This is a genomic window from uncultured Winogradskyella sp., assembly GCF_947498005.1.
In the GTDB taxonomy this organism is placed as follows: domain Bacteria; phylum Bacteroidota; class Bacteroidia; order Flavobacteriales; family Flavobacteriaceae; genus Winogradskyella.
This window is the reverse complement of record NZ_CANMIW010000011.1, coordinates 1-57,671: the sequence shown is the minus strand read 5'-3', so window position 1 is coordinate 57,671 and position 57,671 is coordinate 1. Positions and strand designations below refer to the sequence as shown.

Below are 57,671 nucleotides of genomic sequence, written 5' to 3'. Positions count from 1 at the left end.
TACAATTAGAACCGAATTTAAAGGCAAAAACAAAGAGACTGGTGTTATTGAAGATAAGTTTTTTGGTCCACACATTACTATTGTTCCAGACCAACAAGCTGCATATGTTGATGGTAAAGAAGCATTAATCACGTATCTAAAAGAAAACAGTTTAGAAGCGTTGAATGTTATAACTGATGACAGACTCAATGCCATAAAATACTCTTTTATCATTTCTAAAGAAGGTAAAGTTAAAGACGTTAAGCATGATGCCATGAAAACGGGATATCCTTCTATTGATAATAAATTTAAAGACCTTCTACAAAAGATACCTGGAGAATGGTTACCTGCAAGAAAAAGCAATGGCGAAAAAATGGAGCAAGAATTTGTCTTTACATTTGGCTCTAATGATGGCTGTTAATGAGATATATAAATTTACTAAGGAAAAAGACTTCTCATTTAATGTGTAGTCTTTTTTTTTTTAGCAAAAACTAAAATTCAGTTAACGTTCTTTATATTGCATAAAGGAGTTTACAATTTTACTGACTAGTTATGATGAAACAAACTTTAATCATTTTCTTTTTAATTCTAATCAGCTGTAAGAATGAAGAAAAAACACAAAATGACGAGCAAACAGAGGCTAATAAGACTTCTGAAATAGTAATAGACCAATCGGTAACAACAATGTGGAACAGCTACATTGCTCAAAATCCAGAATTTAAGAATACAGAATTACCTGAATTTGATTTTTTCCACAACAACAAAGAAGATGCAAAACGATTAGCAGAATTAACTGCAAATAAAAAAAAGCAAGCCTCTTCTGGCCTACTTAGTCTCTATAAACAATATAACTTGGATCTACCCAAAGTTGGATCTAAACAAATTATAACTGATTTTGATGGTAAAGCATATGCAATCATAGAGAACAAAAGTATAGACACCATTCCGTTCAATCAAATATCTAAGGAATATGCGCAATTAGACATGGGAACAGACTCTGAGCCCTTAAAAAAATGGAAAAAAGCACATTGGGATTTCTTTAAAAATTTCTTAGCAGAAATTGAAAAAGAACCAACTGAAGATATGAAAATAGTTTGTGTAAGATTTGAAACTGTTTGGCCTAAATAAATCTAGGCTCATAATGCAATAAGATTATTTTACCACCTCACCATACAGATCAAAATCTTCTGCTTCAATTACCTTTACAGTGGTATACTCTCCCGTTTTTAGATACGTTTTAGATGCATCAATAAGCACTTCGTTATCAACATCAGGAGAATCATACTCTGTTCTACCAACAAAATAATTTCCTTCTTTTCTATCAATAACAACTTTGAATTCTTGTCCTATTTTAGCTTGATTCAGTTCCCATGAAATTTGAGATTGAATTTCCATAATTTCATTTACACGTTGCATTTTTACGTCCTCTGGCACATCGTCTTCTAAATTATAAGCGTGTGTATTTTCTTCATGAGAATATGTAAAACAGCCTAAACGCTCAAAACGCATTTCTGAAACCCATTGTTTAAGTTCTTCAAAATGTGCTTCAGTTTCTCCAGGATAACCAACAATTAATGTGGTTCTAATCGTCATTTCTGGCACAATAGTTCTAAACTCCTTTATTAACTTAGTCGTCTTTTCTTTGGTAGTACCACGACGCATTGATTTTAATAAATCATCAGAAATATGTTGTAATGGTATATCTAAATAATTACAAATCTTTGGTTCACGATTCATAATATCTAAAACATCCATAGGGAAACCTGTTGGAAAAGCATAATGCAAACGAATCCATTCAATCCCTTCTACCTTAACTAAGTTTTCTAATAATTCTGCTAGATTTCGTTTTTTATAGATATCTAATCCGTAATAGGTTAAATCTTGAGCTATCAATATCAATTCTTTAACTCCTGTAGCTGCTAATTTTTCAGCTTCTGTAACTAAATTTTCAATAGGTGTACTTCTATGCTTTCCTCTCATAATAGGAATAGCACAGAAACTACAAGGTCTATCACAACCTTCTGCTATTTTAAGATACGCATAGTTCTTTGGTGTTGTTGTTAATCGTTCACCAATTAATTCGTGTTTATAATCTGCACCTAAGGCTTTTAATAAGCCTGGCAATTCAGTTGTACCAAAATACTGATCTACATTCGGGATTTCTTTCTGTAAGTCTGGCTTATAACGCTCACTTAAACAACCTGTAACAAAAACCTTATCTACATCGCCTTCCTCCTTTTTCTTCATGTACTCCAAAATGGTATTTACACTTTCTTCTTTGGCGTTATTTATAAAACCACAGGTGTTTATAACTACAACATTTCCTTCCTCTTCATGTACAACGTCTTTACCACTTGCTTTTAGCTGTCCCATTAAAACTTCACTATCGTAAACATTTTTACTACAGCCTAATGTAATAACGTTGATTCTATTCTTTTTTGTAGTCTTGGTTCTCATGCTTTTTATAAATCAGTTGGCAAAGATAAGGAATGATTTACGATTTACGATTGTAGTTTTACATTTGAAACGTGCTGGTTATTAAACCTTTTGCATATTTTAGAGTCTTAAATAAAAACTTAACCATGAAATCTCATCTATTTACCACAATTTTGCTCCTATTTTTAGTGTTTTTGTCCTGTTCAAATGATGATAACAGTTCTGATGACGTAGATCCACAACAAGAAGAAATTTATTTTCCACCAATTAATTCAGATACTTGGGAAACTAAATCTATATCAGAGTTAAACTGGAATGAAGATCAACTTCAACCACTTTTAGATTATTTAGAAGAAAAAGACACCAAAAGTTTTATAATCCTCCATAACGGAAAAATTGTAGTGGAAGAATACATGAATGGTCATGATAGCAACTCAACTTGGTATTGGGCAAGTGCCGGAAAAACGCTTACAACCACAGTATCAGGTATTGCCGAGCAAGAAGGCTATATAGATATCAATAACAAAGTTTCTGATTATTTAGGAACAGGATGGACAAGTACCTCTGCTACCAAAGAAGATTTAATTACCTGTAAACATCTCTTAACAATGACCTCAGGACTTGATGATACTAGTGGCGATGATGTTTCATCAACTAATTTGCAATATGTTGCTGATGCTGGTACGCGTTGGGCATATCATAACGTTTATGTAAAAATGCAAGATGTTGTAGCCGAAGCAACTAATCAAACTTGGAGTAATTACTTTACAGATAAATTAAAAGACCCTATTGGCATGAATGGTAGTTGGATAGATCTTGGCGATTTAAGTGTTTATTGGAGTAATACCAGAAGTATGGCTAGATTTGGTTTGTTATCTTATGCTAATGGTAAATGGGAAGACACACAAATAATAAATGAAAACTACTTAAGCGAAGCTACAAATACATCTCAAACTGTAAATTTAGCTTATGGCTATATGTGGTGGTTAAACGGAAAATCTACTTATCATTTACCACAAAGTCAATTTGAATTTCAAGGCGAGCTAATACCAGACGCTCCTAGTGATATGTATTCTGCATTAGGGAAAAACGATCAAAAAATATATGTTGTTCCCAGTAAAGAAATTGTGGTTATTAGAATGGGACAATCTGCGGAAGATGAAAATTTTGCCTTATCTAGTTTTGATAATGATTTATGGTTAAAAATTAATGCTTTGATTGATTAGCCAAAAATGACCCTTCCTAAAAAATAATTACATTTTTCAGATCTTAAAAAAATTTAAGCACAAGTTATATTTAAAAACAGCATCTAAAGACTTATAGCTAAACCTAAATGAAATAGCTTTATATAGTCATTTTTAAATATTTCTAATTTGAATATAAAAAATCAGTTTCTAATTGTTTTTCTTTTTTTAACGTCACTAAAATTGAATGCTCAATTATGCGAAGGTAATTTAGGTGATCCCTTAGTAGAAATAGATTTTGGGTTTGGCTCAGAACGCGGAGATGCTTTAGGTAATAATATCACGGCATTTACTTATAGTAGTGCTGGTGAATTAGATGAGGGTGAATATACTATAGCCAATACCACAAGTGGATTAAAAGGAAATGCTTGGCACGTTACTAGCGATCACACAGGCGACACCAATGGTTACATGATGGTAATAAACAGTGCTGTTTTAGCAAATGAAGGCGTTTTTTACACCAAAACGGTTACAGGATTATGCTCAAACACAACCTACGAGTTTTCTGCTTGGCTTATTAACATTATGAACCCTTCTGTTGGTACGGACGAATATCATCCCGATGTTACCTTTAGGGTTAGTGATACGTCTGGAAACATATTAGGTTCATATAACACTGGTGACATTGCACAGACCTCTTCTGGAAATTGGTTACAATACGGTTTTTTCTTTACCCTCGAAAACGATACAGAAGTTGTCATTACAATATTAAACTCTGCACCAAGTGCACATCCTGGCAATGACCTTGCTCTTGATGATATTGCCTTTAGACCATGTGGTCCTACAATTACAAACTCAATAAATAATGAATTAGGAAATGCTATTACTTTATGTGAAGGCAGTTCAGCTCAATATACATTTCAAGCTGATGTTTTATCTGGTTATACAAACCCTCAATACCAATGGCAATTTTCAGATGATTTAGGTATAACATGGGCAGATATTGACAATGAAACAACAACTAATTTTGAATTTTCAGAAACTGATACTCCTGGAAGTTTTCAATATAGAATTACCGTAGCCAACGGAATTAATATTGAATCTTCGGCATGTAGAATTGCTTCGGAAATATTTGATATAACCATTTTAGAAAAACCGCAAGCTTTAACTGGAGAATATGAACAAGTATTTTGTATAACTCAACAAGCAACTATAGCAGATCTTGAAGTAAATTCAAATGCGGTTTGGTATGATGCTGAAATTAATGGTAATGTCATTTCTAACGAGACTCATCTTATTGATGGTAATCTTTATTATGGCGCTCAAATTACAAACGATGGTTGTGAAAGTGATGAGAGAATTGCTGTAGAAGTAAGTATTATAATGCCAATATTAGTTGTAAATGATCTATCGATTATTTTATGTGACACAAATAATGATGACCTAGAAAATACCGATTTAACCTTTTATGAATCTGAAATTGCTACATGTACAGAATGTACTTTTCATTATTTCGAAAATTTATCTGACGCTGAAAATTATAATGAAGACGGTTTATTTGATCCTTCAAATTATGTGACATATGCAGAATCGAACATTGTATTTGCAAGAATAGATTCTTCAGATAATTGTTATCAAATTGCTGAAATTACAATTGATCTAGAACCGACACCAATTATACCAATTTCAGATTTTGTTGGTATTTGTGAGGATGAAAACCATATAACTATTGATGCTGGATCTGGTTTTTACAGTTATTTATGGTCTACAGGAGCAACTACAAGCTCTATAGAAATTACTAACCAAATGATTGGAAATTATTCAGTTACGGTTACCGAAAATCATTTGTCTTACCTATGCGAATCTACAAAGACCTTTGAAGTTGTCCAGTCAAATACTGCTATAATTTCGGATATAGATGTTGAGGATTGGACAGATGATAACAATTCCATTACCGTTTTCCTATCTGAATTAAGCTTAGGCGATTACGAATATTCTCTTGATGGCTTTTATTACCAAGATAGTAATAGCTTTAACAATTTAGCTTCTGGTGAATACACAGTTTATGTAAGAGATAAAAATGAATGTGGTATTACAGAACAAGTTGTTTACCTATTAAATTTCCCAAAGTTTTTTACACCAAATGGTGATGGCATTAATGACACTTGGTATATTAAAAATGCTACTACTGAACCGTCAATTCTAGTTAAGATATTTAATAGATACGGGAAACTAATAAAAGTTTTAGATGCTAATTCGGTTTGGGATGGTACATATGATGGTCACAAATTACCAACGTCAGACTACTGGTTTGTTGTCACAAGAGCAAATAGGTTAACCTATAGAGGTCATTTTACTTTAAAAAGATAGAATAGATTTAGTTATCATAAGGACTTAAGACAACAATGAAGTTATAAATATGTCCTTGGAAAACACATCCAAGATCTATAAATCTTTGAAATATAAATTTGCGGAAGTATTTTCAAAAAAACAATAGTTTATCAACCTGAATTAGTTTCAGATTCTATTTTGAAAGGATAATCATCAGATCATTAAGATTCTGAAATAAATTCAGAATGACAGATTTTGTGGCTTTTAAATCTACCTTATTTGTTACTTGAAGAAAGAATCTACAAATTCATATTTATTAAAGACTTGTAGATCTTCAATGCCTTCACCAACGCCAATATATTTAACCGGAATTTGAAACTGATCACTTATACCTATAACAACACCACCTTTGGCAGTACCATCTAATTTAGTTACAGCTAAAGAGGTTACTTCTGTAGCTGCTGTAAATTGTTTGGCTTGCTCAAACGCGTTTTGTCCGGTAGAACCATCTAAAACTAAAAGTACATCATGAGGTGCATCACCAACAACTTTTTGCATAACGCGCTTAACTTTTGTTAGCTCGTTCATTAAGTTTATTTTATTATGCAGTCTTCCTGCTGTATCGATAATAATAACGTCTGCATCTTGGTTAACACCAGATTGCAAGGCATCAAAAGCTACAGATGCTGGGTCAGAACCCATTTCTTGTCTTATCATTGGTACATCTACTCTATCTGCCCAAACTTGTAATTGATCTATTGCTGCAGCTCTAAACGTATCTGCAGCACCAAGAACAACTTTTAATCCTTTCTTTTTAAACTGATAGGCTAGTTTACCAATTGTTGTAGTCTTACCAACACCATTTACACCAACTACCATTAATACGTATGGCGTTTTAGAGCCATCAGCTTGTTTTGGTAAATCTGGAATAGTGTATTCTGTTTCTTCACCAGATTTGGTTTCAGAAAGTAATGCTGCTATTTCTTCTCTTAGAATTTTATTTAATTCTGAAGTTCCTAAATATTTATCTTTTGCAACACGTTCTTCGATTCTTGTAATTACTTTTAATGTGGTATTGACACCAACATCACTAGTAACAAGGATTTCTTCAAGATTATCTAAAACATCATCATCTACTTTAGATTTTCCGGCTACGGCTTTATTTAATTTATTAAAAAAAGAAGATTTAGATTTCTCTAACCCTTTGTCCAAGGTTTCTTTCTTTTCTGAAGAGAATATTTTTTTAAAAAAACTCATTTATTTAGTTTAAAAGTTAAAAGTTTAAATGTTTTTAAACTTCTATATGACTTAGTTAGTTAATCATATTGTTAAAACCAAAAGCAACAACCTTGCCCTTAATGAATTACTGCTAAGATGTCATATTTTTCAAATATAGCCATAAAAAAACTGCTTTCAAATGAAAGCAGTTTAGTTAATCTATATAAAAATAAAGATTATTTTTTATTTAAAAAGTCATTGACAAACTCTGGTGCCATTACTGATTCTACAAACATGTAAGCTCCAGTTTTTGGTGATTTTACCATTTTAATCGCTTTTGTCAAACGCTTTGATCCTGTCTGTAAAGACGCTACTGATTTCTTTGCCATGTCTTAAATTATTTAATTTCTTTATGAACTGTCATACGCTTAAGGATAGGATTAAATTTCTTAATCTCCATACGATCTGGCGTATTCTTCTTATTCTTTGTTGTAATATATCTAGATGTTCCTGGTTTTCCAGACGTCTTGTGCTCTGTGCACTCTAAGATAACTTGTATTCTATTTCCTCTTTTTGCCATTGTAAATTGACTTAAGCGTAAACGCTATTATTTGTAAAATCCTTTTGCTCTAGCTTCTTTTAACATTGCTTCGATACCAATTTTATTGATAGTCTTTAATGCTGATGTAGAAACTTTTAATGTTACCCACTTATCTTCTGAAGGAATGTAAAAACGCTTTTTCATTAAATTTGCATCAAATCTACGTCTCGTTTTATTCATAGCGTGAGAAACATTGTTTCCAACCATCGCTTTTTTCCCAGTAAGTTCACAAACTCTTGACATTGTTTTCTTTCTTTAGGTATTAATGTAATTCTGTTAACTCTTAATTATCTTGCTGTTTTCTACAGTATTGCCTGTAAACACTACTATTAAGAATCTAAAATCCGAACATGGATATTTTAAACAGGGTGCAAATTTAATAAAACTTTACGTTTCAACAAACATAAAACTCTACTTTTTCAAAAAAAGTTTCTGAAGCATTTCAAAAGCTTTATTTGTAGCTCTCCCAATTACTTTCTCTCTCAAGTTTCCGAAGTTATAAACTTCTGAATATACACCATCTTTTGTTGCAATGGCAATCCACACTGTACCAACTTCGGCCTCTGAATCTCCTTTAGATGGACCTGCGTTACCAGTAGTACTTATACCATAATCACTATTAAACAAAATTCTAACATTTTCTGCCATAGCTTCCGCTACTTCCTTACTTACTACGGAGTGTTTCTCTATAATAGCTTCAGAAACATTTAGAATTTTTACTTTAGAAGCTGTAGCATAAGTTACCACACTACCATTAAAATATGCTGATGCACCTGCATTTGCTGTAAACGACTGAGCAATTCTTCCACCTGTACAACTTTCTGCTACTGCCAGTGTTTTATTTGCTTTAGTGAATTGTTCTCCTATTAAAGCTTCAATAGATTGGTCTTCTTCAAATCCTACAAAAATATCTTCAATTTGAGGTAGTAATAAATTGACTTGATTCTGTATTTCTTTTTCAAGTGCTTTTTTGTCATCATATTTTCCCGACAATCTTAACCTTACACGACCTAAACTAGGCAAGTATGCTAACTTAATATAGCTTGGCAAATTATCTTCCCAATCTGAAATCTCTTCCGCTAAAGCACTTTCTCCTTTACCATAGGTTAATATTGTTTTGTGCAATATATATGGAAACTTAAATTGTGCTCTTAGTTTAGGAAGCACTTGTTCTGTTATAAGCGCTTTCATTTCATAAGGCACACCTGGAAGTGAAACAAATACTTTTCCATTTTTCTCTAACCACATTCCTGGTGCAGTACCATTATGATTCATCAACACTGTAGATCTCGATGGCACTAAAGCCTGCTGCTTATTTACTTCTAAAAGTGGTGCTGAACTATATTTTAGAAATATTTGTTTTACATGCTCTAATACATCTTCGTTTTCTACTAATGTATCATTAAAGTATTCGCAAATTGTATGCTTAGTAATATCATCTTTAGTTGGTCCTAAGCCACCTGTAATGATTATGATATCTGCATTTTCTTCAGCTTCTTTAAGTGCCTTAAGAATATGAGATTTTTCATCTTGAATAGATGTAATTTGATAAATAGAAATACCGACTCTATTTAATTCCGCACCTAAGAATGCGGAATTTGTGTCTACAACTTGGCCAATAAGAATTTCGTCGCCAATGGTTATAATCTCTGCTTGCATTTACAATCCGAAATCGGCTTTAATTTCAGTAACTGCATTATCTACAGCTGTTAATACTGTAATAAGTTGCTCATCTACGTTCTTATCTGTTTGTTCAAACTTTCCCCAATCTTGCACTTCAATTAAAGTGTCTAAAACACCCAATTCAAATAAATCTATGGTTGGTTTCATTTTATGAGCGGCTTGGTAAACTTCTTTATAATCTTTAGCAGGCACTGCTGTTCTTAAACGTTCAGCGTCTTCTGGTACTTCTTCTAAAAATGCGGCTGCTATAGCTGCAACGAAATCTTCATCGTTATCAGCCATTTCTCTTACTCTATCTAATTTATAATGTTGTGCCATTTATTTAATTTTTATTGAAAACATTTCCTCGTCCTCAAGGTATCCTATTAGTCGATCTTCTGCAAAAACCTTTCCAACTCCTGCAGGTGTTCCGGTAAATATAATATCTCCAATTTTTAAAGTAAAATATTTTGATACATATTCTATAATTTCGTCTATTTTCCAAAGCATTAATTCTGTGTTTCCGCTTTGAACTACCTCATCATTCTTTTTTAAACTAAAATTAACGTTATCGATATGTTGAAATTTCGATTTTGATAACCATTTACCCACTACTGCTGCTCCATCAAAAGCTTTGGCCTTTTCCCATGGCAATCCTTTAGCTTTTAGTTTTGCTTGAAGATCTCTAGCTGTAAAGTCTATACCAAGCCCAATTTGATCATAATATTTATGTGCAAATTTCTTATCTATATACTTACCTACTTTATTGATTTTCACTAAAACTTCCACTTCATGATGAACCTCATCTGAAAAATCTGGAATAAAAAACGGTTGTTTCTTCAATAAAATAGAAGTGTCTGGCTTTAAAAAGATCACAGGATCTGTTGGCTTTTCGTTTTCTAGTTCTTTTATGTGGTCTGTGTAATTACGACCTATACAGATTAGTTTCATATCTATTTCCTGCGAAGGCAGGAACCTTATTTAATTGAACTTTATACTTTCCGTGGATTCCGAATCAAGTGCGGAATGATAAACAGCTTTTTAATTAGACAAAGTTAATGATATTGCTGGAATAATTTTTTTATCACTTTTATATTTATTCGCTGCATAAAAGCGCCATTTACCAGCGTTATAAATAGATAACTTAAATTCACCTTCTTCTGCACAAATACCAGAAACAGTCGGTGCATACTTTATACCTTTTCGTTTATTTTTATTTTTTGGACCATCGACATAAGTTACTTTTACCTCATTGTAAGGTATATATAACCATTCAAAAGCAACATAAAAACCATTTTTAGGAAATATGACATTATAATCTGAAATATTAATATCTACAGTTTTTTGTTTCTTTTTTAAACTTACAACAACACTCTCCTTTAGTAAATCTTTATCTGGAAGGCTATCCTTACCCATAGAAAATACACGCAATCTAAATTTCGCTTTTTTATTTCTAAAATTTCCGAAATGAAATCTAATAGACTTTAAATAATCTGTTGTATCATATGCTTCATCATATGGAAAATACAATGCTAATATCCAAGGATTTTCAGCATGCGAACTATAACCTTGACACAGGTCTTCTTCTCTGATTTCATTAATTATCTTAGTCTTTTCCTCAAACTTTTTAGAGATTACAACCTCATCTAATTTTTCCACTAAGGAATTCAAAAAAACTTCTCCAGTCTTTAAAAATAGAGAAATAGGCATTACACTACTTTCGTAGCCTAATGAAGACAATTTTACAGTTTTCTCTAAATCTTTATCTCTTATTGTTAGCGAATAGCTACCATCCTCATTACTAGATGTGCCTATTTGAGAATCTAGAATAGAAATATTTACATAAGGAATAGGTTCGTTAGAAACTTTATCTAAAACGAAACCTTTAGCTATTTGCTCTTGAGAAAAAGTTATAATGGGAATTAATAAAAACAAAAGCTTCATACTATAAATAATAAGATTGCTACTATCGCAGACATTTTAGCCCAATTTATTATTAAACTGGCGTAATTTAATAGCCGTTAGAACCTTTTTAGTATATAATGGAAAGTCCGCATTTAGTAACCAGCCAAAATAACCTGGTTCTTTTTCCATAACATCAACCACGCGCTTTCCTTTGTGTTTACCAAACGAGAAACATTCTTCGCCTTCTTTATTAAAAATTAAAAAACCAGCAAAATCAGCGAATTTTTTACGCGAGCTAAATTCTGCCAAAAATTTAGTGTCGTTCTTTAGATCCTCATAGCGATCTAATTGGGCTTTCAGAACTTCATAAGTCGCTTTAGTATCTGCTTCTGCACTATGCGCATCATCTAAGTCTTTATTGCAATAGAATTTATAAGCTGCGACCAATGTGCGCTGTTCCATTTTATGAAATATGGTTTGCACATCTACGGAATGTGTATTTTTCATATCAAAATCTACTTCTGCACGCAACATTTCTTCCGCTAAAAGAGGAATATCGAAACGGTTAGAATTAAATCCTCCTAAATCCGAATCTTTTATTAAATTATAAATTTCTTTTGATAGTGCTTTAAATGTAGGCTTATCTGCCACATCTGCATCAGAAATCCCATGAATAGCCGTTACCTCTGCAGGTATTGGCATTTCAGGATTTACAACCCAAGTTTTAGCTTCTTCTTTTCCGTTAGGATGTACTTTTAATATTGAAATTTCTACAATTCGATCTTTAGATATATTGATTCCTGTAGTTTCTAAATCGAAAAAACAGATTGGTTTTGTTAAATTGAGTTGCATTGTTTTTGTTTTGATAATCAAAGATAATTAGAATATGTAGAATAGCCTTAGTAAGAAAGAAAAAGCTGACTTGGCTTCGTAAAATTAAAAAGCTAACTTCGTTTAACGCTTGATAAAAAACATTGAAACGTTTTTTTTATCAGTGAATTGTAGGTAATTTGAGAACCGAATGCTCTATACAATAACTTAACTAAGAAGAATATGTTTAAAAAAATAATTTTATTTATAATCGCGATTGGTTTTTTCAATTCTTGTAATAATGATGACGACAATGATTCGGAACAAAATCAATTATGTGACTCGTCAAACACTACTTTTAATCAACTCTATACTGATTTATTAATGGATGTAAATAATCAAGAAGAAATAACACTTGATGTAATTAATCATGCTTATACATTTGAAGTCTTATCAAATGAATCTATTTGCAAAATCGGATATAGTAGCCAACCTTCTTTTGAAACTTATCCATATTTGATAGAAATCTATGACAACACGAACGACATGCTATTATATTCTGAAAATCATACTTTTTCATCCTCTATAACAGAGTATGTAGCTATTAATCCTGTAAATTTAGTTTCAGGAAACTCATATACAATCAAAAGAGTTCAAAATAATTCGACTAATGATATTACAATTTTTATTGGACGAATAGTAAAAAACGTTAATAATGATGACTTGAATTTTCCAATTAGCAATAATAATTTAATAATTACCAGCGCAACTTTCGGAAGTCAATCATCTCAGCAATTATTCTATTTTGGAATACCTTATATTGATTTAGTATTTGAAGAGTAAACTACCTACAACACCGTGTATATCATTGCTAGTTATAGCCTACTTACGAAAGTCCTCGCAGGCTTTCTATCTGTGATTTATTTGCTAACCTTAGTGCTTAAAACACGCAACTAAATCATACACAAACACGTTGTGCATAATTTAAGAAAACATCGATAAGTCGATAATCTATGGGAATGAGAACCACATTATATGGTTATATTGAAGAAATGGATTTTTGGAAAAGTCCAATAAAAAACAAAGTTAAAAGCCATAATCATAAAGTAATTGGAAATCTAAAAAACAATGATGAATGGCCACCACTTTCAAAAGAAATGTTTGCTATTACCAGCAATCATAATAATGAAATTTATCGACCGAATTTAGAATATTCTGGCCGAATCATTCACTTTGGTTCAAATCTAAAATCAGTAGAATATGAATTAAAAGAATGGCTTATTAAATACGAAAAATTATTATCTGAATTAATATGGCTTGAATCAAAAGTCCATTTTCAAACTGAATATTCAGAATTACAAACTTTGACTTGGAGAGTTGACCTCAATACTTATGATATAATTCATGACCAAAGTTTTCCAATTCCTATTAACAAAAGTCATTGGAATTTTGAATCAACTTGGGATTTCAAAATATGAATAACTAAAAAATGGAGTTATATAAAAGTATAATTGAAATGGTTGATGCGAACCTGATTTATTGTCTGATTCCAATAATTATGACTTTAACACTTGTCGAACTCTTTTTCAAAAACCGATTTGAAACAAAAAAAACGCTTAATTTAATTCGTTGGACAATAATTATTTATACAATAGTCACCTTTACGTTCTATCTAATAGGAATGGCTATGAATCCTGATGAATACGCTTTTATTAATCGAGCAACTGGACCTTATGCTTTGGCATATTGGATAATGTTTTTATCCGCTTTAATTTTGCCTCTGACTTTACTTATTAAAAAATTAGCATCAAAATTTTGGTATGTACTTTTAGTCGCATTTGGAATGAAAAGTGGAATGTATTTAGAGCGTTTTGTGATAATTGTGACAAGTTTTCATAGAGATTATTTGCCAGAAAATGAAAATTTTGAATTAATAGATTTATTCTCATTTAGAATTGGAATGATAATTCTACAAGGAGTAATAATGACTATTCTGACTTTGGTAATATTGGAAATAAAAAAAATTGTGCACAACACCTAATACGGTATACAAATTATCAGCGTAAAATCAATTTTAACCTTTAGCCATAATTCAGGACAAGACACATCAATAGAATCACAAAAAAAGCACAGTTTTATTTACTGTGCTTTTATATTTATAATGTTAGAATTTTTAAAATTAAGATTTATCTTCTATTTCAATTTCTAAATTATATAAAGGTTTCGTATTAAAGAATTTTGATTTTCTTGACTTATAATATTTTTTATTTCTAAGCTGTCTTCTCATAAACATTGGTTTATTATAAACTTCATAAACAATTAACTTATTGTATTTTCCATCTTCCGTTTTCAATTCTAATTTAACTTTAGAAATCATTTCTTGTATCTCATCCACGTATTTTAAGCCCATTGTTTTTTGCGATGAAAATTGTGAATTACTTTCATACACCACCCAATACATTTTGTCTTCTTCAAATACTTCTTTTTCTGAACTCTTTTCTTTCAACTCAGCTTTTATATTTAAACTTGTGTAAATACCTGTTGTTTTCTCTATGTACATAACAATCCAATTTCTACCAATTCTTGCTTGTATTACATAGTTACCTATTGCTAATTTCTTAAGATTAATTCTTCCTTTGGTGCTATCAATAATAATACTCTCCAAATAGTCTTCATTTAATATATCTACTTGCTTTATCTTTTTTCTTTCACTTTCTAAAATTAAACTATCACCACTTACATTTAATTTTTGTATTAGTTTATGCTTACGAGCAATATAGCTTTCATTTTTCTGAAAATTAATCTCTTGCCCATACGTAAATATCGTAACCAACATAAATATTAATAAATAGTAACCTTTTTTCATAAATCAATTTTAAATTCAATCAAATTTAGACGAATAAAATATTAGATGTCGACTCTATACATACAATGTTTAGCTGTAATACAAATTTTGTATTTTTTATCAGTGAACTCCTAAATAAAATAATATAAGAATCATAAAAAAAAGCACAGTTTTAAAACTGTGCTTTTTTCTTTTATATTATAAAATTAGTCTGTTCTCTAAAATTTAGATTTCACGATTAACATCCCAACCTTCCAAATAATCTTTCACAGCTTTTACAAATTGCCCTCCAAGTGCACCATTAACAACTCTATGGTCGTAAGAATGCGATAAGTACATTTTATAACGAATACCAATATAATCGCCTTGTGGTCCTTCAATAACGGCTGGTGTTTTTCTAATGGCACCTAAAGCTAAAATACCAACTTGTGGTTGATTAATAATTGGTGTTCCCATTATACTACCAAATGTACCAACGTTGGTTACAGTATATGTTCCGCCTTGTATATCATCTGGATCTAATTTACCTAAACGGGCTCTGTTAGCTAAATCATTAACGCGTTTTGCCATTCCGAATAGATTTAACTGATCCGCATTTTTAATAACAGGTACAATTAAATTACCATCTGGTAAAGCAGCTGCCATACCAACATTAATGGCTTTCTTTTTAATGATTTTATCACCTTGTACAGAAATATTCATCATCGGAAATTCTTTTAAAGCTTTGGTTACAGCTTCCATAAAGATTGGCGTAAAGGTTAAGTTTTCACCTTCGCGCTTCATAAAGTCGTCCTTAATTTTCTTTCTCCAGTTCCAAATATCAGTAACATCGGCTTCAATAAACGATTGCACGTGCGCAGAAGTTTGCACAGAATCTACCATATATTTAGAAATGAGTTTCCCCATTCTGGTCATTTCAATTATCTCATCACCATTTGATACTTCAATTGGTTTCTCTACTGGTTTGCTGGCAGGCTTTTCTGTTTTAGCTTTGTCTTCAGCTTGTTTAGAGCTGCTTTTTGGCGTATCTACTTGATTATTTACAGCCTGTTCCTTCTTTGTTTCATTAGACTCAACCTTTGGTAGAGCAACTGCCTCTGGAGTCTGTGGCTTACTTGATGCTGAATTTCGAGATTCTAAATACGCTTTGATATCATTTTTTGTAACACGATTATCTTTTCCTGATCCTGCTATAGAATCTAATTCGGCCTGAGAAATGCCTTCTTGTTTTGCTATATTTTTTACTAATGGAGAATAAAAACGATCTTCTGTAGAAACTACTGGGTCTACAGATGCTTTTGCAGCTACAACAGTTTGCGATACGTCTGCAACTGCCTTAGGAGCTTCTGGTTCTACAACAGGCTCTGGTTCTGCAGCTGGTGCTTTCACTTCTATAGATTCACCACCTTCTGTTTCAATTATCGCAATAGTTTGACCCACTTGCACTACATCATCAACATTGAATAGTTTTTCTACTAAAACACCATCCACTTCACTAGGAACTTCACTGTCTACTTTATCCGTAGCTATTTCTAAAACAGCTTCATCTGCTTCAATTGCATCTCCAACATCTTTAAGCCATGAGGTTATAGTTGCTTCTGCAACACTCTCTCCCATTTTAGGTAACTTAAGTTCAAACTTTGACATATATTTAATTTGAAGGTCTTTATTTTATAATCGATTGCAAAATTAATAAAAAAACATATCAATAACTGATTTTTATTCAATAATTACAACCTAGAAATGTAACACTTCACCTCTATTTGTAGCGCTATCACTTCCGAGGATAAATTTACTGCTTTTTGGCATAAATCTAAAAACAATCTTTTCTTGTTTAGATTTCTCTTTCATATCATTAAAAACCTCAGTCGTTTTAAACAAATTTAAATCGTATATTAAGGTGCTTTTGCCTTTTACATTTCCAGCAATTGAGTCCATTACTTCAATTGGCTTAGGCAATTGATTCTCTAAGGTTTGACTAATTGATTTGGCATACAGATAAGTTCTGTCTGAGCTATAATTTAATGACTTTTGTGGTTTTCTTGTAACTCGCGCCATCTTAATACCTAACCAAACTATAAAATTAAAAAGCATGTTCTGCTTAAAATGCTTTTTATAAAAAATCTGCATTGCACCATAGAATCGCTTAGCGTATTTTGCATCTTTAAAAGTGCTTTCACCTTTAAAATGAATGACTGTAGTCTCTCCAAAGTAATAATTATCGTAGCCTGCTTTTTTGATTTTGTATGATAAATCGATGTCTTCTCCATACATAAAATAAGATTCGTCAAAACCTTTAACCGCTTCATAAACCTCTTTTTTCAGCCACATAAATGCACCTACTAAGATATCAACTTTACCAGTTTTATCACTGTCTATATTATTTGCATAATAATCATCGACTTTACCAAGAACCTTTTTTAATGCTACCTTAGGCGTTGGTACATTACGTTTACTTTCTGGAAGATAATTCCCTGTTCCGTCTATAAGTTGACATCCAACAATACCTAGATTTTGCTTTGCGTTAGAAAATTTTAAAAGTTTTATAAAAGTGTTTTCTGCAACAATAGTATCTGGATTAAGAATACAAAGATATTCACCTTTCGCCTCAGCCACACCAATATTGTTACCTTTTGAGAAACCTGAGTTCTCTTTATTTTCAATTAGCTTTATTGAAGGAAACAGTTGCTTAACCATTTCACAACTATCATCTGAAGAATTGTTGTCTATGACTATAATCTCCGCATCAATACTAGCAATGGCCACTTCAACACTTTTTAGACACGCCTCTAAAAAATAGCGTACATTATAGTTTAGTATGACAACCGATAACTTCAAATATTGTTTAAGATTTTAGTGACGTCTCAAATGGTACACGGTCTATAATACTGCGACCTAATGTAACTTCATCTGTATATTCTAATTCATTACCAGCCGCAACACCTCTAGCAATGGTTGACGTAGAAACATTATAACCTTGAATTTGTCTGAAGATATAGAAGTTAGTAGTATCACCTTCCATGGTTGGACTCATAGCAAAAATTAATTCTTTTACTTTGCCTTCTTTTACTTTCTCTACCAATGATGATATATTTAAATCTTGAGGACCAATCCCATCCATAGGAGAAATTTTACCACCTAAAACATGATATAGACCTTTGAATGAACTTGTGTTTTCTACAGCCATTACATCTCTTATATCCTCTACCACGCAAATAAGCTCGCTATTCCGATTAGGATTTTCACAAATTTCACATAGAATTTTGTCACTAATATTATGGCAAGATTTACAAAAATTAATCTCGGCCCTTACCTTAGAAATTGCATTTGCTAATTGAAACGTTTGACTTTCTGGCTGACGTAATAAATGTAATACTAAACGCAATGCAGTTCGCTTGCCAATACCTGGTAATTGAGATACCTCATTGACTGCATTTTCTAAGAGTTTTGATGAAAATTCCATGAGTGCAAAGGTAAAGTTTTTTAGGCACAAAAATGTGATTGATTACGCCTTGCAAACTTAAATTTCACTATTTAAATACCTTTATTTTATAATTAGCTTTTTAGTCAGTGCGCCTTTTGTAGAATTTAATTTCACAAAATAAACACCCGTTTCTAAGGCTGACGTTTCAATTTTATAACCATTAGATAAATCTGTTGCTTTAGAATAGAATACTAATTTCCCTAAAGAATTATAAATTCTAACAGCAACTGTTTCTCCTGACTTCCATTTTAAGTTCACTGCACTAGAAGCAGGATTTGGAAACATGGCTAATTCATCCATTTCAAAAGAATCGTTGCTCAGTGATTCTTGATATAAGTTAGTTCGCCATAAACCTCTACCATATGTGGCAGCATACAACTTACCTTCTAAATGATTAATTTCTAATTCGTTTATTCTAACATTTGGTAATCCGTTATTAAATAATGTCCAAGAATCACCAATGGTGTTATCTGTATAATAGACACCATAATTCATACCAACATATAGACCATCCGAGGAACCTGTTTGCCATGCAACTGCCTGAGATGAAAAATTAGGCAAATCCCATTTTATGGATGTCCAAGACACTCCATTATCACTACTGACATACACCTTTTGATTATTAGTAGTTGCTATTGCTAATTTGTCAGGGTTTTCAGGATGAACAGCAATACTATTAATTTGTCCACCTCCTAAATTAGCCGTCGATTGCATCCAATTAGCACCTCCATCTAATGAATACCAAAATGCACCATTTATAGATAAATACAATTTATTACTATCGGTCGGAGCTATCTTAAAGTGATCTATATCACTTGAAAAATTTTGAGAAATAGACACCCAATTTTGCCCTCCGTCTATTGACTTATAAACTTCATCAAATGCACAATAAATTACATCTTGTAAAATTGGATCTTGCTCAAATGGCACTACCCAATTCCAATTAGAATCGCCTCCTTTATCATCTGGTTGTGTTAAATACGTAATGTTAGAACCTCCATTAAAACTCTTTACAAAAGATCCATATTGAGACGTACCATAGATAATTTGAGTATTGTTTTTATCTACAAATCCTTCCATGCCATCTGCTCCCCACCAATCTGTCCAATTACCATTTGCACCTAAAACTGAAGACCCATTGTCTTGAGAACCTCCTGTAACAACAACTGGTGTGGTTTGACTTATACCAATTTTATAGAATTGTCTAATCCCTAAACCAGCCGTTAAATCCGTATAATAGGTACTATTCACAACGGTTGGGTTATCAGCTTTATAAATGCCGCCATCTGAACCTACAAACAACTTAACATTTGCACCAGAACCTACAAACTCTAACAAATCTACATCTGCATGGCAATAACCAATGTTTTGATTATTGGCATTATTTGGTGTCCACTGAGAAGAAATATTAAAATTTAAACCTCCATCGGTTGATCGCCATGTATTAATTCCTGCTATATGAACATCATTTACATCATTAGGATTTACAGCTATAGCCATATCTCTTGGTGCTTGACCACTATCGTCAACACCTGCTGTATCGTAACCAAAATAATTTCTTCCGTCATGATTTAATTTTGTAAAACTACTTCCATTATCAGTTGATTTATACAAGGCACCAAATTTTCCACTTTCGGCTTCTAATACATATACTACTAATGGGTCATTTAGAGAAACACCAATCATTTTTGGACCAGAACTAAACTGATTTGGTGATACACCATCAACTTTTGTAAAACTAGTACCTCCATTTGAAGACACATAAAAACTACTTCCCGAAGCATAAACTACACTTGGATCGTTTGGTTTAAATCTAACATCATAACCATTTGACACACCAGCAAAGTAAATTGAACTCCAATTTTGTCCTCCATCAGTAGATTTATACAAACCACTACCTTGAGAACTGCAATACATAATTGAAGGATCTGTTGGGTGGATTAAAATTTTATTTACCGTTCCACCAGAAACAGAGCCATGTAACGTCCATGTAGCACCACCATCTTCAGATTTAAAAATTGAACCGTTAGTCGTTCCCCAATAATAATGAGAACTATTATTTGGGTCAATAGCTAAAGCATATACATCTATGTTTGCTAAATCATCGGTTAGTACTGTCCATGTTGTTCCGCCATCTAAACTTTTCCAAACACCACCAGTTACACTACCTACAATTATATGATCTAAATTACTTTCATCTACGGAAACTGAGGTAATTCTACCAACACCAGGATTATAACCTGAAGTTGCATTCCAATACGTTGGTCCCATTTCTTCCCAAGATCCCACAACAGTTTTTGCAATAAACCCTTCATTATTTATATTAGAGTTATAAGTATTTAACTCATTGAAATAAAACTCTGGTGTTTCTAGCATACCATTTTCATTCATAGCGCGTTCTGCAAAATATTGCCAACGTCTAAACGGTTTATAACCTTTGCCTCGTTCTCTACCGACCGAATCAAAATGACTTTCAGCTACAGTTACAATATCTTCAACTGTATGAGTTCCTTCGGCTATAAGTTCTTTAAAATCTTGTGCAATCAAAACACAACAGAACATGGAAAATACGGATAGGAAAGTATATTTTTTCATAAAAATTTAATTTTTCAAGCATTCTATTTTACCAAATGTACTACTTTTCAAAAATATTACCACTAATTCAATTTACCATGTCTCCTATATCCATTTTAATATTAATTGCTTGTTACTTCGGGTTACTAATTTTAATTTCCTATTTCACTGGTAAAGAAGATTCTAATGCCGCTTTTTTTAAAGCCAATAAATCTGCACCTTGGTATTTAGTCGCTTTTGGGATGATTGGAGCTTCTTTATCTGGCGTAACTTTTATTTCAGTTCCAGGTTTAGTGAAGGGCCAAGAATTTGCCTATATGCAAGGCGTATTTGGTTTTTTTGTTGGTTATTTGATTGTTGCTTTCGTTTTGATTCCGCTGTATTACCGTTTAAATGTGACATCTATTTATCAATATTTAGAAGAACGTTTTGGTATAGTAAGTTATAAAACTGGTGCATTTTTCTTTTTACTCTCACGTGTCACTGGTGCTGCTTTTAGGTTGTATTTAGTTGCGCTATCTATGCAATATATTGTCTTTAAAAGTTTAGGAGTTCCATTTTGGGTAACAGTGGTTATTTCTATTTTACTTATATGGCTATATACCAATAAAGGTGGTATTAAAACAATTATTTGGACAGACACTTTACAAACCGTTGCGATGCTAACATCTGTGATTGTCGCTATTATTTTAATTCTGAATAAATTAGATTGGACATTAGCAGAAACATTCACAAAAGAAACGTTTAAAAATAAGAGTCAAGTTTTTTATTTTGATGACATCAACAGTAAAATTAATTTTTGGAAATACTTTATTGGCGGAATATTTATAACCATTGCCATGACAGGTTTAGACCAAGATATGATGCAAAAAAATCTAACTTGTAAAAACGCTAATGAATCTAAAAAGAATATGCTCTCAATGTCAGTTTTACTGGTAATTGTAAATGTAGTTTTCTTAACACTAGGTGCTTTACTTTTTATCTACGCAGATCAGTTTAATGTTACAATTCCTAAATTAGATGGCGTTACCAGAACTGATTTATTATTTCCAGAAATTGCTATGAACCAAGGCTTAGGTAAGGGATTAGCCATAACTTTTATTATTGGCCTAATCGCAGCAGCTTACAGTAGTGCAGATTCTGCATTAACGTCCTTAACTACGTCATTTTCGATAGATTTTTTAAACATTGAAAAGAAACCTATTGAAGATCAAAAACCATTACGTAAAAAGGTTCATATTGCAGTGTCTTTGCTATTGATCATTGTGGTTATTATTTTCAATTCTTTAGAAGGCAGTGTCGTAAGTAACCTTTTTAAATTCGCCACTTTTACTTACGGACCATTACTAGGACTTTTTGCTTTCGGTATTTTAACTAAAACTTCTATTAAAGATAAATATGTATGGGTAGTTGGCTTAGTTTCTATCCTATTAACCTATTGCGTTACGCTTATACCAACTTATTTAGCCTACAGTCAAAGATTATCTATAGAGAATTGTACCAAGTCTGCTTGGGAATGTGCTGCTATATATGCCCAGAATAATTATTACAATTTCCATTGGGAGATATTACCATTAAATGGTTTAATTACTTTCTTAGGGCTTCTAATAATTTCAAAAAGAAAAAATTAATATTGATCTGTCGCTAATAGTACTAGCGTACAAGCTACTTCAAATTCAATGGAATTTTGTTTCAAAAGATTATAGAATTCAGGGTTTTCTGTTCCTGGATTAAAAATGACACGCAATGGTTTTAAATTTATGATATAATCGTAGTAGGATTTTTGACGCATAGGATTTAGATATAATGTTACAGTATCTAAATCTACATATGGCATTAATTCAGTATCAATTGTTACATCCTCAACGTCACCCTTTCGTAACCCAAGTGCTTTCACGTTATGATTGTATTGTCTTAATTTTCTAATAGCTCTATTTGAGTAACGTTGTGGCTTTAAAGATGCGCCAATAACTAATGTGGTTTTGTTCATAATGTTAAAATGATGTTAACGTAAATAATTTGAGTAACATACTGTAAAGTTAGTCGTCTATTCTATAACAAACTATCAAAATCAATCAAAATGAAATCAATTATGCTTCTCTGCATGCTCTTATTTTCGGTAATAGCATCAGCCCAACCCAATTCTAATGACGATATAAGAAACGGTTCTGTATATGGACGCGTTATAGACGCGCAACTTAATGAGCCATTACCATATGTAAACGTGGTTATAAAAGACAATAACAATAAAATAATTACAGGTGGTATCACTAAAGACGACGGAACATTTGAAATTGAAAATATACCTGAAGGTACAATTATTGTATCCATTCAATTTGTTGGTTTTAAAACAATAAATAATAACGTTACTCTCGGAAAAGGAAATTATAAAGTTAATCTTGGAGATATTAAACTCGAAGAAGAATCTACAGGTTTAGATGAAGTGACCATTGTTGCAGATGTCTCTACAATTCAACAAAAAGTAGATCGTAAGGTCATCACTATTGGTAAAGATTTGCAAACCGCTGGAGCTACGGCTAGTGAACTGATGAACAATTTACCATCAGTTAGTGTAGACCAACAGACAGGATCAATAAGCTTGCGTGGCAACCAAAATGTTAGGGTCATGGTAGACGGCAAACTTTCTAATATACCTGCTGATCAATTGCTAAAACAGATTCCATCAAACTCTATAAAAAGTGTTGAATTAATCACAAATCCTTCTGCTAAATATAATCCTGAAGGTATGAGTGGTATAATTAATATTGTACTTCATAAAAACACTAAAATTGGTTTTAATGGTAATATTAATGTTGGTTTAGCTCATGATATTGAAGCTAAATTCAATAGCTCTATCGATGCTAATTACCGTAACGGGAAAATTAACTTTTATGGCTCATATGGAAATAACATTAGGAGAAACGTAAACTACGGTTACATAAATAGAATAGAACAAGACATTCAACAAAATTTTGATATTCTTAATGACAACAAATCTCATTTATTTAAAATTGGACTGGATTATTACCTAAACGATAAAAACACGATTTCAATATTTACAAATCAAAATATTTTTAATGGAGAAACTAATGTTAACTCTAATATTGCTTATTTATTTAACAATGCACTTGATGAATCTCAATACTTAAGTGGCATAAACGAAAACGATTCTCAACAGTACAACTTTAATTATAAGCATGATTTTGATAAAGAAGGTCATAATATAGAATTAGAAGTTGATCATAATATTTATGAAGGTTTGGTGGATAACAGTAATGTGTTTTTTAGCTCTCAACGTCCAGATTTTATAGAAGATACTGATATTGATAGAAATAGTACAACTGTTAATTTAGATTATGTTAATCCATTATCAGAGTCTGTAAAATTTGAATTGGGATTACAAGCACGTTTATTTGACACCAGCATCTTTTACGAATCTGATGCAAGAGAACAAAACGAAGCAGGTACATACATACCAACAACAACACTTTTTGATTACACCAGAAATATTTATTCTGCATATGCCACTTATGGTAAAAAGTTAGAAAAATGGAGTTATCAGTTTGGCGTAAGGGCAGAAACTGTAAATGTAGATTCTGATGCCTTTAAAAAAGATTTAGATTCTAGTGAAGAATTAAATATTCCTTTTACAAATGATTATTTTGAATTATATCCATCTGCATTTGTAACCTATTCACCCTCTGAGAAAAACTCGTATCAATTTAGTTATAGTAGACGTATAGATAGACCAGGAATAGGACAAGTAAACCCATTACCTAATTGGAGCACACCATTAATTTCAGAATTTGGAAATCAAGAATTACGTCCTCAATTTACTAATTCTATAGAAACAAACTATACTAGACAATTTGAAAAAGGGAGTATTACGGCAGGTGTATTCTTCAGAATTATTGAAGACGAAATTCAACAAGCTATCTTAATTGACAGAACTGATGTTAACCGTTTAATATTTACCAATTTAAACTTTGACAATACTACGTCTTACGGTATAGAAGTATCTTCAAATTACAGACCTACAAAATGGTGGAGCGTAAATGCTAGTTTTGATTTGTATTCGCAAACACAAAAGAGTTTAGCTGAATCTTTTGACACCAACCAAGACATTGTTTTAAATACAGTTGAAGTCGATAATATAGCTTGGAGTGCCAGAGCATTCAATAATTTTAAAGTGAGTAAGAGTCTTAGTTTTTCTGCATTTGGAATGTACCGCTCAAAAAACAAGAATATTCAATTTGAAATGAATGATATGTTAATGGTCAACCTAGGAATGCGCTATAACTTTATGGAAGGCAGAGCCAACTTCAGCTTAAGTTACAACGATATTTTTGATACTATGTATGCAGAATTCGATGGAGAAAGACCTTATGCCCAACGTGGACAGTTTAACTGGGAGAGCCAACAAATTACAACAAGCTTATCGTACCGTTTTGGTGGAGGAAAGTACAGAGCAAAATCGCGTAAACAAAGAGATAATGATGTAAAGCAAGATGGTGGCATGTTTTAAGATAGTATTTAATAGTTGACAAAAATGTTGATGGTTAGTGTTAGAACTCAACTATTAAATCAAGAAAATCCTGAGGGTCTTTGGACATATCAGGATTTTTGTTAAATACAAGTTAAATGTAATATTCATTGAAATAAAATGGCAATTATTACGTCTTCATTATTATAAGTTTTTTTTATCATGGGAATTATAAACTTAGTTTATAATAGTGATTAGTTAAGGTTGGTTAATAGCGAAAAAGCCCAAACAGACATTCTGCTTGGGCTTTTTTATACTTAAAATTCTAACTTAATTAGAACAATCTACTACCATTTAATAATCACGCTTCCCCAAGTAAAACCACTACCAAAGGCAGCTAACACAACCGTATCACCTTCTTTTACTTTTCCTTCTTCCCAAGCTTCCGTTAACGCAATTGGGATGGATGCAGCAGTAGTATTTCCATACTTCTGGATATTATTAAATACCTGGTCGTCATTTAACTTAAACTTGCGTTGTATAAATTGTGCAATACGCAAATTCGCTTGGTGCGGAATTAGCATATCTATATCATCAACCTGTAATTCATTTTTCATTAACCCTTCCATAATGACTTCACTAAAACGAACAACCGCATTTTTAAATACAAATTGCCCATTCATATATGGAAAATAACTTTCGTCATTAGGATCGTTTGCAGCCAAAATATCATTTACCCAACGTTTACCCATTCCTGGAGCAACCAACACTAACTCTTCTGCATGCTCACCTTGAGAATGTAAATGTGTAGACAAAATACCTTTATTCGTATCTTCTTCTCTAGTTAAAACAGCAGCGCCTGCACCATCTCCAAATATAACAGAAACGCCTCGTCCTCTCGTGGTTTTATCTAATCCATGAGAATGCAATTCACTGCCTATGACAAGAATGTTTTTATACATTCCTGTTTTAATAAAATTATCTGCTACAGAAATGGCATATACAAAACCAGAACATTGGTTACGTACATCTAAAGCACCAACAGTTTTTATATCTAAAGCATGTTGTACTTGTACGCCTGGACCTGGAAAATACATATCAGGACTTAGTGTCGCAAAAATGATAAAATCAATATCGTCTTTATCTAATCCTGAGCGCTCAATAGCAATTTTCGCTGCTTTCACTCCCATTGTAGCTGTAGTGTCTCCACTACCCTTTTCTACCCAACGACGTTCTTTAATACCAGTGCGTTCTTGAATCCACTCATCATTAGTGTCCATCATTTTTGATAGATCATCATTAGTGACAACATTATCTGGCACATATTTGCCTAAGCCTATTATTTTTGAATTGTACATAGTTATTATTTAGTACTGCAATTTAATATTTAAGATACGATTACCATTTATTAGAATTTACATTCGTTATGCACGCATAGTACTTGTGTCAGTTTGTCACTTTTTAAGTCTTGGTATTTTATTTGACTATAGCTAAATATTAAAATTAATAATACAAAAAACTATATATCATGACAAAAGGAAGTATTAATGTATCGGTAGAGAACATCTTTCCGCTTATTAAAAAATTCTTATACAGTGATCACGAAATATTTTTACGTGAGCTTATTAGTAATGGTACAGATGCCACACTAAAATTAAAACACCTTACCAGTATTGGTGAATCTAAATCTGAGTACGGAAATCCACAGATTGAAGTAAAGATTGATAAAGAAGGTAAAAAGCTTCATATCATTGATCAAGGATTAGGTATGACAGCTGAAGAAGTTGAAAAATACATTAACCAAGTTGCCTTTTCTGGTGCTGAAGAATTTTTAGACAAGTACAAAGATTCTGCACAAGATTCTGGAATCATTGGCCATTTTGGTCTTGGTTTCTATTCTGCTTTTATGGTTGCGGAGAAAGTTGAAATCATTACAAAATCTCACACAGGAGCAGATGCTGCACATTGGACGTGTGATGGTTCTCCAGAATTTACTTTAGAAAAATCTGATAAAGAATCTAGAGGAACAGAGATCATTCTTCATATCGCAGAAGATTCTACAGAGTTTTTAGAAGAGTCTAGAATCAGTGAATTACTTAATAAGTATAACAAGTTTATGCCTATTCCAATTAAATTTGGAACTAAGGAAATTAACGATCCAGATTTCACGCCAAAAACAATAAAGGATGCTGACGGTAAAGAAACAACTGAGCCACATAAGCAAATTACGGTAGATAGTATAATCAACAACCCTAATCCGGCTTGGACAAAACAACCATCAGAATTAAAAGATGAGGATTACAGTGGTTTCTATAGAGAATTGTACCCAATGCAGTTTGAAGAGCCATTATTTAACATTCACCTTAATGTAGATTATCCATTCAACTTAACAGGGATTTTATATTTCCCTAAGATGACGAATGATATGAACATGCAGAAGGATAAAATTCAATTATACCAAAACCAAGTTTTCGTAACTGATAATGTTGAAGGTATTGTTCCTGAATTTTTAACAATGCTACGAGGTGTTATTGATTCTCCAGATATTCCATTAAACGTATCTCGTTCTTACTTACAAGCAGATGGTGCAGTTAAGAAAATTTCATCTTACATTACACGTAAAGTTGCAGATAAATTAAAATCTTTATTTAACGCCAATCGCGAAGATTTTGAAGCAAAATGGGATGATATTAAGATCGTTATTGAATACGGAATGCTTTCTGAAGAAAAATTCTTTGAAAAAGCAGATGCATTTGCACTTTACCCAACAGTAGATGGTAAATTCTTTACGTATGACGAATTATTCAACAAGATTAAAGCAAACCAAACTGACAAGGATGGTAAACTTGTAATCCTTTACGCTTCAAATAAAGATCAGCAACACTCTTATATCGAAGCTGCTAAAGCTAAAGGCTATGAAGTATTGATGTTAGACTCTCCTATTGTTTCGCATTTAATTCAGAAATTAGAGTCTACTAAAGAAAATATTTCTTTTGCTAGAGTTGATGGTGATCATATTGACAATTTAATTAAGAAAGACGAAAACACAATTTCTAAATTAACAGATGAGCAACAAACAGAATTAGATACACTTTTAAAGGAAGTAATTCCTTCTGAAAAATTCTCAATTCAGTTAGAAGCTATGGATAGCGATGCGTCTCCATTTATTATTACACAACCAGAATTTATGCGTAGAATGAAAGAAATGCAGCAGACTGGTGGAGGCGGAATGAATATGTTTGGTAACATGCCAGAAATTCATAACCTTATCGTTAACACAAACTCTGAATTAGTTGGCGAAATATTAGGCACTAAAACGAAGAAGAAACAAGAACGTTTAATTTCTCAAAGTTTAGATTTAGCACGTTTATCTCAAGGGCTTTTAAAAGGCGAAGAGTTAACAAGCTTTATTAAGCGTAGTTATGAGATGATAAAATAATCTCTTTTACTGAACTTGTTTCAGTTTCTTAAATATTTAAAACCACTTTGTTAATTCAAAGTGGTTTTTTTGTAACTTAATCTTCTGAGAATCGTCTTATTAGTATTAATCAATCTTCAGAAAAATGAAAATCAATCAAACTATCTCATTACTCCTTTTAAGTTTTGTATTTACAACAGCAACATTTGCTCAAAACAACACCGCGCAATTCGATGAAATCGTATCTCAATTTTATGATAATCCTGATGCTCCTGGTGCAACAATTTTAGTTGCCAAAAATGGCAAAACCATTTATAAAAAAGCGGTTGGCAAATCGAGTTTAGAACTCAATGTAGATATGGTTCCTGAGAACGTATTTATGTTAGCCTCAATCACTAAACAATTTACGGCCGTAGCCATTTTAATGTTAGAAGAGCAAGGAAAACTAAGTCTCAATGATCCTATTACTAAGTTCATACCAGATTATCCTACGCATGGAAAAACCATTACTGTGCATCATTTACTAAATCATACGTCTGGTATAAAAAGTTATACAGGCATTGGTAATTTATTAGAAGTGGCTAGAAAAGACTTTACTCTAGATGAGTTAATTGATTATTTTAAAAATGAACCCATGGATTTCGATCCAGGCGAAGCTTATCAATATAATAATTCTGGTTATGTATTATTAGGTAAAATCATAGAAGTATTATCTGGAGATACGTATGAAAATTATATTGAGAAAAACATCTTTGAGCGTATTAACATGAATAATTCTAGATATGGAAATAATAGAGAATTAGTTAAAAACAGAGTTGAGGCTTATGAAGAAGAACCTTCTGGTTTTGTTAACGCTAGTTACCTCAGTATGACTATACCTCATGCTGCGGGTTCCTTAACCTCTACTGTAGAAGATATGTTAAAATGGCAAAATGCACTTACTAATAACACATTTATTAAAGCATCAACATTAGAAAAAGCAATTAATGGTTCTAATCTCAATGATGGAGAGCATATTTCTTATGGTTATGGTCTTGGTGAATTTAATTTAAAAGGGTCTAAAGGTTACACGCATAGCGGTGGAATTTTTGGTACTTCTACTAATGGTATATACCTTATTGAAGAAGACCTCTATGTTATTGGTCTTAGTAATTGTAGCTGCAACGATATTGGTGCTGTCACTCAAAGTTTAGCCGCTGCAGCTATCGGCAAACCTTATCCTACAATGAATGATGTGGTCAAAGTTTCTGAGAAAAAGCTAAAACAATGGGTTGGCGCATACGAATTTGAAGATGGAGCTATAAGACATATATTTATGAAGGACGGAAAACTTAGCAGCATGAGAGAATCTGAAACCAACACTGTATTCGAAATTTTCCCATTATCTGAAAACCATTTTATGTTTGAAGAAGGAAATATAGAATATAAATTCTCAAAGACAGCGAACGGAAAACGACAAGCCATTTTCATCACTGACAAGGAAAATATTGGAATAGAAATAGACAAGGCAATGCCTAAAGCCAGAAAAGAAATATCGTTATCTAATGATCTCTTAAAAAAATATATTGGTAAATATGAATTAGCTCCAAATTTTGTTGTGGAGATTACTGTTGAAGACAGCCAAATATTTGGACAAGCTACAGGTCAAGGTAAATTTGAACTTTTCGCAGAAGATGAAACCACGTTTTTTGCTAAGGTAACAGCGCTTAAAGTAAAGTTTAATAAAACTGAAAAAGACGCTATTGAAAGTTTCACACTATATCAAGGCGGACAAGAATCTGTCGCCAAGAAAATTAATTAATTATCAGTCCAAAGAATCAAACAAACCACTTTGTTAATTAAAAGTGGTTTTTTACACTTTGTCTGATAAACCTATTTTTATATCCCACAACGAATTAAACTACTCATTTAAAAGGTTTTACGTAATTTTATATTCATTAAACGATAGTAATGGATTTTACGTACATAAATAAGATTTTTGACGAGCTTAATTTTACAGATGAAGAAATTACGATTGTAAAATCTGTGTTTCGTAAAGTAAAAATTAAAAAAGGGGATATCTTACTAAAAGCAGGTGACCTTGTCAATTATCAATATTATGTTGTAGATGGCTGTATGAGAACCTTTCACGTTGATAAAGAAGGTAAAGAATATACCATTCAATTTGGGATTAGCGATTGGTGGATTAGTGACTACACTGCATTTTTCAGTGGTGGCAAAGCTGTCTTAAACATTGAAGCCATACAAGACTCTACCTTATACAGAATCTCTAGAGAGGATAAAGAATATATGTATTCTAAAATGCCTAAAGTGGATCATTTTTTTAGAATAAAACTCGAAAAAGCCTTTACGGCATTTCAAAAAAGAATTCTAATTAACCTATCAAAACCTGCGAAGGAGCGTTATATTAATTTTATTGAAACGTATCCCAAAATAGAAAAGAGTATCAAAAACTACCATATTGCCTCTTACTTGGGAATAACTACAGAAAGTTTAAGTCGCATTAGAAAAGAATTATCTTAAGACATCGATTTCTTACCATACATCAATATTTAACTTCATTTATAGTTCTATTTTTGCAGTCCTAACAAGGTAATATCCCTTATTACCCTAAGATTAATAGCTGGAGAGCGCAAGTTGTATAGACTTGCGCTTTTTTTGTTTAAATTAGAGCATGAAAGTTATTTCTACAAATATTGCACAACCAATTACCTTCTTATGGAATGGTAATGAAGTGACCACTGGTATATACAAAAAACCCACAGACAGCCCAATTTTTATTGGTAAAGAGCAGGTACATGGTGATGAAGTTTCAGATAAAAAAGTACATGGTGGAGAGTTTAAAGCTTGTTACTTATTTTCTAAAAATCAGTATCCATATTGGCAAAATCTATATCCAAATTTAGATTGGAGCTATGGTATGCTTGGCGAAAATTTAACCATTAGTCATCTTAATGAAAGTGAACTCATTATTGGAGACATTTATAAATTAGGCGAAGCTTTAGTTCAAATTACACAACCAAGAGAACCTTGTTTTAAATTTGCACACAAATTCGGAACCAACGATGTTTTGAAGCAATTTATTGATCATGGTTATTCTGGTACATATGTGAGAGTTTTAGAAGAGGGTTTTGTTAAAAATGGAGATGATTTCAAATTAATAGAACACATACAGGGAAGTATTTCAATTTTCGATTTTTTTAAGTTATTATACACTCGAGATAAAAATAAGGATCATATAAAGTTAATTGAAAATAATGATGCCTTACCGCTTCAGAAAAGACAGCGCTTGCAAAATTTCTTAACATAACATAATAATCAACCATTTAAAAAATGTCAGTTAAATACAATAAAATAGGTGCAAATTATAACGAAACGCGTAAAGCAGACTTGCACTTAACACAGCAATTTATAAAGCATCTTAATCCAAATAAAGATGGTCTATATTTAGACATTGGTTGTGGCACTGGTAATTATACAGACGCGCTTCAAAAAAAAGGGTTTCAATATATTGGTATTGATCCTTCCATTGAAATGCTACAAATAGCACAAGCTCGAAACAAAGCTATAAACTGGAAAATTGGATCTGCTGAAATTACAGGATTATCAAATCAAAGTGTAGATGGTATAGTGGCAACCTTAACTATTCATCATTGGGCCAACTTAACGCGTGCATTTTCAGAATTAGAATACATTTTAAAACCTGAAGGTAAAATAGTAATTTTCACATCTACACCTCAACAAATGAGTGGTTATTGGCTCAATCATTATTTTCCTAAAATGCTTGAAGATTCAATGTTACAAATGCCAAGTTTAGAGATTGTGAAAGAAGCACTTACCAGGTCTGGATTAAGCATAACAAATACAGAAAACTATAGTATAAAACCCGATTTAGAAGATCAATTTTTGTATTGTGGAAAGCAAAATCCAGAATTGTATTTTGATGAGCAGATTAGACATGGTATTTCATCGTTTAGTGCTTTAGCAAATATTAAGGAAGTAGAAAACGGACTCATTTCATTAAGGCATGATATTGATTCTGGAAAAATTAATGAAATCATTGACTCTTATAAAAACGAATTGGGTGACTATTTATATATCATTGCCCAAAAAGAATCAGATAAAGCTTAGTTGATTTATCTTACCTTTGGCCCTAAAATAAGCAACATAGTGCAAAAGAAAAAAACACATCCTAAAGTAAAAACTGAACTTCATCCTAGAAGTAAACATAGAGAACGCTATAATTTTAAAAAACTTATTAAAAGTTCGCCAGAATTAGCTGCCTATGTTGCACCTAATAAATATGGAGACGAATCAATCGATTTTTTTAATCCAGCGGCTGTAAAAGCATTGAATAAAGCGTTATTAATTCATCATTATAAATTACAATATTGGGATATTCCTCAGCATTACCTATGTCCTCCAATTCCTGGACGAGCAGATTACATTCATAATATTGCAGATCTTTTACAAGGAAATCAGCCTGAAATACCTCAAGGAATCCATATTAAAGGATTAGATATTGGTGTTGGTGCCAATTGTATTTATCCTATTATCGGTAACCATGAATACGGTTGGTCTTTTATTGGCAGTGATACTGACGAAAATGCCATTACCTCTGCAAAAGATATTGAACAAAAAAATCGCAGATTAAAATCGACCTTAGAAATTAGACGACAAGAAAAATCTAACGACTTCTTCTACAATATTTTAAAACCTGAAGAAAAAGTAGATTTTACGATGTGTAATCCGCCTTTTCATGCGTCTTTAGATGATGCTCAAAAAGCAAGTCTAAAAAAATTAAAAAACCTAAAAGGAAAACGACCAAGCAAGGCCCTTTTAAATTTTGGAGGCCAGCAAAATGAACTTTGGACTAAAGGAGGTGAAGCACGTTTTGTAAAAGATATGATTTACGAAAGCAAACATTTTGGCAAACAATGCTTTTGGTTCACTAGTTTAATTTCTAAAGAAGCAACCTTAAAGCCAACTTACAAGATATTACAAAAAGTAGATGCTACTGATGTTAAAACTATAGAAATGGGACAAGGTAATAAGATTAGTCGCTTTGTTGCTTGGACATTTTTAACAAAAAAAGAACAAAAGGATTGGATTGCTGAACGTTGGTAAAATTAATATTCTAATTTTGTCATTCCGCACTTAATGCAGAATAGACTTTAATCTATACGTTAAAATTGATTCTTGCCTACGAAGGTATTCCAGATAACACAAATACAAAACATATGTCATTTAAAGACTTACATCTCATAAAACCTTTATTAAAAGCCATTGACGCTTCTGGTTACGTAGAGCCTACTCTAGTGCAACAACGCGCTATTCCCTTGGTTTTAGACAAAAAAGATGTAATAGTTTCTGCGCAAACAGGTACAGGAAAAACAGCTGCTTTTGCATTACCAATTTTACAGCAGTTGTTTGATAAACAAGATGCTCCAAAAAAGGGTAAAAAAACTAGAGCTCTGATTGTGAGCCCTACAAGAGAATTGGCTGTTCAGATTCAGCAAAACTTTAAAACGTATGCTCAGTTTACTAACCTACGATCTTTAGTCGTTTTTGGTGGTGCTTCAATTGAACCACAAATTGACGTTTTAAAAAAAGGCGTAGATATTTTAGTAGCAACTCCTGGTCGACTACTCGATTTACACAAACAAGATTATATTAACCTAGATTATATTGAAACCTTTGTTTTAGATGAAGCAGATTTAATGCTTGCTATGGGTTTTATAGATGATGTAAAGAAAATTGATCGTCTTTGTCCTGAAGACAAGCAAACACTATTGTTCTCAGCAACTATTCCGTTTAAGATTGAAGAATTTGCAAAAACCATACTTAAAAACCCAGAACGTATAGATGTTACACCAACACGTTCTGTAGCAAAAGATGTAAGCCAAGTATTGTATTATGTACCTAAACGCAACAAAATTGAATTGTGCTTGCACCTAATGCGTAATACTATAAAAGGTAATGTTTTAATATTTAGACGCACAAAATTTGGTGTTAACAAGCTAGAACAAACTTTGCTTAAAAATGGTTATACAGTGGACAGTATTCATGGCGACAAAGCGCAAAGCGAACGTCAAACAGCGCTTAACAAATTTAAAAACGGATACGTAAAAGTACTAATTGCAACAGATGTTGCAGCACGTGGAATTGATATTAACGAACTCGATAATGTATTTAATTTTGATATGCCAAACGTACCAGAAACCTATGTTCATAGGATAGGGCGAACAGGACGTGCCGGGAATTTGGGTACAGCATATGCTATGTGCTCCGCAGATGAGAAAAGTTACGTAAAAACCATACAGAATGCTATAAACGTACAAATACCTGTTGAAACTGAACATCCTTATCCTTTAGACCCAAAAGCGAAACCTATTGTACACAAAAAACAAGGGAGTAAGTATAAAAAAGGTCGTAAAAGTGAAGCTTCAAAAAAGAAGAAAAAGCGTTGGTATTAATAATTAGATGGTTAGATTAATTAGATTTTTAGAATAAAAAAAAGCACTTAGAATATCTGAGTGCTTTTTCTTTAGATAACATTAAATGAAAGACGTTGTCTTCACTACCATTTATTTGTGATTATAAATCCACTGATTTATCAATCTGAACTTGTTTCAGATACTCAATAAAATGTACTGAATTATCAATTTAGATTCTGAAACGAGTTCAGAATGACAGGTTTTATGATGACACAATTACCGTTAATCCGTATTTTATTTAAGAAAAATTACTCATTAATTTCAATCAGGTCTTTTCCGTATCTGATAATACCATTAATGGAGTTAATCTTAATATTGTTTACATTTTTCCCATAGCTATCTTCATTTTTTAGCTGAAACATTATACCATCTGTTCGCGGATTAGCATTACTAAGATCAAATACTTTATTATCTGTAAAGTGTTTTGTGTGACTTCCATATGTTGTGAGGTTAAAATTCAGATCTTCTGGAAAGAATAGATTAATTTCTGAGTATTCAGTATTCATATCTAGAATTTGGAAATCTTTAGAAAAATTATGGAGTGTAAATTTACTATTGAAATCCACAACCTCAACTTTGCTTCCAACTTCGCCAATTTCAACCTTTGTAAATTCAGAATTTATTAATGAATTACTAACTCTTCCGATCGTTAATTCTCTCGTGTTTGCGAAACTATAATTACCTGCTGTGATTTCTTCTACATTGAAATAACCATTATCCACGTCAAAAACATTTAAAACATTACCAATGCTTTTAAATTTCAATCTTGAATTTCTAGAATTCATTGTGGTTTTATTTAAAAACTCATCTGTAAAAAAAAGATTAGCGTTACCAAGTGTCATCCTAACTTGGATATGCTCCGGAATAAAGATTATCATTTTTGATATTTGCATCTTATCATTCTTTTTCCATTTCTGTACTCTTGGCTTAATTTTAATGGTACCTAAAAGATCTTTTAAAGTTGAGCGTTCAGCTAAACTGATTTGAGTTAAAACAGAATCAATTGATTTTCTAATTATAGGCTTAATTGTAGTCGTTGTATCTTTCATTTTTGCCAATCGACCAATTAATACTTGCTCCATTTGATACTCTCTGTAGTATCTTGAATTGCGGCTTTTTGAGGTAAAAGTTATTTTGTTATTCTCTTTTTTCCCCGAAACGGTATGACTCTTTAAACTCGATTCCACAAATTTCTTTTTATAGTTTTTAAAAGCCTTTGTATATTTTATATGGACTTTGCTATCCTTGGATTTTTTAATTATCGCTGCAGTATTACTTAAATCTAAAACTAAAGTGGTATTTGCATCTGTTGTAAAACTTTCGTCATAAATGATATGAGTTTCATCCATTTTCGCTTCTAATGAGTTTTGAGCAATAATAGGTGCTGACGTGATGAGCGTCAATGCCAATATTTTAAAAAGTGTTTTCATGTTGTTCGTTTTTTTGATTTAATATTTTGATGTGTTTTTGTATGTCCTTTAATATTTGAAGTCGCGTTTGAAGGTTGTCCACCAAAGCCTCTATAACTAAAATATTATTACTGTCGTTTTTAAATTGCTTTGAAATTTCTTTATAATCCATATCTAACTCATCAAGCTTTTTTCTAAAACGTGTTACCAATTTTTCATCTTCAGTGAGCGCTATGAAACTTTGCCATTCGGTTTCTATATTTGCCAAATATTCTGCTTCTACAGCTTCTATTTGTGCAATTATTGGCTCAGGATCATCTTTATCAATGTCTGTATTAAAAACACTAAAACCAATAGTTAATGCAATGAGTAATATTGCCGCTACACTTAACCAACCGTATGGCTTTCGTTTTGGTTTAGACTGCTTTTTCAGTTGCGTCAAAAACTCAGCTCTATGATTATTAGGAAGCTGTTTTACCTCCTGTTCTTCTTCGTTATTAAATAATTCTCTAATATCTCGCTTCATCGTATTTTACTTTTAACAAGTCTTGTAGTTTAAGTTTCCCTCGTCTAAGATGTGTTCTTGATGTTTTTATAGGAATATCAAGAATCTCTGAAATCTCTTCATGGTCATAACCTTCTAACAGGTATAATTTCACTACTATTTTATGCTTTTCGTTGAGTTGCTCAATGGCAGTTAATATCTCTTGTTTTGAAATTGAACTATCAAATTGCCAATCCTCTTCGTTTGTTATTCTTAATTCTGAAACCTCAACAGCATCAAATTGCAATTGATTTTTCTTTAGAACATCTAAACATTGATTGATAATTATCCGTTTTAGCCAAGCGCCAAAAGTAGCTTCCGGTTGAAAGCTTTCTATATTGGTAAATGCTTTTAAAAAACCTTCTTGCATCGCGTCTTTAGCGTCTTCATCATTATTGAGATATCTACAAGCGATAATAAACATTGCTTGTGCATAAGTGTCATAAACTTGCATTTGTGCAACTTCATTTCCCTTTTTACATAGCTTAATTAGTTTAGTCTCTGTTTGATGCATTGTGTTGATTAGCGGTTTCTATTTTTAAAAACGATAGAATTTATAAAAGGTTTCAAAATATTAATAAAAAGATTGATTTTAACTGAATATGTTTAATTTTAAACTGAATATCAATCAACAACCTTATAATGAGTCAAGATTATAACAAACCAGCCTTTAAAAAACTCCTCGAAAAATTACAAGAAGAAAGCTGGCAACTAGAATTACTGATTTCGGGTTTTGCCATTTTTGGTTTAGTCAGTGCTTATGACCCTTTAAGCATAGCAGCTATAGAAGCTGAAAACAATGGTGTTTTACATGAATTTATTATTGCAATTGTTGGCTTATATTCGTGTGTTATTTTGCTTTTCAATTTACTATTACATGTTTTACTTAGAGGTTTGTGGATTGGAGCTCTAGGTTTACGCTATGTCTCTGGAGATATTGATTACAGTGAATTAAACTACAGTGAAAAATTTACAAAATACTTAAAGAAAAGAGTTGGTTCTTTTGATAGATACATTGCGCGTCTTGAGAATTACTGTAGTATAATTTTCGCTGTTTCTTTTTTATTGATCTTTTATGTGCTTGCACTTACCTTTACAATATTAACTATAGTATTAGTTGCTGAGTATGTTATAAGTAATGAAAACCTTCCTGGTTGGCTCAGCAAAGCATTAGGAATTCCTTTAATGATTTTTATTGTTTTAGGTATGTTTTTAACCTTCTTTGACTTTATAACCCAAGGCTGGTTAAAAAAGAAAAAGTGGATTTCTAAACTTTATTTTCCTTTTTATTGGTTGTTTAGTTTTATAACGTTATCCTTTTTATATAGACCAATTGTATATAATTTTCTAGATAATAAATTTGGTAAACGATTGAGTTTAATTCTATTTCCAATTTTTTTACTAATTATAATGTTGTCTTCATTAAATAATAATTTCTCTAACTATTTTAACGAAAGAAGTAGAGCTACAAGCTATATAACTAGTGACAATAATTATTTAGATTCTATAGATGAAAATGCAGAACTATTTGTTAAGGATGCTGCAATACAATCTAAAATTATTACCGATAATTATATAAATATTTTCATTAAATTATCTGAATCTATTGAAGACAATATCTTTAATTTTAACAAAGGATTAAAACCAGATAAAGATTCGAGAGGTATAACCTCTGATGTTGTTGTTGGTTATAATAACGGAAAAAATGATTGGGGAAACAATAGAAAGCGATTAGATAGTATTAAGCAAGACTATGTAAAAACCTTTAATGAATTGTATGACATTAAAATAGATTCATTAGCGTTTAAATCTGATTTTGTCGTTAATAAAAATAAGTTAGGTTTTGAAACCTATATACCAACGAAAAATCTAACACCTGGAAAACATATTTTGCATGTAAATTATAAAACGTTAAAAGAAAAAGATACATTAAACAAAAGATTGAAATCAATACTCTTTTGGTATTATCCAGACTAAAAAGTTATTCTTTTCTGAAAATAAAACTTAAGTATTGGTACTTGAATGCTAACCATCACAGCCAAAAACACAACCGCATACATAAATGTTGATGAAAACTCAAAAGATATGTTTTCAAACAAATTAATAGGAATTTCTGATAATTCTAAACGGTCTGTCCAACTTGCAGTTGTTTCGGCATTTCCTAAAATAACATAACCAATTAAGGCCATAAAACTACCTAGAATAATAAACCAAACTGGTTTTGAAATTAATGGTTTATAAACAGTTGCATCAGAATTAGAAATAGCTTCAACCTGAGACATAACATTAGTTGTAAAATCTAAAGAGGGTTGTTCTAAAACATCTTCAGACATTATTTTATCTATAAATTCCTCTATTTTTTTATTATCCTCTTTCATGTTTCAATCTGTTTTCTGGTTTCAAATATTGCTCTAATATAACTGCCAATTTCTTTCGTGCCCTAAAGAGCTTCACTTTTATAGTATTTGCTTCAATATTTATAATCCTCGATATTTCATCTAAGGATAATTCTTCAAAATAAAATAAAGTTAATAATGCACTGCTATCTTCTGGCAACATATTAACGCACTTTTTAATTAAAGCATGTTTTTCTTCTTTAATTAAGTTATCTAATGCATTATCTATAGTATCTAATTTATTAAAGGTAAATTCATCAATAGGAACATCATTTATATGTTTTTTATTCTTTTTTATACGGTCTAAACAAGTGTTGTAGGTCACTCTATAAATCCAAGTAGAAAATTTAGAATCGCCTTTAAAATTATCTAATGACTTAAACACTTTTACAAATGTATCTTGCGCTACTTCTTCTGCCTCTTCTCTATGCTTTAACATTCTTAAAGCTAAGGTAAATACTAAATCCTTATAGCGATTTACAAGTTGTGCATACGCTTTAGTGTTGCCATTATTAATAGCATTAATTAGTATTTGGTCGTCGTTGGTGGTCATTATATTAGTATAGACGACAAAACATTATTTAAGGTTACACTTATATAAATATTTATTTTTTTTTACAAAAAGTGTAACCTAAGATTAAATGTTATCGTCATAAGCTATGTAACAATTAAATTTAATCAATTAAAAATCAAACATTATGAATGAAGAAATATTAATCCCTTTAAGTTTATTCTTATCTATTTTCGGAATTGTATATCTATACTTTTCCACCCGAAACAAAGAACGTTTAGCACTTATAGAAAAAGGTGCAGATGCCAGTATTTTTAACATAGGCAAACGATCAAGCTCTTCTTGGAAAGTTGTTGTACTAAATTTAGCTTTTCTATTAATGGGAATTGGTTTGGGTGTATTTATTGCAAATATTTTAGACACCTATACAGGTTTAGGTGATGCCGTTTACCCATCTTTAATATTCTTTCTGGCAGGCGTTGGCTTGTATGTAGGTTTTACACAAACTAAAAAACATGTAGGTAACGAGTAACTCTTGTAATTTTTATAATATAAAAACGTCTCATAATTGAGGCGTTTTTTTATGCCTATAAATGATGTATCTTTAAAATCTATAAAACTTAAGCATGTACAAAATTCTATTTACGCTTCTATGTATTGGGCAATTATCTTTTGCACAAATCACTATAAAAGATAGTATTTCTCAATATCCTGTGAGCTACGCAACCATATCTTTTGGTAATGGAAACGGCATTTTTGCAGATGATGAAGGTGTATTTATTTTTACTGAAAAGTTATACCCAGATATTGATTCACTATTTATATCTGCAATAGGATTTAAAGATTTAAATGTTGCTACAAAAAATCTACCTGAAGTATTAATAATGAAAGCACAATCGCATCAATTAGATGAAGTAATGCTTAACTTTAAAAAAGACAGAAAATTTAAAGAAGAAAAACTAAAACCCTCTTTAGATGATGACTATTATAATTGCTGGTTACCAACTATAGAATCTGAAATCGCTGTTTATTTTCCAAAATCGACAACTAAAGATCAAAATCTAAAAACTGTTTTTTTTCCTATTGCATTAGAATCTAAAGATTGGGAAAAACGAAACAAAAAAAACAGTGAGAAAAAGAAATTTTCAACCCTATTTAAGGTGCAATTTTACGATAATAACAATGGTGTTCCTGGCGACGTGCTCACTTATGAAACTATAGTATTTAGAGCTACTGAAAAAGATGGAGATGCCTATGAGCTTAATGTAGATGATTATAACATACGTGTACCTGATAATGGTTTTTTTGTATCGCTACAAGTTTTAGGCTACACCAATAAAGCCGGGAAATTATTACCAAATAAAAAATACAAAGAAATTGAATCTAAAAACGGTAAAATAGTTAAAATACCTACCAATTTTAGACCTTTACTTCCTTTTACTAATGAGGTTGAAGGTAAAAACACCTATATAAAACGTGTATTTATCAATGGAAACGATTGGGTTAATTTTGATAAAGGCAACCAATTTAAGTCTAGTTTATTAGATAAAAATCTATTTAATTACGGTATTGGTATTACCTACAAAACATACAAAGATGAATGAGCCATTAGGTCTTTATGTTATGGCTGCTATATATTGTATTGCTGGAATTATGCATTTTATTAAGCCAAAAGCGTACATGCGTATAATGCCTAACTATTTACCTAAGCATAAAACTCTTGTTTATCTGAGTGGTTTAGCCGAAATACTTTTAGCTATAGGACTTTGTATTCCCACTTTAAAGACTATTTCTATTTATGGTATTATCGCCATGTTGGCTGTATTTTTATTGGTCCATTTTTATATGTTATCGAGTAAAAAGGCATCTGCAGGATTTCCAAAATGGCTATTATTATTTCGTTTACCATTACAATTTGTATTGATGTATTGGGCTTGGACATATTTAAATTAATCGCAATTGAAAACCACAACGTCTAAAAAGATATTACCTATTATTATTTTCTCGCAATTTTGCTGTACTTCTTTGTGGTTTGCAGGTAACTCAATTATAGATGATTTAATTGTGTTTTTTCAATTAAGACCTGAATCCTTAGGCTACATCAGCTCTTCGGTTCAGTTTGGTTTTATAGTTGGTACTTTTATTTTTGCCATTTTTACGCTTGGTGACCGCTTTTCTCCGTCACGAATTTTCTTCATTTGTTCAGTGTTCGCTGCCATCTTTAATATTGGTGTATTATACGAAAACAACACTATGACAACATTACTTTTATTTCGGTTTTTAACTGGCTTTAGTTTAGCTGGTATTTACCCAATAGGTATGAAAATTGCTGCAGATCATTTTGAAAAAGGACTAGGAAAATCACTAAGTTTTTTAATTGCTGCTCTGGTTTTAGGAACCGCATTTCCGTATTTAATTAAATCGTTTAATCTAGATTTAAAATGGGAATTGGTTATTTGGGTCACATCTTCCTTAGCTCTATTAGGAGGCGTTTTAATTTTTGCATTAGTACCAGATGGTCCTTATCAAAAATTAGTTCAAAAATTTGAAATGTCTAAAATTCTAAAGGTGTTTAAGGATGAATCTTTTAAATCTGCAGCCTTTGGCTACTTTGGTCATATGTGGGAACTTTATGCCTTTTGGACTTTTGTACCTGTTTTGCTAATCACACATTCGCAATTACATCATGTGACATTAAACATTTCTTTGTTTTCGTTTATTGTTATCGCTTCGGGCGCAGTATCATGTATTCTTGGCGGTTTTCTATCCAAGACTTATGGTATAAAAAAAACAGCTTTTTTCTCGCTTAGTATTTCTGGCATATGTTGCCTACTCTCGCCATTACTTTTTATGGTAAACTCTAGTTTTATTTTTATAGTATTTCTTGTAATTTGGGGAATGGCAGTTATTGCAGATTCTCCATTATTCTCTGCAATGGTTGCTCAAAATTGTGATGCTAATGCCAAAGGTACTGCACTTACCATAGTTAATTCTATTGGTTTTGCTATAACCATTATTAGTATTCAGCTGCTCAACGTTTTATTAGCAAATACAAACTACACACCTTACGCTTTTATGGTATTAGCTCTTGGTCCCTTTATTGGTTTAATTTACTTGAAGAGGTCTTAAATTATTCAATCTCAAAATCAAAATACGTTTTTGGAAAAGGTTCCCAACGCAATGTAAAATGCCACCACTCTTTTGGGTAGTTTCTAAAATTGTGTTTTAACATCACAGTCTTTAAAAGCTGCCTATTTTTACGTTGTTCCTCTGTTAAACCTTCATGCGCAACCCAAGATTCTTCGCCAAAAAAATCAAAAGGACTTCCCATATCGAGAGGCTCGCCTGTTTCACCATCTGAAATGGTTAAATCTAAAGTACTACCTCTGCTATGACCAGATCGTGAAGCGATGTAACCAGATTTAAACAAGTTTCGTTTATTGACTGCAGGATAAAACTGTTGCTTTTTTAATGTATCATTCAAATCTTTTGCCCATCGAATAAAATGATTAACAGCGCGCTGTGGTCTATAACCATCATAAACCGTTAAACACAGATTTTGATTTTGTAACTCTTCTTGCACCAATTTTAACTTCTCAGCAGCAGCTTTGGTTAGAATTAATCGATTTGCTTTATAGCCATCAATGGAGTCGCCAACAAAATTGTTTTCAGAAAAATACCGCAATTCCACATTTAAATCCGGAATCACAGTTTCTACATAAACAAAACCTTCTGGTAAAGATTGTTTTAGATTGAAACCTAATGTGATTAACAAAAGACTTCCAATAAAAAAGAGTGTTTTATAATTCATATCGATTACTAAATTAATCAAAAAACAGATGCTGTAATTAAATTATATACGCAAACCTTCTATTTAGGATTATAATCAGGTATAATTATTAGGAAAGAAAGAGAATTGAAGTAGATAACCTTATAAAAACAAAAAACCGAGATCCCTCAATCTCGGTTTTAGTTTTATTTGCTTTTTTACTATGCTGGTAGATTTAGGGTCTCTAATTATACACAACATAAAACAAATATTAATTAATTAATCCATTGAACTAAAAACTAAATTTCTAGTACATGTCAAATATATAACTCATTTTGAAATCACACGTCAAAAAACACATTTAATCGTTGAAATACACATAATTTTAACATTACAAGACAGAATAGTGCTTTTTACCGATTAAATACCGATTTTACATTCTGTTTATTTCACGAGAAAATCATAAAATTAGATAAATTTCGTTGCTAATATTGAGATTCAATTCTAATTAATATAACTTTATACAACTTAAATAAAATACAAATGAAAGCTTATATTATCATTATCTTATTTTTAGTGTCTTCAGTTGGTTTTGGTCAAGACAACTTCTTTTCAGAAGAAGAACTTACAATAACCAAACATATAGATGGTACATTACTAGAACCTCTTGTAGATTCAAAACAAATAAATCTTGCTATTATTATTGCAGGCTCTGGTCCTACTAACAGAAATGGAAATCAAAATTTTCTAAAAAATAATTCCTTAAAAAAATTAGCAGAAAGTCTATCTAATAATAGTATTGCCACATTTAGGTATGATAAGCGTATTGTAAAACAAATTTTAAAAAATGATGTAGACAATGATATTATGTTTGATGATTTTGTCAATGATGCCTCTGATGTCATAGACTATTTTAAAGCTAAAGGAAAATACAATAGAATATATATCATAGGTCATAGCCAAGGGAGTTTAGTTGGTATGCTAGCTGCAAAAGATAAAGCAGACGGTTTTATTTCACTTGCAGGTGCAGGTAACAATATAGGAGACGTACTTGTAGAACAGGTCACAAAAATGGCACCAAAGTTAGGTATTGAAACACAGCGTATTGTAGACACTTTAAAAACAGGAAAAACAACTACGGATTACCCTAATGAACTAGCATCATTATTTGGGCCAAATATTCAGAAATTTATGATGAACTGGATGTCTTACAACCCAACTGAGGTTATAAAAACATTAGACATGCCAATTTTAATTGTAAATGGTACTAAAGATCTTCAGGTATCTGAAGACGAAGCGCAATTATTAAAAAAGGCGAATGATGAAGCACAATTAGAAATAATTGATAACATGAACCATGTGCTATTTGAAATTGAAGGTGATGATTTAGAAAATTCAAAATCTTATAACGAATCGTTCAGACCATTATCACCTCAACTTATAAAATCTCTTACAGATTTCATTCAGTCTTAAGCCATCCAAAATTATATAATATTTAAAAGCATGTAGTTATATACATGCTTTTTTTTGTTCCAAAACTTTCTAAAATGAAAAAGCATCCCAACCACGAGATGCTTTTTTCTAACTAACCAACCAAATGTAATGAGACTACTCTGTAGTAGTGTTACCTCTCGATAACTAAAGTAATTTTCATTACGTTTAGTATATTACAAATGCTGTGCCAAAGTTTAAATTATTTATTTTTTAATAAAACTGTAACATTTAAATCTATTTGCACACTAACATTATAAGTTATATCTTTATGATATCATTTTAATATCATAATAAATTATAATATTTATTAACTAATTAAACTTATAAATTATGACAGAAGAAAAAATCATCGTTCCGGCAAATGGCTATTTAATGCTATTCTTATTTTTAATATTATTTATTGGAAGCATTGCCCTAATACCAATCACTAAAACAGGTTGGTCAATATTTGGTATTGTTGCTGCATTAGTACTCGCTTTTGGTTTTTTAATGGTACAACCAAATGGATCGAGAGTTTTACTCCTATTTGGTAAATATGTAGGTACTGTGAAAAAGAATGGTTTCTATTGGGTAAACCCATTCTATTCTAAAAAGAAGATTTCTTTAAGAGCTAGTAATTTTGATAGTGAACGCTTAAAGGTAAATGACAAATTAGGAAATCCTGTAATGATTAGCACTATCCTAGTTTGGCGAGTACATAATACGTACAAAGCAGCTTTTGAAGTCGATAATTACGAAAACTTTGTACGCGTACAGACTGATGCTGCTGTACGTAAACTAGCAAGTATGTATCCTTATGATAACTTTGCAGATGAAGGCTTAGACGAAGATATTACACTTCGTTCTAGTGTAAATGAAGTGAGTACTGCCTTAGAAAAAGAAATAGACGAACGATTATCTATTGCAGGGATTGAAGTGCTAGAAGCAAGAATTGGTTACTTAGCTTATGCAAATGAAATTGCAAGTGCTATGCTAAAACGTCAACAAGCAACAGCAATCGTAGCTGCAAGACATAAAATTGTAGAAGGCGCTGTGAGTATGGTAGAGATGGCAATTGAAGAACTGAATAAAAAACAAGTTGTAGATTTAGATGAAGAAAGAAAAGCTGCTATGGTAAGTAATCTTATGGTTGTACTTTGTGGCGATAAGGACGCTTCACCAGTTTTAAATACAGGAACCTTAAATCATTAAAATATGAAAGAGTATAAAGTAATTCAACCAAAATTAGGTTTTAAAAACAGAATTCAAAAATATGAAGACCTTTTAAATCAATATGCAAGAGAAGGTTGGGAAGTGAAACATATAGGACATAATTCGCCTTTAGTTATATTTGAACGCGATAAAAACAGATAATGAAAATTTTCAACGAAGAGCAACGTTTTAATCAAAATTGGTTAATTATTCTAATACTAATTGGCACTTTGATTCCTTTAGGAATTATGGCAAAAGAATATACAACCAATCAGAGTAGTTTCTCTACATCAGATATCATAATGTTTACTAGTGTTATTTTAGTATCGGCAAGTATCATTTTTATCTTTAAATTAGATACTAGAATTGATGACAATGGTATTCATTATAAATTCTTTCCAAGTCACTGGAGTTTTAAAGTTATTCGGTGGAATGAGATAGAAAAAGTTTATGTGAGAACCTACAGTGCAATAAGCGAATATGGTGATTGGGGATTGAGAGGTAGCTCACTTTTGAAATCATCTAAAGGTAAAGCCATAAATGTCTCTGGAGATATTGGCATACAATTAGAATTAATAAATGGAAAAAAACTTTTAATTGGTACTCAAAAAAGAACTGAAGCCATTAGTGTGCTAGAAACCTATAAAGAAAAATTAAAATAATTATAATGTCTAAAAAGAAAGCCTTTGCGTTACGAATGAATGAAGACATGCTGAAAGCAATTGAAAAATGGGCTTCAGACGAGTTCCGTAGCACCAATGGCCAAATAGAATGGATGCTAATGCAATATCTAAAAGAAAACAATAGACAACCTAAACCAAAGGATAAACCCAATGAAAAAAAGTGATCGGAAACGGTCACTTTTTTAGTTTTTAATTTTTGTATTTTGCGATTAATAAACGCCAAAATATGAAATCCCTTATAAAAACTTTATTACTACTTTCTGTAATCCTCTTTAGCATTAATATTTCGTTTGCTCAAACCCTTACTTTTGAAAAACCGAGTTCGAGCCATTCAGATGTATTTACAATTCCTGTAAAAATAGATTCTATAAGCTTCAATTCTTTTAAAATTGATTTAACTATAACCGATGATCTTGCTGATATTGTTCAATTTATACCAAATAAAAAACTAGCAAAAGGTACTTTTAATTACAACGTAAATGACAAAGTGCATTCTATAGAGTATGTTGGTTATTCTAATCTTACTTATGAGAAAAAGTCGGCATTATTTGATATTGTTTTAAAAACAGAAGGACGCTTTAAGGATGTAGAACTCCTAAATATAGCATCGAGCAGTTTTTTATTAGATCGAAATTTAATTCCACTTAAAAAGAAAAAAATTGAAAAGGCAACAGCCAATCAGTGGGTTTTATTTAAAAACGATGCTATTGTTTTTGGTTTATTAATGATTGCTTTAGGATTAGTGTTTTTTACTGAATCTAAGAAAACCGGATTTTGGCCTAAGTTTTACAAAATAGTTCCTGGCCTATTAATGTGTTATTTAATTCCTGCTATATTTAATTCACTAGGTTTAATCTCTGATAAAATCTCTGAAAGCTATTTCATAGCCAGTCGCTATTTATTACCAGCATCATTGGTGCTATTAACATTAAGTATAGACCTAAAAGCGATTTTTAATTTAGGTTGGAAAGCATTAGTTATGTTTTTTACTGGTACAATAGGCATTGTTATTGGTGGGCCAATTGCTATACTCCTTATCTCTTCATTTTCTCCAGAAACCGTTGGAGGAGCAGGTTTTGATGCCACATGGAGAGGATTAGCTACTTTAGCGGGTAGTTGGATTGGTGGTGGAGCCAACCAGGCAGCTATGTTGGAGATTTATGAGTTTAATCAAGAACTTTATGGAGGCATGGTTTTAGTTGATATCGTCGTTGCTAATATTTGGATGGCCATAATTCTACTTGGTATTGGAAAACGAAAGAAAATAGATAAATGGTTTAAAGCAGACAATTCAGCCATTGATGCCTTACAGAATAAAGTACAAGCATTTAGTGATAAGATTACTAGAAACCCATCACTTACAGATATAATTGTAATACTAGCTTTTGCATTTGGTGCGGTTGGTATTGCCCATTTTGGGGCTGACCATATTTCCGTTTACTTAAAAGATAATTTTGAAGCTGTAAGTAATCCCAAAAGCGCGTTGTCGTCATTTGGTAGTGGTTTCTTTTGGCTTATTTCTATTGCAACTTTAATTGGTGTTTTATTATCATTTACAAAAGCTAAAAATTATGAAGGTGCAGGTGCGAGTAAAATAGGTAGTGTATTCATTTATATTTTGGTTGCTACTATCGGAATGAAAATGGACTTGGGCAAAATTTTTGAAAACCCTGGATTAATTTTAATTGGTTTAGTTTGGATGACAATACATGCTATTTTACTCATTTTAGTTGCTAAATTAATTAAAGCACCATTTTTCTTTTTAGCCGTAGGAAGCCAAGCTAATGTTGGTGGTGCTGCTTCTGCTCCTGTGGTGGCTGCTGCTTTTCATCCATCTTTAGCAACCGTTGGTGCTTTATTAGCCGTTTTTGGTTATGTTGTTGGTACCTATGGTGCAATTCTATGTGCAGAACTTATGAAAATTGCAGCAGCAGGTTAGTTTTTTTAAAACAATTATAAGATATTTACGCACTTAATTATTTATCAAAATATGACAAAATTAAACAAAGCCTTAACGCTCATTATCTTAACAATTTTGGCCGTGTCTTGCGCTAAGGAGAGTGAGGCAACATTCACACTAAAAGGAAAAGTAAAAGGTTTAAAAAAGGGTATTGTCTATCTTCAAAAAGATGGCGATTCTACTATTATAAATTTAGATTCTGTGGTTATTAATGGACAATCAGAATTTAAGTTGCATACCGATTTAGAAGAACCAATTATTCTTTATTTAAAATTGTTTAAGAATGATGGTGAAGAGCATTTTATACCATTTTTCGCTAACAAAGGGGTTACCGAAATCAATACAACTTTAAAGAATTTTAATTATGATTCTGAAATAAAAGGCTCTAAACAACAAGAGTTATTAGCGGAATATATAGAAGTGATGTCTAAATTTAACGATCAAAATTTAGATATGTTGGAGGCTCGTTTTTTGGCACAAAAAGAAAACGATAGTATAGCTGTTGACTCTTTAAATAGATTAGGAGACAACATGGTAAAGCGTAAATACGCATATACTATACAATATGCTATGAATCATAAAGACAATGAAATTGCACCTTACTTGGCTTTGTATGAAGCCAGGAATGCAAATCCTATTTTTATAGATTCAATTTATAATAGTTTAACACCAGAGATAAAGAATTCACTGTATGGTAAAAAGCTAAACGAAGCTATTGCTAATAGAACTACTACGGAATAGTATAAGTTTTTATTTTATTGTAATAAAATAAAAAATCCAATCATAATTTAATGATTGGATTTTTCTTTTTTAAGAGCCGATGGAGGGACTCGAACCCACGACCTGCTGATTACAAATCAGCTGCTCTAGCCAGCTGAGCTACATCGGCAAAAAAGAGTTTGCAAATTTAAAATAGATATTCAAATTTGCAAAACAATTTATTTTAATTTATTAATTTTTTCAATGAGGTTTTTCCCTTTTGATTCAAGGTCATTGTTTATTGCTTTAAAGTGTGCTTTCTTATCTTCTACACTTCTATCGTTTACGCGAGCAATTAACTCATCAAAAGTAGTAATAGCTTCATCAATAATAGCTTCACTATCTTTAGTTGGTTTTGCAGAATTAGTTAGTTCCCATACATAAACTGCTTCAATAATATCACCCAAAACGTAATTTATATCTTTCTTTAAATCTCTTTTATTCGCCATAATATTTATTTTTTTAATGTTTACAAAAGTACTAATTCCTTTTAGTTATATAACTAAGTTAAATTTACTTTCTCAAGAAGTTTTAAACGTAAACTTCTAGTAATTTGCCGTAATCTGCTTTTAATTTAAAATCTGTAATCTCAGCTGGCATAAGAAGCGACTCTCCTTTTGTAATAATTTCTTTATAATCTTCAGTGATTATTTCTACTTCGCCATCTACACACATATAGATAATAAATGAGTCCAACGTATTTTGCTTAATCACTTCAGTATTTAATTCTAATATATTAGTTGTAAAAAAAGGACATTGTACCATCTTATTAGATGTGTTTTTGTCTAAACTATAATCGATTTTATAATCATTTTTTAATTCAAATTTAAAAGCATCAATAGCCAAATCATTATGTAAATCGCGCTCATTACCATCCTTATCTACTCTATCCCAATCATACACGCGGTATGTGACATCACTTGTCTGTTGAATTTCTGCTAACAATACTCCTGCGCCAATGGCATGTACTCTTCCAGCTTCAATAAAATAAGTATCGCCTTCGCTTACTTTATCAAAATTTAAAATTTTGGTAAGCGTTTTGTTTTTTAAGTGTTCTAGATAAGTTTCTTTATCCATGTCTCTGTTAAAACCTACAATTAGATTTGCATCTGTTTCGGCTTGCATTACATACCACATTTCTGTTTTACCAAAAGAATTATGTCTTAAACTTGCCAAATCATCATCTGGATGTAATTGTATACTTAAATCCTCTTTAGCATCTATGAATTTAATCAGTAACGGAAAATCAGTACCAAACCGATCCCAGTTTTTATTCCCTAACAAACCTGATGTATATTCATTAACTAAATCTTGAAGAGATTGCCCTTTTAAACTTCCATTAACAACAATAGAAACATCATCTGGTACTGTACTTATTTCCCAGCTTTCTCCTAAAGATTTAGAATTAGAATCTTTATTAAAATGTTTATGCAACTTTTCTCCACCCCAAATTTTATCTTTTAGAATAGGTTGAAATTTTAATGGGTATAGAGGATTTTTCATAGTGTTATTGGCCCGAATAGGTTACAAAGTTACGAGGTGTTTCATATAACGTTATTTCAAGATAAAATTTTGTATCTAATTTCTTCTTGATTTTGTCGTAAATGACAACTGCAATATTCTCTGCAGTTGGGTTTAAATCTTCAAATTCTGGTACTTCTACATTTAGATTCTTGTGATCAAAGGCATCTTCAACTTCAGATTTAATAATATCTTTTAAAATTTTCACATCAATAACATAACCTGTTTCAGGATCTATTTCTCCCGTAACACTCGCAATTAATTCGTAATTATGACCATGAAAGTTCGGATTATTACATAAGCCAAATACTGCTTGGTTTTTCTCAAAATTCCAATCTTTTCTATATAATCGATGTGCTGCGTTAAAATGTGCTTTTCTATGTACAGTAACCTTCATTATTTGTTTACGTTTATGAATTCATAAAACTTCTCGAAAATAATCTTAAACCACGCTGTATATACTTGTGGATTTTCAATCATATCTAACTTAACAGCATCTAATTTCATCCATTTCCATGCCATTACTTCCTCGTCATTAACTGAAGGTTCATCATTATAATAACCTACCATAACATGATCATATTCATGCTCAGTAAGACCGTTATCAAATGGTGCTTTATAGATAAACGATGTTTTCTCTTCTAAATTGGTAACAAATCCCATTTCTTCTTGCAAACGTCGTTTCCCGGCTTCTAAATTCGTTTCACCATTACGTTGATGACTACAACAGGTATTAGTCCATAACTCTGGAGAATGATATTTATGCGCTGCACGTTGTTGTAACATCAATTCATTTTTATCATTGAACACAAATACTGAAAACGCTCTGTGTAAAAGCGCTTTTTCATGCGCTTCCATTTTGGGCATTAAACCTATTTGGTTATCATTTTCATCTACTAAGATGACTTGTTCTTCTGTCATTCTGTAAAATTAACATCTTAATTATAAAAAAAAGTAAAGGATTTCATAAAAATAGCCGTTTAAATAATTAAACGGCTATTTTATTCTAGTAGATAAAGAAAAAATTAATCTTTATCCTCCTCTTTATCTTCACATGTTTGTCCATTTATACTAGTTATAATAAACTCACTACGTCTATTTAACTGGTGCTCTTCTTGAGAACAATTAGAATCATTAGTAGGTTCACATCCACAATCGTTAATTAAGCGAGATTCGCCATAACCTTTAGCCGTTAAACGTTCTGCGTCAATTCCCTTTTCAATTAGATATGCTCTTGTAGATTTTGCTCTTCTATCTGAAAGTTTTTCATTATAAGAAGCAGGTCCTCTACAATCTGTATGACTACGAATATCAATATGCATTGTTGGGTATTTATTTAATACCGCCAATACTTTTTGAATCTCAATTTCTGCATCATATCTAATATTAGATTTATCGAAATCAAAATAAATAATTGGGATATCTAATACTTTCGCTAAATCATCACAAGGTTCAATTTGCTGCTCATCTTTCTCAATCAATAACTCCATTTTCAACTCCTGATTTTTATTTGGAGTCGTAAATCGTTGTTCATCTGAGGTGTATTTGTCTTTCTCAACTCTAATTAGATATTCTTTTTCTGGATCTACATCAAATTTAAAATAAGCATCATCTCCAACGATTTGGCGATCTATTTCATTTCCATCTTTATCTAATAGAATAACAGTAGAATTAGGCAATAATTCTTCGGTATTAACATCTTGAACAGTACCTTCTACTATAAGTTTTATCTCAGGAATTTCGAAAGTATAAATATCATCACTTCCCTTTCCTCCTTCTCTGTTAGAACTGAAATAAACACGTTTTGTTACTAAGTTTTCATAATACCCAAAATCATCCCATGGACTATTTACTGGTTCACCAACGTTTTCAATAGGAAAGTTACGATTAGAACCTCCCGTTACTTTTTGATCTGCACCTTTAGATACAAATACATCTAAACCACCTAAACCAGGAAAACCAGTTGAAGAATAATATAAATCTCCATTAGTATTTATAAAAGGAAACGATTCTTGACCTTCAGTATTAATAGAACTTCCTAAATTTTCAGGTTCTCCTAATGTGCCATCTTCATTAACATCTACTACAAAAATATCTGATTGGCCGAAAGTTCCTGGCATATCTGAAGCAAAATATAATTTTGTTCCTAGTAAATTTAATGCTGGATGCGCTACACTATAATCTAAACTATTGAAATGTATTTTATGGATATTATCCCAATTTCCGTCCTCTCCTAATGTAGCTCTATAAAGTTGCAACCTATTAATACCTACTGCATCTTCTTTATATCTTGATTTGAAATAATTATTACGAGTAAAAAACATATACTTTCCGTTTGGAGAGAATACCGCACTAGATTCATGAAACTTAGTATTTACATTTTCGCCTACACTTTTAACTTCGGCAAAAGTGCCATCTTCCATTTTTTCAACGGTGTAGAGATCTAAATACGGTTCTTCATTCCATCTGTATTTTCTTCCACCGCCTCGTGCTGAAGCAAATACAATTCCATTTTCGTACTCTGTTGTACCAAAATCAGATAATTCCGTATTGATTTCTAAATTTACAATTTCAATATCATCTCTACTCAATTCTTCAATCGCAGATTTATAATCTACCTTCGAAACAAAGGCTTTACCTCTTAAATCGTTAGGTTTTAATGTATTAAATTTCTCCATCCATTTATCAGAACCTTCATAATCTTTAATACCTTTTAAGGCTAAAGCATATCTAAAATAGTATTCTGGATCAATAACCTCATTGAGTTTCATTAATTCTCCATACCATTTAGAAGCTTCTTCCATTTTATTTTGGAAGTAAAATGAATTGGCCAACTTTTGAAATAAATCCGCAGACTTATAGCCATTATTTGCCACTTCTAACAAGACTTCACTTGTTTTTACATAAGCGAAATCTCTATAGTCATCTTTAACACTTTGTATCTTTCCATTTTGCCCAAATGCACTAGAAGAAATTACAATTACAAAAGTTAATAATATATATTTTGATACTGTTTTCATAGTCATATTTTTAGAAGAAACGTGGAGATAAAATTCTACCTAACCTTTTTACTTCAAATCTTAATGTTACTTCGTGTGTTCCACTATTATAATTATTTAAACCTGTTGATGTCATATCATAACTATAACCAATAAACATACCTGGAGTTACTTGGAAACCCGCTAAAGCACTTACTGAATCATCCCATCGCCATGCTAAGCCTAAAGTTAATTTCTTTTGAAACCAAAAGTTTGCCGATAAATCAGCAATAACTGGTGCGCCCGAAACTCCTTTTAATAAAAATGCCGGTTTTAATTCAGTGGTTTCACTAATATTAAATACATAACCTCCAATTAGGTAAAAGTGCATACGTTCTGTTGCTACTGACTCTGTATAATCATCATAATGATCGGTAGTTATAAAATTTGGAACTGCTAAACCCAAGTACCATCTGCGAGTGTGCATGTATAAACCTGCACCAATCATTGGCGAGATTAGATTTATATTATCCTCAAATGTTGGATCTGTATTTCTAAAACGTCCTTTACTCCAGTCCGTATCTAAGATATGTAAACCTCCCTTAACACCAAAAGACAACTTTAAATCCTCGGCGTTTAACGGAATAGTATAAGACACGTTAGCATCAATAAAAGATTCCCTTGCTGGTCCTAAAGCATCATTTACTATATTTAATCCTAAACCAATTCGCTCATTTCTTAATGGCGAATGAATACTTAATGATTGTGTTTGTGGTGCTCCATCAATCCCAACCCATTGAGATCTGTGTAAACCTACAACACTTAAAGTTTCTCTTTGACCAGCATAAGCAGGATTCACGCTTAATGTATTATACATGTAATGGGTATACTGCGGATCTTGCTGTGCAAAACTAATAGTACTAATTAGTAAGAATACTAAAACTATTAATCCTTTTATTTGTGATGATTTATGTATCATTTTAAAATATATTATAATTAAGTACTAATTAGTTTTTTCTATTAATATATAGCCAACCTACTCTCGGATCTGAACCATCTCCTAAATCCAGCACATAATAATATGTACCTACTGGTAACTCATCAGATTGATTAATTACTGCTCTTCCGTTTGATATGCCTGTCCAATCATTTAAATAACCGTTTTTGCTATAAACGATATTACCCCATCTATTATAAACTTCTAACTTATTATCAGGGAAACGCTCAATGCAGTCAATCACAAATGTTTCATTTATACCATCACCATCTGGTGAGAACTCATTATAAATGGTTAAACATATTGGATTAACAGTTGCATCATCTTCATTATTACTTGGATTTTCATCTGTTCCACCAACTGCACTTTGTACATATGCCGTATTTAAGTAATCACCAAATCCTAGAACTTCCACTGTAATTTGAAGAATTCCTATTTCATCAGGATCTAATTGGTTTATAACCCATTCACCATTTACAACTGAATATGAGGCATCTGGTTCAAATGGTATGAAATCAATCAATGGTTCACCCGTATTTGGATCTAATGCAATTTCGTAACCACTTGGAATTTGCTCATCTATAACAATATTAGTAGCTGTTACATTTCCGATGTTTGCTACTTCAATTGTAAAGGTTACCAAATCACCAATTAATGGTCGCGTTTCATCAACAACCTTAGTTACTTCTAAATCAAAAATTGAATTTAGTATCACTACAGTAGGATCATCTGGTTCACCGTCACCATTATCATCATTATTATTATTATCCGTAGGATCATCACTTGTATCAATGATATCATCAGAAGGATCATTTATATCACCACCTGGTTGCTCTCCTCTTACGGATGCTGTATTTGTTACAGTTCCTAAGTCAATATCTTCTTGAGTTATTAAATAAGTTGCTGTATACGTATCATTATCTATTTCGCCAGGAAGCAATTCTAAAATTGGTCCTCCTACTAAATTTAGATTAGGTAGGTTGTCTTCAACTACAATATTAGTTAAAGTTACGTTTCCTGTATTTTCAACAATGAATACATAATTAATAATATCATCTACACCACCAGCTATTCCATCACCATTAGTATCTTCTAAAGGCAATATTGTTTTAATTAAACTAATACTAGGTTCTGATGTTATAATAATCTCAGTTGGATCATCCTCTAAATTACCATCATCATCATTACCATCATCACTAGTATCAGATACTGTAGTATCGTCAGGACTATTACCACTTGCAACAACACTATTTTGGAAACCACCAACATCAATTACGTCTTGTTCAATACTGTATGTAGCAGTATAGGTAGCTGTTTCATTAACTAACAATATACCTTCTACACTACCCATTGTTGAAGGACTTACAAAACTTGGCCCTGTAACGAAAGTTAATATGTTCCCATCTAAATCTGTAAATGTATCAACAATAGCAACATTGTCTAAAGTGACATTACCTGTATTTGTTACCGTTATAGTATATGTAATTTCATCATCTAAACTTGCACCTGTTGGTAATATATCATTAGTAATTTCAAATGTTTTTACAACCTCAATACTTGGATCTGGTAATGGTGTTACCGTTGGATCATTTGTTGGATCACTATCTGTTGTTCCGTCGCCATCTGGTGTTTCTATCGCCTCGTCTCCTGCATCGGATACATCACTAACATCATCCGTACCACTTGGACTATCTCCAGTTGCACTTGCACTATTCTCAATATAACCAGCATCTATATCAGCTTGCGTAATCGTTTGCTCCGCTGTTACAGTAACACTATCGCCTGGTGCCAAACTTGCTATTGGACTTCCAGTAATTGAACCTACATCTGCATTTGCATCTGTAATTTCTATGTTAGTAATGGTCACATTACCTGTGTTAGTTACGTCGATATCATAAGTAATAACATTATCTAAGTACCCTATTGCGCCTTCAGACGAAATATTATTCACAGTCTTTGTTACAGTCAATTCTGGATTGTCATCTAAAATAGTTACCGTTGGATCATTCGTTGGATCATTATCATCTGTGCC

Annotated in this window: 58 protein-coding genes and 1 tRNA gene (1 of these 59 running past the window's edge); 28 read left to right on the top strand and 31 right to left on the bottom strand. The window is 31.7% G+C overall.

The features are described from left to right. Nucleotides 1-400, top strand: the final stretch of a protein-coding gene (locus tag Q0891_RS16185; RefSeq protein ID WP_299103352.1) for a hypothetical protein. 413 nt of this gene lie to the left of the window's left edge; the window shows 400 of its 813 coding nt (coding positions 414-813); its start codon lies off the left edge, out of view; the stop codon is at nt 398-400. Between the two features lie 131 nt (nt 401-531). Continuing rightward, nucleotides 532-1,107 carry an ASCH domain-containing protein gene (locus Q0891_RS16180; RefSeq protein WP_299103351.1) on the top strand — a complete coding sequence of 192 codons (576 nt, stop codon included), beginning with the start codon at nt 532-534 and terminating at the stop codon, nt 1,105-1,107. Between the two features lie 24 nt (nt 1,108-1,131). On the opposite strand, the gene rimO is transcribed toward Q0891_RS16180, so the two are convergent. Further along, the gene (rimO, locus tag Q0891_RS16175) at nt 1,132-2,436 is read right to left on the bottom strand and encodes a 30S ribosomal protein S12 methylthiotransferase RimO (protein ID WP_299103350.1); all 1,305 of its coding nucleotides are present in this window, start codon (nt 2,434-2,436) and stop codon (nt 1,132-1,134) included. Between the two features lie 125 nt (nt 2,437-2,561). On the opposite strand from rimO, the gene Q0891_RS16170 reads away from it, so the two are divergent. Next, on the top strand, nt 2,562-3,641 hold the full coding sequence (locus tag Q0891_RS16170) for a serine hydrolase (protein WP_299103349.1): 1,080 nt from the start codon (nt 2,562-2,564) through the stop codon (nt 3,639-3,641). 201 nt (nt 3,642-3,842) lie between these two features. Beyond that, the gene (locus Q0891_RS16165) at nt 3,843-5,969 is read left to right on the top strand and encodes a T9SS type B sorting domain-containing protein (protein WP_299103347.1); all 2,127 of its coding nucleotides are present in this window, start codon (nt 3,843-3,845) and stop codon (nt 5,967-5,969) included. A gap of 243 nt (nt 5,970-6,212) precedes the next feature. Here the strand turns inward: Q0891_RS16165 and ftsY are convergent, their stop codons facing one another. The 9 genes from ftsY to Q0891_RS16120 form a co-directional block, all read right to left on the bottom strand. Beyond that, nucleotides 6,213-7,187 (bottom strand): signal recognition particle-docking protein FtsY, encoded by a 975-nt coding sequence (gene ftsY / locus Q0891_RS16160; protein ID WP_299103345.1) that lies wholly within the window; start codon nt 7,185-7,187, stop codon nt 6,213-6,215. A 197-nt stretch (nt 7,188-7,384) separates the two neighbouring features. Beyond that, a complete protein-coding gene (locus tag Q0891_RS16155) occupies nt 7,385-7,537 on the bottom strand; it encodes a DUF4295 domain-containing protein (protein WP_008271041.1) in 153 nt (50 codons plus the stop codon). Between the two features lie 8 nt (nt 7,538-7,545). Beyond that, nucleotides 7,546-7,728, bottom strand: a complete 183-nt coding sequence (gene rpmG / locus Q0891_RS16150) for a 50S ribosomal protein L33 (protein ID WP_215924165.1) — start codon at nt 7,726-7,728, stop codon at nt 7,546-7,548. Nucleotides 7,729-7,755: 27 nt separating this feature from the next. Continuing rightward, nucleotides 7,756-7,992, bottom strand: a complete 237-nt coding sequence (gene rpmB, locus Q0891_RS16145; protein ID WP_173281392.1) for a 50S ribosomal protein L28 — start codon at nt 7,990-7,992, stop codon at nt 7,756-7,758. A gap of 168 nt (nt 7,993-8,160) precedes the next feature. Beyond that, entirely contained in the window at nt 8,161-9,408 is a 1,248-nt protein-coding gene (locus Q0891_RS16140) for a competence/damage-inducible protein A (RefSeq protein ID WP_299103343.1), read from the bottom strand. Beyond that, entirely contained in the window at nt 9,409-9,750 is a 342-nt protein-coding gene (locus tag Q0891_RS16135; protein ID WP_299103341.1) for an Hpt domain-containing protein, read from the bottom strand. Then, entirely contained in the window at nt 9,751-10,362 is a 612-nt protein-coding gene (locus Q0891_RS16130; protein ID WP_299103339.1) for a fumarylacetoacetate hydrolase family protein, read from the bottom strand. A 90-nt stretch (nt 10,363-10,452) separates the two neighbouring features. After that, nucleotides 10,453-11,355: a carboxypeptidase-like regulatory domain-containing protein gene (locus tag Q0891_RS16125; protein WP_299103337.1), complete on the bottom strand. Its 903-nt coding sequence runs from the start codon at nt 11,353-11,355 to the stop codon at nt 10,453-10,455. A gap of 36 nt (nt 11,356-11,391) precedes the next feature. Beyond that, a complete protein-coding gene (locus Q0891_RS16120) occupies nt 11,392-12,168 on the bottom strand; it encodes a 3'-5' exonuclease (RefSeq protein ID WP_299103335.1) in 777 nt (258 codons plus the stop codon). A 201-nt stretch (nt 12,169-12,369) separates the two neighbouring features. Between Q0891_RS16120 and Q0891_RS16115 the strand changes: the two genes are divergently transcribed. From Q0891_RS16115 to Q0891_RS16105, 3 genes are all read left to right on the top strand, one after another. After that, nucleotides 12,370-12,969 carry a hypothetical protein gene (locus Q0891_RS16115; RefSeq protein ID WP_299103333.1) on the top strand — a complete coding sequence of 200 codons (600 nt, stop codon included), beginning with the start codon at nt 12,370-12,372 and terminating at the stop codon, nt 12,967-12,969. A 176-nt stretch (nt 12,970-13,145) separates the two neighbouring features. Continuing rightward, nucleotides 13,146-13,604 carry a hypothetical protein gene (locus Q0891_RS16110; protein ID WP_299103331.1) on the top strand — a complete coding sequence of 153 codons (459 nt, stop codon included), beginning with the start codon at nt 13,146-13,148 and terminating at the stop codon, nt 13,602-13,604. Nucleotides 13,605-13,615: 11 nt separating this feature from the next. Next, the gene (locus Q0891_RS16105) at nt 13,616-14,167 is read left to right on the top strand and encodes a hypothetical protein (RefSeq protein WP_299103329.1); all 552 of its coding nucleotides are present in this window, start codon (nt 13,616-13,618) and stop codon (nt 14,165-14,167) included. Nucleotides 14,168-14,305: 138 nt separating this feature from the next. Here Q0891_RS16105 and Q0891_RS16100 read toward each other — a convergent pair whose 3' ends face one another. The 5 genes from Q0891_RS16100 to Q0891_RS16080 all read right to left on the bottom strand — a co-directional run bounded on the left by Q0891_RS16100 (nt 14,306) and on the right by Q0891_RS16080 (nt 21,050). Continuing rightward, nucleotides 14,306-14,992 (bottom strand): hypothetical protein, encoded by a 687-nt coding sequence (locus Q0891_RS16100; protein ID WP_299103327.1) that lies wholly within the window; start codon nt 14,990-14,992, stop codon nt 14,306-14,308. A gap of 204 nt (nt 14,993-15,196) precedes the next feature. Continuing rightward, nucleotides 15,197-16,618 carry a dihydrolipoamide acetyltransferase family protein gene (locus Q0891_RS16095; protein ID WP_299103325.1) on the bottom strand — a complete coding sequence of 474 codons (1,422 nt, stop codon included), beginning with the start codon at nt 16,616-16,618 and terminating at the stop codon, nt 15,197-15,199. A gap of 90 nt (nt 16,619-16,708) precedes the next feature. Beyond that, a complete protein-coding gene (locus Q0891_RS16090) occupies nt 16,709-17,809 on the bottom strand; it encodes a glycosyltransferase family 2 protein (RefSeq protein ID WP_299103323.1) in 1,101 nt (366 codons plus the stop codon). Between the two features lie 7 nt (nt 17,810-17,816). Continuing rightward, a complete protein-coding gene (recR, locus tag Q0891_RS16085) occupies nt 17,817-18,434 on the bottom strand; it encodes a recombination mediator RecR (RefSeq protein ID WP_299103321.1) in 618 nt (205 codons plus the stop codon). An 81-nt stretch (nt 18,435-18,515) separates the two neighbouring features. Then, entirely contained in the window at nt 18,516-21,050 is a 2,535-nt protein-coding gene (locus tag Q0891_RS16080) for a T9SS type A sorting domain-containing protein (protein WP_299103319.1), read from the bottom strand. A 77-nt stretch (nt 21,051-21,127) separates the two neighbouring features. Between Q0891_RS16080 and Q0891_RS16075 the strand changes: the two genes are divergently transcribed. Further along, the gene (locus Q0891_RS16075; protein ID WP_299103317.1) at nt 21,128-22,660 is read left to right on the top strand and encodes a sodium:solute symporter; all 1,533 of its coding nucleotides are present in this window, start codon (nt 21,128-21,130) and stop codon (nt 22,658-22,660) included. On the opposite strand, the gene Q0891_RS16070 is transcribed toward Q0891_RS16075, so the two are convergent. Then, nucleotides 22,657-23,019: a CoA-binding protein gene (locus tag Q0891_RS16070; RefSeq protein WP_299103315.1), complete on the bottom strand. Its 363-nt coding sequence runs from the start codon at nt 23,017-23,019 to the stop codon at nt 22,657-22,659. The genes Q0891_RS16075 and Q0891_RS16070 overlap by 4 nt on opposite strands. A 90-nt stretch (nt 23,020-23,109) precedes the next feature. On the opposite strand from Q0891_RS16070, the gene Q0891_RS16065 reads away from it, so the two are divergent. Further along, nucleotides 23,110-25,554 (top strand): outer membrane beta-barrel family protein, encoded by a 2,445-nt coding sequence (locus Q0891_RS16065; protein ID WP_299103313.1) that lies wholly within the window; start codon nt 23,110-23,112, stop codon nt 25,552-25,554. Nucleotides 25,555-25,859: 305 nt separating this feature from the next. Here Q0891_RS16065 and Q0891_RS16060 read toward each other — a convergent pair whose 3' ends face one another. Then, nucleotides 25,860-26,870: a 3-oxoacyl-ACP synthase III family protein gene (locus Q0891_RS16060; RefSeq protein ID WP_299103310.1), complete on the bottom strand. Its 1,011-nt coding sequence runs from the start codon at nt 26,868-26,870 to the stop codon at nt 25,860-25,862. Between the two features lie 170 nt (nt 26,871-27,040). On the opposite strand from Q0891_RS16060, the gene htpG reads away from it, so the two are divergent. From htpG to Q0891_RS16025, 7 genes are all read left to right on the top strand, one after another. Beyond that, nucleotides 27,041-28,951: a molecular chaperone HtpG gene (gene htpG, locus Q0891_RS16055; protein WP_299103308.1), complete on the top strand. Its 1,911-nt coding sequence runs from the start codon at nt 27,041-27,043 to the stop codon at nt 28,949-28,951. Nucleotides 28,952-29,075: 124 nt separating this feature from the next. After that, a complete protein-coding gene (locus tag Q0891_RS16050; RefSeq protein ID WP_299103306.1) occupies nt 29,076-30,731 on the top strand; it encodes a serine hydrolase in 1,656 nt (551 codons plus the stop codon). Between the two features lie 149 nt (nt 30,732-30,880). Beyond that, nucleotides 30,881-31,453 (top strand): Crp/Fnr family transcriptional regulator, encoded by a 573-nt coding sequence (locus Q0891_RS16045; RefSeq protein WP_299103304.1) that lies wholly within the window; start codon nt 30,881-30,883, stop codon nt 31,451-31,453. A gap of 151 nt (nt 31,454-31,604) precedes the next feature. Beyond that, nucleotides 31,605-32,240: an MOSC domain-containing protein gene (locus Q0891_RS16040; RefSeq protein WP_299103303.1), complete on the top strand. Its 636-nt coding sequence runs from the start codon at nt 31,605-31,607 to the stop codon at nt 32,238-32,240. A 23-nt stretch (nt 32,241-32,263) separates the two neighbouring features. Beyond that, nucleotides 32,264-33,061, top strand: coding sequence for a class I SAM-dependent methyltransferase (locus tag Q0891_RS16035; protein WP_299103301.1), 798 nt, complete (start codon nt 32,264-32,266; stop codon nt 33,059-33,061). Between the two features lie 36 nt (nt 33,062-33,097). After that, nucleotides 33,098-34,057 (top strand): 23S rRNA (adenine(1618)-N(6))-methyltransferase RlmF, encoded by a 960-nt coding sequence (gene rlmF, locus Q0891_RS16030; RefSeq protein ID WP_299103387.1) that lies wholly within the window; start codon nt 33,098-33,100, stop codon nt 34,055-34,057. A gap of 113 nt (nt 34,058-34,170) precedes the next feature. After that, entirely contained in the window at nt 34,171-35,406 is a 1,236-nt protein-coding gene (locus Q0891_RS16025) for a DEAD/DEAH box helicase (RefSeq protein ID WP_299103386.1), read from the top strand. A 269-nt stretch (nt 35,407-35,675) separates the two neighbouring features. Here Q0891_RS16025 and Q0891_RS16020 read toward each other — a convergent pair whose 3' ends face one another. Genes Q0891_RS16020 through Q0891_RS16010 form a run of 3 tightly spaced genes read right to left on the bottom strand, consistent with a single transcriptional unit; the run spans nt 35,676 to nt 37,894 of the window. After that, nucleotides 35,676-36,857 (bottom strand): hypothetical protein, encoded by a 1,182-nt coding sequence (locus Q0891_RS16020; protein ID WP_299103299.1) that lies wholly within the window; start codon nt 36,855-36,857, stop codon nt 35,676-35,678. Next, complete coding sequence (locus tag Q0891_RS16015) at nt 36,841-37,362, bottom strand: hypothetical protein (protein WP_299103296.1); 522 nt, start codon at nt 37,360-37,362, stop codon at nt 36,841-36,843. Before Q0891_RS16015 ends, Q0891_RS16020 begins: the two co-directional genes overlap by 17 nt. After that, the gene (locus Q0891_RS16010; protein ID WP_299103294.1) at nt 37,346-37,894 is read right to left on the bottom strand and encodes an RNA polymerase sigma factor; all 549 of its coding nucleotides are present in this window, start codon (nt 37,892-37,894) and stop codon (nt 37,346-37,348) included. Before Q0891_RS16010 ends, Q0891_RS16015 begins: the two co-directional genes overlap by 17 nt. A 128-nt stretch (nt 37,895-38,022) precedes the next feature. On the opposite strand from Q0891_RS16010, the gene Q0891_RS16005 reads away from it, so the two are divergent. Further along, on the top strand, nt 38,023-39,357 hold the full coding sequence (locus Q0891_RS16005; protein ID WP_299103292.1) for a hypothetical protein: 1,335 nt from the start codon (nt 38,023-38,025) through the stop codon (nt 39,355-39,357). Here the strand turns inward: Q0891_RS16005 and Q0891_RS16000 are convergent. Together Q0891_RS16000 and Q0891_RS15995 are read right to left on the bottom strand one after the other, a co-directional pair. Beyond that, nucleotides 39,354-39,758, bottom strand: coding sequence for a hypothetical protein (locus Q0891_RS16000; RefSeq protein ID WP_299103290.1), 405 nt, complete (start codon nt 39,756-39,758; stop codon nt 39,354-39,356). The two genes, Q0891_RS16005 and Q0891_RS16000, sit on opposite strands and share 4 nt — an antisense overlap. After that, entirely contained in the window at nt 39,745-40,329 is a 585-nt protein-coding gene (locus tag Q0891_RS15995) for a sigma-70 family RNA polymerase sigma factor (RefSeq protein ID WP_299103288.1), read from the bottom strand. The genes Q0891_RS16000 and Q0891_RS15995 overlap by 14 nt, the downstream gene beginning before the upstream one ends. 145 nt (nt 40,330-40,474) lie before the next feature. On the opposite strand from Q0891_RS15995, the gene Q0891_RS15990 reads away from it, so the two are divergent. The 4 genes from Q0891_RS15990 to Q0891_RS15975 all read left to right on the top strand — a co-directional run bounded on the left by Q0891_RS15990 (nt 40,475) and on the right by Q0891_RS15975 (nt 43,416). After that, on the top strand, nt 40,475-40,819 hold the full coding sequence (locus tag Q0891_RS15990) for a DUF6249 domain-containing protein (protein ID WP_299103286.1): 345 nt from the start codon (nt 40,475-40,477) through the stop codon (nt 40,817-40,819). Between the two features lie 94 nt (nt 40,820-40,913). Next, nucleotides 40,914-41,891 (top strand): hypothetical protein, encoded by a 978-nt coding sequence (locus tag Q0891_RS15985; RefSeq protein WP_299103285.1) that lies wholly within the window; start codon nt 40,914-40,916, stop codon nt 41,889-41,891. Beyond that, entirely contained in the window at nt 41,884-42,240 is a 357-nt protein-coding gene (locus tag Q0891_RS15980) for a MauE/DoxX family redox-associated membrane protein (RefSeq protein WP_299103282.1), read from the top strand. Before Q0891_RS15985 ends, Q0891_RS15980 begins: the two co-directional genes overlap by 8 nt. 6 nt (nt 42,241-42,246) lie before the next feature. Next, the gene (locus Q0891_RS15975) at nt 42,247-43,416 is read left to right on the top strand and encodes a nitrate/nitrite transporter (RefSeq protein ID WP_299103280.1); all 1,170 of its coding nucleotides are present in this window, start codon (nt 42,247-42,249) and stop codon (nt 43,414-43,416) included. Between the two features lies 1 nt (nt 43,417). Here the strand turns inward: Q0891_RS15975 and Q0891_RS15970 are convergent, their stop codons facing one another. Next, the gene (locus tag Q0891_RS15970) at nt 43,418-44,098 is read right to left on the bottom strand and encodes a M15 family metallopeptidase (RefSeq protein WP_299103278.1); all 681 of its coding nucleotides are present in this window, start codon (nt 44,096-44,098) and stop codon (nt 43,418-43,420) included. A 501-nt stretch (nt 44,099-44,599) separates the two neighbouring features. Here Q0891_RS15970 and Q0891_RS15965 point away from each other — a divergent pair. The 7 genes from Q0891_RS15965 to Q0891_RS15935 all read left to right on the top strand — a co-directional run bounded on the left by Q0891_RS15965 (nt 44,600) and on the right by Q0891_RS15935 (nt 50,125). Next, nucleotides 44,600-45,529, top strand: a complete 930-nt coding sequence (locus tag Q0891_RS15965) for an alpha/beta hydrolase (RefSeq protein ID WP_299103276.1) — start codon at nt 44,600-44,602, stop codon at nt 45,527-45,529. A gap of 351 nt (nt 45,530-45,880) precedes the next feature. After that, nucleotides 45,881-46,741 carry an SPFH domain-containing protein gene (locus Q0891_RS15960; RefSeq protein ID WP_299103274.1) on the top strand — a complete coding sequence of 287 codons (861 nt, stop codon included), beginning with the start codon at nt 45,881-45,883 and terminating at the stop codon, nt 46,739-46,741. Nucleotides 46,742-46,744: 3 nt separating this feature from the next. Next, a complete protein-coding gene (locus Q0891_RS15955; protein ID WP_299103272.1) occupies nt 46,745-46,903 on the top strand; it encodes a DUF4177 domain-containing protein in 159 nt (52 codons plus the stop codon). Next, the gene (locus tag Q0891_RS15950) at nt 46,903-47,403 is read left to right on the top strand and encodes a hypothetical protein (protein ID WP_299103270.1); all 501 of its coding nucleotides are present in this window, start codon (nt 46,903-46,905) and stop codon (nt 47,401-47,403) included. Before Q0891_RS15955 ends, Q0891_RS15950 begins: the two co-directional genes overlap by 1 nt. A 5-nt stretch (nt 47,404-47,408) precedes the next feature. Next, entirely contained in the window at nt 47,409-47,588 is a 180-nt protein-coding gene (locus Q0891_RS15945; RefSeq protein WP_299103268.1) for an Arc family DNA-binding protein, read from the top strand. A gap of 560 nt (nt 47,589-48,148) precedes the next feature. Next, nucleotides 48,149-49,363 carry a DUF819 family protein gene (locus Q0891_RS15940; protein ID WP_299103384.1) on the top strand — a complete coding sequence of 405 codons (1,215 nt, stop codon included), beginning with the start codon at nt 48,149-48,151 and terminating at the stop codon, nt 49,361-49,363. A 51-nt stretch (nt 49,364-49,414) separates the two neighbouring features. Beyond that, the gene (locus Q0891_RS15935) at nt 49,415-50,125 is read left to right on the top strand and encodes a DUF4369 domain-containing protein (RefSeq protein ID WP_299103266.1); all 711 of its coding nucleotides are present in this window, start codon (nt 49,415-49,417) and stop codon (nt 50,123-50,125) included. 74 nt (nt 50,126-50,199) lie between these two features. On the opposite strand, the gene Q0891_RS15930 is transcribed toward Q0891_RS15935, so the two are convergent. From Q0891_RS15930 to Q0891_RS15895, 8 genes are all read right to left on the bottom strand, one after another. Beyond that, a tRNA-Thr gene (locus Q0891_RS15930) sits at nt 50,200-50,273 on the bottom strand. Between the two features lie 49 nt (nt 50,274-50,322). After that, on the bottom strand, nt 50,323-50,592 hold the full coding sequence (locus Q0891_RS15925) for a hypothetical protein (RefSeq protein ID WP_299103264.1): 270 nt from the start codon (nt 50,590-50,592) through the stop codon (nt 50,323-50,325). Between the two features lie 82 nt (nt 50,593-50,674). Then, nucleotides 50,675-51,646, bottom strand: a complete 972-nt coding sequence (locus tag Q0891_RS15920) for a type I phosphomannose isomerase catalytic subunit (protein WP_299103262.1) — start codon at nt 51,644-51,646, stop codon at nt 50,675-50,677. A gap of 4 nt (nt 51,647-51,650) precedes the next feature. Then, nucleotides 51,651-52,061, bottom strand: coding sequence for a 6-carboxytetrahydropterin synthase (locus tag Q0891_RS15915; protein ID WP_299103260.1), 411 nt, complete (start codon nt 52,059-52,061; stop codon nt 51,651-51,653). Continuing rightward, entirely contained in the window at nt 52,061-52,585 is a 525-nt protein-coding gene (gene idi, locus Q0891_RS15910) for an isopentenyl-diphosphate Delta-isomerase (RefSeq protein ID WP_299103258.1), read from the bottom strand. The genes Q0891_RS15915 and idi overlap by 1 nt, the downstream gene beginning before the upstream one ends. A gap of 104 nt (nt 52,586-52,689) precedes the next feature. Continuing rightward, the gene (locus tag Q0891_RS15905; protein ID WP_299103257.1) at nt 52,690-54,684 is read right to left on the bottom strand and encodes an OmpA family protein; all 1,995 of its coding nucleotides are present in this window, start codon (nt 54,682-54,684) and stop codon (nt 52,690-52,692) included. Nucleotides 54,685-54,694: 10 nt separating this feature from the next. After that, nucleotides 54,695-55,621, bottom strand: coding sequence for a type IX secretion system membrane protein PorP/SprF (locus Q0891_RS15900; RefSeq protein WP_299103255.1), 927 nt, complete (start codon nt 55,619-55,621; stop codon nt 54,695-54,697). A gap of 28 nt (nt 55,622-55,649) precedes the next feature. Beyond that, nucleotides 55,650-57,671: gliding motility-associated C-terminal domain-containing protein (locus Q0891_RS15895; RefSeq protein WP_299103253.1), on the bottom strand; the 2,022-nt coding region annotated here is incomplete at its 5' end.

Bases quoted from the DNA above. Each gene is read 5' to 3' on its own strand.
- Q0891_RS16100 (WP_299103327.1), bottom strand. From the start codon at position 14,992: ATGAAAAAAGGTTACTATTTATTAATATTTATGTTGGTTACGATATTT.
- Q0891_RS15905 (WP_299103257.1), bottom strand. From the start codon at position 54,684: ATGAAAACAGTATCAAAATATATATTATTAACTTTTGTAATTGTAATT.
- Q0891_RS16015 (WP_299103296.1), bottom strand. From the start codon at position 37,362: ATGAAGCGAGATATTAGAGAATTATTTAATAACGAAGAAGAACAGGAG.
- Q0891_RS16005 (WP_299103292.1), top strand. From the start codon at position 38,023: ATGAGTCAAGATTATAACAAACCAGCCTTTAAAAAACTCCTCGAAAAA.
- Q0891_RS16180 (WP_299103351.1), top strand. From the start codon at position 532: ATGATGAAACAAACTTTAATCATTTTCTTTTTAATTCTAATCAGCTGT.
- Q0891_RS16155 (WP_008271041.1), bottom strand. From the start codon at position 7,537: ATGGCAAAGAAATCAGTAGCGTCTTTACAGACAGGATCAAAGCGTTTG.
- Q0891_RS15995 (WP_299103288.1), bottom strand. From the start codon at position 40,329: ATGACCACCAACGACGACCAAATACTAATTAATGCTATTAATAATGGC.
- Q0891_RS15955 (WP_299103272.1), top strand. From the start codon at position 46,745: ATGAAAGAGTATAAAGTAATTCAACCAAAATTAGGTTTTAAAAACAGA.
- Q0891_RS15945 (WP_299103268.1), top strand. From the start codon at position 47,409: ATGTCTAAAAAGAAAGCCTTTGCGTTACGAATGAATGAAGACATGCTG.
- rpmB (WP_173281392.1), bottom strand. From the start codon at position 7,992: ATGTCAAGAGTTTGTGAACTTACTGGGAAAAAAGCGATGGTTGGAAAC.
- Q0891_RS15970 (WP_299103278.1), bottom strand. From the start codon at position 44,098: ATGAATTATAAAACACTCTTTTTTATTGGAAGTCTTTTGTTAATCACA.
- Q0891_RS15950 (WP_299103270.1), top strand. From the start codon at position 46,903: ATGAAAATTTTCAACGAAGAGCAACGTTTTAATCAAAATTGGTTAATT.
- Q0891_RS16050 (WP_299103306.1), top strand. From the start codon at position 29,076: ATGAAAATCAATCAAACTATCTCATTACTCCTTTTAAGTTTTGTATTT.
- Q0891_RS16035 (WP_299103301.1), top strand. From the start codon at position 32,264: ATGTCAGTTAAATACAATAAAATAGGTGCAAATTATAACGAAACGCGT.
- Q0891_RS15915 (WP_299103260.1), bottom strand. From the start codon at position 52,061: ATGAAGGTTACTGTACATAGAAAAGCACATTTTAACGCAGCACATCGA.
- Q0891_RS15980 (WP_299103282.1), top strand. From the start codon at position 41,884: ATGAATGAGCCATTAGGTCTTTATGTTATGGCTGCTATATATTGTATT.
- Q0891_RS16110 (WP_299103331.1), top strand. From the start codon at position 13,146: ATGAGAACCACATTATATGGTTATATTGAAGAAATGGATTTTTGGAAA.
- Q0891_RS15960 (WP_299103274.1), top strand. From the start codon at position 45,881: ATGACAGAAGAAAAAATCATCGTTCCGGCAAATGGCTATTTAATGCTA.
- Q0891_RS16070 (WP_299103315.1), bottom strand. From the start codon at position 23,019: ATGAACAAAACCACATTAGTTATTGGCGCATCTTTAAAGCCACAACGT.
- Q0891_RS16170 (WP_299103349.1), top strand. From the start codon at position 2,562: ATGAAATCTCATCTATTTACCACAATTTTGCTCCTATTTTTAGTGTTT.
- rpmG (WP_215924165.1), bottom strand. From the start codon at position 7,728: ATGGCAAAAAGAGGAAATAGAATACAAGTTATCTTAGAGTGCACAGAG.
- Q0891_RS16140 (WP_299103343.1), bottom strand. From the start codon at position 9,408: ATGCAAGCAGAGATTATAACCATTGGCGACGAAATTCTTATTGGCCAA.
- recR (WP_299103321.1), bottom strand. From the start codon at position 18,434: ATGGAATTTTCATCAAAACTCTTAGAAAATGCAGTCAATGAGGTATCT.
- Q0891_RS16010 (WP_299103294.1), bottom strand. From the start codon at position 37,894: ATGCATCAAACAGAGACTAAACTAATTAAGCTATGTAAAAAGGGAAAT.
- Q0891_RS16075 (WP_299103317.1), top strand. From the start codon at position 21,128: ATGTCTCCTATATCCATTTTAATATTAATTGCTTGTTACTTCGGGTTA.
- Q0891_RS16080 (WP_299103319.1), bottom strand. From the start codon at position 21,050: ATGAAAAAATATACTTTCCTATCCGTATTTTCCATGTTCTGTTGTGTT.
- Q0891_RS15900 (WP_299103255.1), bottom strand. From the start codon at position 55,621: ATGATACATAAATCATCACAAATAAAAGGATTAATAGTTTTAGTATTC.
- Q0891_RS16065 (WP_299103313.1), top strand. From the start codon at position 23,110: ATGAAATCAATTATGCTTCTCTGCATGCTCTTATTTTCGGTAATAGCA.
- Q0891_RS15920 (WP_299103262.1), bottom strand. From the start codon at position 51,646: ATGAAAAATCCTCTATACCCATTAAAATTTCAACCTATTCTAAAAGAT.
- Q0891_RS16120 (WP_299103335.1), bottom strand. From the start codon at position 12,168: ATGCAACTCAATTTAACAAAACCAATCTGTTTTTTCGATTTAGAAACT.
- Q0891_RS16040 (WP_299103303.1), top strand. From the start codon at position 31,605: ATGAAAGTTATTTCTACAAATATTGCACAACCAATTACCTTCTTATGG.
- Q0891_RS15990 (WP_299103286.1), top strand. From the start codon at position 40,475: ATGAATGAAGAAATATTAATCCCTTTAAGTTTATTCTTATCTATTTTC.
- Q0891_RS15935 (WP_299103266.1), top strand. From the start codon at position 49,415: ATGACAAAATTAAACAAAGCCTTAACGCTCATTATCTTAACAATTTTG.
- Q0891_RS16095 (WP_299103325.1), bottom strand. From the start codon at position 16,618: ATGTCAAAGTTTGAACTTAAGTTACCTAAAATGGGAGAGAGTGTTGCA.
- Q0891_RS15965 (WP_299103276.1), top strand. From the start codon at position 44,600: ATGAAAGCTTATATTATCATTATCTTATTTTTAGTGTCTTCAGTTGGT.
- Q0891_RS16115 (WP_299103333.1), top strand. From the start codon at position 12,370: ATGTTTAAAAAAATAATTTTATTTATAATCGCGATTGGTTTTTTCAAT.
- Q0891_RS16125 (WP_299103337.1), bottom strand. From the start codon at position 11,355: ATGAAGCTTTTGTTTTTATTAATTCCCATTATAACTTTTTCTCAAGAG.
- Q0891_RS15985 (WP_299103285.1), top strand. From the start codon at position 40,914: ATGTACAAAATTCTATTTACGCTTCTATGTATTGGGCAATTATCTTTT.
- ftsY (WP_299103345.1), bottom strand. From the start codon at position 7,187: ATGAGTTTTTTTAAAAAAATATTCTCTTCAGAAAAGAAAGAAACCTTG.
- Q0891_RS16060 (WP_299103310.1), bottom strand. From the start codon at position 26,870: ATGTACAATTCAAAAATAATAGGCTTAGGCAAATATGTGCCAGATAAT.
- idi (WP_299103258.1), bottom strand. From the start codon at position 52,585: ATGACAGAAGAACAAGTCATCTTAGTAGATGAAAATGATAACCAAATA.
- Q0891_RS16020 (WP_299103299.1), bottom strand. From the start codon at position 36,857: ATGAAAACACTTTTTAAAATATTGGCATTGACGCTCATCACGTCAGCA.
- Q0891_RS15925 (WP_299103264.1), bottom strand. From the start codon at position 50,592: ATGGCGAATAAAAGAGATTTAAAGAAAGATATAAATTACGTTTTGGGT.
- Q0891_RS15940 (WP_299103384.1), top strand. From the start codon at position 48,149: ATGATTGCTTTAGGATTAGTGTTTTTTACTGAATCTAAGAAAACCGGA.
- Q0891_RS16045 (WP_299103304.1), top strand. From the start codon at position 30,881: ATGGATTTTACGTACATAAATAAGATTTTTGACGAGCTTAATTTTACA.
- Q0891_RS16130 (WP_299103339.1), bottom strand. From the start codon at position 10,362: ATGAAACTAATCTGTATAGGTCGTAATTACACAGACCACATAAAAGAA.
- Q0891_RS16135 (WP_299103341.1), bottom strand. From the start codon at position 9,750: ATGGCACAACATTATAAATTAGATAGAGTAAGAGAAATGGCTGATAAC.
- rimO (WP_299103350.1), bottom strand. From the start codon at position 2,436: ATGAGAACCAAGACTACAAAAAAGAATAGAATCAACGTTATTACATTA.
- Q0891_RS16105 (WP_299103329.1), top strand. From the start codon at position 13,616: ATGGAGTTATATAAAAGTATAATTGAAATGGTTGATGCGAACCTGATT.
- Q0891_RS16025 (WP_299103386.1), top strand. From the start codon at position 34,171: ATGTCATTTAAAGACTTACATCTCATAAAACCTTTATTAAAAGCCATT.
- htpG (WP_299103308.1), top strand. From the start codon at position 27,041: ATGACAAAAGGAAGTATTAATGTATCGGTAGAGAACATCTTTCCGCTT.
- Q0891_RS16000 (WP_299103290.1), bottom strand. From the start codon at position 39,758: ATGAAAGAGGATAATAAAAAAATAGAGGAATTTATAGATAAAATAATG.